59 protein-coding genes, 1 tRNA gene and 1 pseudogene (1 of these 61 only partly in view) are annotated in these 57671 nt (G+C 38.3%); 40 read left to right on the top strand and 21 right to left on the bottom strand.

All coding sequences use genetic code 11. The features are described 5' to 3' along the window. Nucleotides 1-1182, bottom strand: partial view of a hypothetical protein gene (locus BM107_RS21560; RefSeq protein ID WP_090987182.1) — the 5' portion only. Its footprint begins 132 nt before the window's first position; only the first 1182 of its 1314 coding nucleotides appear in the window; the start codon lies at nt 1180-1182; its stop codon lies beyond the left edge, outside the window. 637 nt (nt 1183-1819) lie between these two features. On the opposite strand from BM107_RS21560, the gene BM107_RS21555 reads away from it, so the two are divergent. Continuing rightward, on the top strand, nt 1820-2899 hold the full coding sequence (locus BM107_RS21555; RefSeq protein ID WP_090987180.1) for an IS110 family transposase: 1080 nt from the start codon (nt 1820-1822) through the stop codon (nt 2897-2899). A 196-nt stretch (nt 2900-3095) separates the two neighbouring features. Here BM107_RS21555 and BM107_RS25375 read toward each other — a convergent pair whose 3' ends face one another. Next, nucleotides 3096-3206 (bottom strand): SDR family oxidoreductase, encoded by a 111-nt coding sequence (locus tag BM107_RS25375; protein ID WP_397240122.1) that lies wholly within the window; start codon nt 3204-3206, stop codon nt 3096-3098. Between the two features lie 299 nt (nt 3207-3505). Between BM107_RS25375 and BM107_RS21550 the strand changes: the two genes are divergently transcribed. Beyond that, nucleotides 3506-4012: a hypothetical protein gene (locus BM107_RS21550; RefSeq protein WP_090987178.1), complete on the top strand. Its 507-nt coding sequence runs from the start codon at nt 3506-3508 to the stop codon at nt 4010-4012. A 430-nt stretch (nt 4013-4442) separates the two neighbouring features. On the opposite strand, the gene BM107_RS21545 is transcribed toward BM107_RS21550, so the two are convergent. Further along, nucleotides 4443-4712, bottom strand: coding sequence for a helix-turn-helix domain-containing protein (locus BM107_RS21545; protein ID WP_090987176.1), 270 nt, complete (start codon nt 4710-4712; stop codon nt 4443-4445). Between the two features lie 439 nt (nt 4713-5151). On the opposite strand from BM107_RS21545, the gene BM107_RS24555 reads away from it, so the two are divergent. The 5 genes from BM107_RS24555 (at nt 5152) to BM107_RS21525 (ending at nt 8849) form a co-directional block, all read left to right on the top strand. Further along, a complete protein-coding gene (locus BM107_RS24555; RefSeq protein WP_139222323.1) occupies nt 5152-5598 on the top strand; it encodes a LexA family protein in 447 nt (148 codons plus the stop codon). Continuing rightward, entirely contained in the window at nt 5576-6820 is a 1245-nt protein-coding gene (locus BM107_RS21540; protein ID WP_159435295.1) for a Y-family DNA polymerase, read from the top strand. The genes BM107_RS24555 and BM107_RS21540 overlap by 23 nt, the downstream gene beginning before the upstream one ends. A gap of 147 nt (nt 6821-6967) precedes the next feature. Further along, on the top strand, nt 6968-7669 hold the full coding sequence (locus BM107_RS21535) for an SOS response-associated peptidase (RefSeq protein WP_090987172.1): 702 nt from the start codon (nt 6968-6970) through the stop codon (nt 7667-7669). A 436-nt stretch (nt 7670-8105) separates the two neighbouring features. Next, the gene (locus tag BM107_RS21530; protein WP_090987169.1) at nt 8106-8363 is read left to right on the top strand and encodes a hypothetical protein; all 258 of its coding nucleotides are present in this window, start codon (nt 8106-8108) and stop codon (nt 8361-8363) included. A 291-nt stretch (nt 8364-8654) separates the two neighbouring features. Continuing rightward, a complete protein-coding gene (locus BM107_RS21525) occupies nt 8655-8849 on the top strand; it encodes a hypothetical protein (protein WP_090987167.1) in 195 nt (64 codons plus the stop codon). Between the two features lie 240 nt (nt 8850-9089). Here the strand turns inward: BM107_RS21525 and BM107_RS21520 are convergent, their stop codons facing one another. After that, a complete protein-coding gene (locus BM107_RS21520) occupies nt 9090-9338 on the bottom strand; it encodes a hypothetical protein (RefSeq protein ID WP_090987166.1) in 249 nt (82 codons plus the stop codon). A gap of 335 nt (nt 9339-9673) precedes the next feature. Between BM107_RS21520 and BM107_RS21515 the strand changes: the two genes are divergently transcribed. Continuing rightward, nucleotides 9674-9747: transfer RNA gene (locus BM107_RS21515), tRNA-Arg, on the top strand. 734 nt (nt 9748-10481) lie between these two features. Here the strand turns inward: BM107_RS21515 and BM107_RS25370 are convergent. Both BM107_RS25370 and BM107_RS21505 read right to left on the bottom strand, forming a co-directional pair. Next, a pseudogene (locus tag BM107_RS25370) lies at nt 10482-11237 on the bottom strand (recombinase family protein); the annotation flags it as partial. Nucleotides 11238-11251: 14 nt separating this feature from the next. Then, nucleotides 11252-11440 (bottom strand): hypothetical protein, encoded by a 189-nt coding sequence (locus tag BM107_RS21505; protein WP_139222322.1) that lies wholly within the window; start codon nt 11438-11440, stop codon nt 11252-11254. 165 nt (nt 11441-11605) lie between these two features. Between BM107_RS21505 and BM107_RS21500 the strand changes: the two genes are divergently transcribed. Both BM107_RS21500 and BM107_RS21495 read left to right on the top strand, forming a co-directional pair. Then, nucleotides 11606-11878: a helix-turn-helix domain-containing protein gene (locus tag BM107_RS21500; protein ID WP_090987161.1), complete on the top strand. Its 273-nt coding sequence runs from the start codon at nt 11606-11608 to the stop codon at nt 11876-11878. Nucleotides 11879-11914: 36 nt separating this feature from the next. Continuing rightward, nucleotides 11915-12181, top strand: coding sequence for a helix-turn-helix domain-containing protein (locus BM107_RS21495; protein WP_090987159.1), 267 nt, complete (start codon nt 11915-11917; stop codon nt 12179-12181). Between the two features lie 13 nt (nt 12182-12194). On the opposite strand, the gene BM107_RS21490 is transcribed toward BM107_RS21495, so the two are convergent. Further along, nucleotides 12195-14000, bottom strand: a complete 1806-nt coding sequence (locus tag BM107_RS21490; protein ID WP_090987157.1) for an ATP-binding protein — start codon at nt 13998-14000, stop codon at nt 12195-12197. Nucleotides 14001-14378: 378 nt separating this feature from the next. Between BM107_RS21490 and BM107_RS21485 the strand changes: the two genes are divergently transcribed. Genes BM107_RS21485 through mobC form a run of 3 tightly spaced genes read left to right on the top strand, consistent with a single transcriptional unit; the run spans nt 14379 to nt 18053 of the window. Beyond that, on the top strand, nt 14379-14789 hold the full coding sequence (locus tag BM107_RS21485; protein ID WP_090987222.1) for a plasmid mobilization protein: 411 nt from the start codon (nt 14379-14381) through the stop codon (nt 14787-14789). Beyond that, a complete protein-coding gene (locus tag BM107_RS21480) occupies nt 14774-16021 on the top strand; it encodes a relaxase/mobilization nuclease domain-containing protein (protein WP_090987154.1) in 1248 nt (415 codons plus the stop codon). The genes BM107_RS21485 and BM107_RS21480 overlap by 16 nt, the downstream gene beginning before the upstream one ends. 10 nt (nt 16022-16031) lie before the next feature. Beyond that, nucleotides 16032-18053, top strand: a complete 2022-nt coding sequence (mobC, locus tag BM107_RS21475) for a conjugal transfer protein MobC (protein WP_090987152.1) — start codon at nt 16032-16034, stop codon at nt 18051-18053. 172 nt (nt 18054-18225) lie between these two features. On the opposite strand, the gene BM107_RS21470 is transcribed toward mobC, so the two are convergent. The 8 genes from BM107_RS21470 to BM107_RS21435 all read right to left on the bottom strand — a co-directional run bounded on the left by BM107_RS21470 (nt 18226) and on the right by BM107_RS21435 (nt 27233). Then, on the bottom strand, nt 18226-18738 hold the full coding sequence (locus BM107_RS21470) for a hypothetical protein (protein WP_090987150.1): 513 nt from the start codon (nt 18736-18738) through the stop codon (nt 18226-18228). A 250-nt stretch (nt 18739-18988) separates the two neighbouring features. Next, a complete protein-coding gene (locus BM107_RS21465) occupies nt 18989-19600 on the bottom strand; it encodes an SOS response-associated peptidase (RefSeq protein ID WP_090987148.1) in 612 nt (203 codons plus the stop codon). A gap of 107 nt (nt 19601-19707) precedes the next feature. Next, a complete protein-coding gene (locus BM107_RS21460) occupies nt 19708-20898 on the bottom strand; it encodes a Y-family DNA polymerase (protein WP_244278881.1) in 1191 nt (396 codons plus the stop codon). A 46-nt stretch (nt 20899-20944) separates the two neighbouring features. Continuing rightward, nucleotides 20945-21322: a LexA family protein gene (locus tag BM107_RS21455; RefSeq protein ID WP_139222321.1), complete on the bottom strand. Its 378-nt coding sequence runs from the start codon at nt 21320-21322 to the stop codon at nt 20945-20947. 251 nt (nt 21323-21573) lie between these two features. Further along, nucleotides 21574-24612: a DNA polymerase III subunit alpha gene (locus BM107_RS21450; protein WP_090987142.1), complete on the bottom strand. Its 3039-nt coding sequence runs from the start codon at nt 24610-24612 to the stop codon at nt 21574-21576. After that, nucleotides 24613-25770 (bottom strand): DNA polymerase IV, encoded by a 1158-nt coding sequence (gene dinB / locus BM107_RS21445; RefSeq protein WP_090987140.1) that lies wholly within the window; start codon nt 25768-25770, stop codon nt 24613-24615. Between the two features lie 421 nt (nt 25771-26191). Beyond that, complete coding sequence (locus BM107_RS21440; protein ID WP_090987139.1) at nt 26192-26623, bottom strand: Crp/Fnr family transcriptional regulator; 432 nt, start codon at nt 26621-26623, stop codon at nt 26192-26194. A 391-nt stretch (nt 26624-27014) separates the two neighbouring features. After that, nucleotides 27015-27233 carry a hypothetical protein gene (locus tag BM107_RS21435; RefSeq protein ID WP_090987137.1) on the bottom strand — a complete coding sequence of 73 codons (219 nt, stop codon included), beginning with the start codon at nt 27231-27233 and terminating at the stop codon, nt 27015-27017. Between the two features lie 67 nt (nt 27234-27300). On the opposite strand from BM107_RS21435, the gene BM107_RS21430 reads away from it, so the two are divergent. The 3 genes from BM107_RS21430 to BM107_RS21420 are packed head-to-tail and all read left to right on the top strand — an operon-like array spanning nt 27301 to nt 28284. Further along, nucleotides 27301-27498, top strand: coding sequence for a hypothetical protein (locus BM107_RS21430; protein ID WP_090987135.1), 198 nt, complete (start codon nt 27301-27303; stop codon nt 27496-27498). Between the two features lie 43 nt (nt 27499-27541). After that, nucleotides 27542-27967: a hypothetical protein gene (locus BM107_RS21425; RefSeq protein ID WP_090987134.1), complete on the top strand. Its 426-nt coding sequence runs from the start codon at nt 27542-27544 to the stop codon at nt 27965-27967. 50 nt (nt 27968-28017) lie between these two features. Next, nucleotides 28018-28284 (top strand): hypothetical protein, encoded by a 267-nt coding sequence (locus tag BM107_RS21420; RefSeq protein ID WP_090987132.1) that lies wholly within the window; start codon nt 28018-28020, stop codon nt 28282-28284. A 1256-nt stretch (nt 28285-29540) separates the two neighbouring features. Here the strand turns inward: BM107_RS21420 and BM107_RS21415 are convergent. Continuing rightward, the gene (locus BM107_RS21415) at nt 29541-30638 is read right to left on the bottom strand and encodes a hypothetical protein (protein ID WP_090987130.1); all 1098 of its coding nucleotides are present in this window, start codon (nt 30636-30638) and stop codon (nt 29541-29543) included. A gap of 4 nt (nt 30639-30642) precedes the next feature. Next, complete coding sequence (locus BM107_RS21410; RefSeq protein WP_090987128.1) at nt 30643-31473, bottom strand: sigma-70 family RNA polymerase sigma factor; 831 nt, start codon at nt 31471-31473, stop codon at nt 30643-30645. 213 nt (nt 31474-31686) lie between these two features. Here BM107_RS21410 and BM107_RS21405 point away from each other — a divergent pair, with 213 nt between their 5' ends. The 18 genes from BM107_RS21405 to BM107_RS21320 all read left to right on the top strand — a co-directional run bounded on the left by BM107_RS21405 (nt 31687) and on the right by BM107_RS21320 (nt 45893). Further along, a complete protein-coding gene (locus tag BM107_RS21405) occupies nt 31687-32070 on the top strand; it encodes a helix-turn-helix domain-containing protein (protein ID WP_090987126.1) in 384 nt (127 codons plus the stop codon). A 190-nt stretch (nt 32071-32260) separates the two neighbouring features. Next, a complete protein-coding gene (locus BM107_RS21400) occupies nt 32261-32836 on the top strand; it encodes a GNAT family N-acetyltransferase (protein ID WP_090987124.1) in 576 nt (191 codons plus the stop codon). Between the two features lie 33 nt (nt 32837-32869). Further along, complete coding sequence (locus BM107_RS21395; protein WP_090987122.1) at nt 32870-33796, top strand: response regulator transcription factor; 927 nt, start codon at nt 32870-32872, stop codon at nt 33794-33796. Nucleotides 33797-34032: 236 nt separating this feature from the next. Continuing rightward, nucleotides 34033-34887, top strand: coding sequence for an RteC domain-containing protein (locus BM107_RS21390; protein ID WP_090987120.1), 855 nt, complete (start codon nt 34033-34035; stop codon nt 34885-34887). A 121-nt stretch (nt 34888-35008) separates the two neighbouring features. Continuing rightward, complete coding sequence (locus BM107_RS21385; RefSeq protein WP_139222320.1) at nt 35009-35545, top strand: hypothetical protein; 537 nt, start codon at nt 35009-35011, stop codon at nt 35543-35545. Nucleotides 35546-35679: 134 nt separating this feature from the next. Next, the gene (locus tag BM107_RS21380; protein WP_244278882.1) at nt 35680-35958 is read left to right on the top strand and encodes a DUF4134 domain-containing protein; all 279 of its coding nucleotides are present in this window, start codon (nt 35680-35682) and stop codon (nt 35956-35958) included. A 2-nt stretch (nt 35959-35960) separates the two neighbouring features. Then, nucleotides 35961-36287, top strand: coding sequence for a DUF4133 domain-containing protein (locus BM107_RS21375; RefSeq protein ID WP_090987116.1), 327 nt, complete (start codon nt 35961-35963; stop codon nt 36285-36287). Continuing rightward, nucleotides 36284-38746, top strand: coding sequence for a TraG family conjugative transposon ATPase (locus BM107_RS21370; RefSeq protein WP_090987114.1), 2463 nt, complete (start codon nt 36284-36286; stop codon nt 38744-38746). Before BM107_RS21375 ends, BM107_RS21370 begins: the two co-directional genes overlap by 4 nt. Nucleotides 38747-38793: 47 nt before the next feature. Then, a complete protein-coding gene (locus BM107_RS21365) occupies nt 38794-39162 on the top strand; it encodes a hypothetical protein (RefSeq protein WP_090987112.1) in 369 nt (122 codons plus the stop codon). Between the two features lie 7 nt (nt 39163-39169). Beyond that, on the top strand, nt 39170-39910 hold the full coding sequence (locus tag BM107_RS21360) for a conjugal transfer protein TraI (RefSeq protein ID WP_244278880.1): 741 nt from the start codon (nt 39170-39172) through the stop codon (nt 39908-39910). Beyond that, complete coding sequence (locus BM107_RS21355; RefSeq protein ID WP_139222319.1) at nt 39897-40547, top strand: hypothetical protein; 651 nt, start codon at nt 39897-39899, stop codon at nt 40545-40547. Before BM107_RS21360 ends, BM107_RS21355 begins: the two co-directional genes overlap by 14 nt. Continuing rightward, a complete protein-coding gene (locus BM107_RS21350) occupies nt 40540-41169 on the top strand; it encodes a hypothetical protein (RefSeq protein ID WP_090987215.1) in 630 nt (209 codons plus the stop codon). Before BM107_RS21355 ends, BM107_RS21350 begins: the two co-directional genes overlap by 8 nt. 7 nt (nt 41170-41176) lie before the next feature. After that, nucleotides 41177-42403, top strand: a complete 1227-nt coding sequence (traJ, locus tag BM107_RS21345; RefSeq protein WP_090987213.1) for a conjugative transposon protein TraJ — start codon at nt 41177-41179, stop codon at nt 42401-42403. Between the two features lie 6 nt (nt 42404-42409). Continuing rightward, nucleotides 42410-43024, top strand: coding sequence for a conjugative transposon protein TraK (gene traK / locus BM107_RS21340; RefSeq protein WP_090987108.1), 615 nt, complete (start codon nt 42410-42412; stop codon nt 43022-43024). Beyond that, entirely contained in the window at nt 43021-43236 is a 216-nt protein-coding gene (locus BM107_RS21335; protein ID WP_090987106.1) for a hypothetical protein, read from the top strand. The genes traK and BM107_RS21335 overlap by 4 nt, the downstream gene beginning before the upstream one ends. 57 nt (nt 43237-43293) lie before the next feature. After that, on the top strand, nt 43294-44316 hold the full coding sequence (traM, locus tag BM107_RS21330) for a conjugative transposon protein TraM (protein ID WP_159435294.1): 1023 nt from the start codon (nt 43294-43296) through the stop codon (nt 44314-44316). Nucleotides 44317-44338: 22 nt separating this feature from the next. Next, nucleotides 44339-45649 carry a hypothetical protein gene (locus tag BM107_RS21325; RefSeq protein WP_090987102.1) on the top strand — a complete coding sequence of 437 codons (1311 nt, stop codon included), beginning with the start codon at nt 44339-44341 and terminating at the stop codon, nt 45647-45649. A 67-nt stretch (nt 45650-45716) separates the two neighbouring features. Then, nucleotides 45717-45893 (top strand): histone H1, encoded by a 177-nt coding sequence (locus BM107_RS21320; protein ID WP_090987100.1) that lies wholly within the window; start codon nt 45717-45719, stop codon nt 45891-45893. Between the two features lie 64 nt (nt 45894-45957). Here BM107_RS21320 and BM107_RS21315 read toward each other — a convergent pair whose 3' ends face one another. After that, the gene (locus BM107_RS21315) at nt 45958-47163 is read right to left on the bottom strand and encodes a HEPN/Toprim-associated domain-containing protein (protein WP_090987098.1); all 1206 of its coding nucleotides are present in this window, start codon (nt 47161-47163) and stop codon (nt 45958-45960) included. 33 nt (nt 47164-47196) lie between these two features. Beyond that, nucleotides 47197-49296, bottom strand: coding sequence for an ATP-binding protein (locus tag BM107_RS21310; RefSeq protein WP_244278879.1), 2100 nt, complete (start codon nt 49294-49296; stop codon nt 47197-47199). A 500-nt stretch (nt 49297-49796) separates the two neighbouring features. On the opposite strand from BM107_RS21310, the gene BM107_RS21300 reads away from it, so the two are divergent. From BM107_RS21300 to BM107_RS21275, 6 genes are all read left to right on the top strand, one after another. After that, nucleotides 49797-50360 (top strand): hypothetical protein, encoded by a 564-nt coding sequence (locus BM107_RS21300; protein ID WP_090987094.1) that lies wholly within the window; start codon nt 49797-49799, stop codon nt 50358-50360. 188 nt (nt 50361-50548) lie between these two features. Beyond that, nucleotides 50549-50755 (top strand): hypothetical protein, encoded by a 207-nt coding sequence (locus BM107_RS21295; protein WP_090987093.1) that lies wholly within the window; start codon nt 50549-50551, stop codon nt 50753-50755. Then, on the top strand, nt 50733-51794 hold the full coding sequence (locus BM107_RS21290; protein WP_090987091.1) for a DUF932 domain-containing protein: 1062 nt from the start codon (nt 50733-50735) through the stop codon (nt 51792-51794). Before BM107_RS21295 ends, BM107_RS21290 begins: the two co-directional genes overlap by 23 nt. A gap of 290 nt (nt 51795-52084) precedes the next feature. Beyond that, on the top strand, nt 52085-53281 hold the full coding sequence (locus BM107_RS21285) for an ABC-three component system protein (RefSeq protein WP_090987090.1): 1197 nt from the start codon (nt 52085-52087) through the stop codon (nt 53279-53281). Nucleotides 53282-53295: 14 nt separating this feature from the next. Next, the gene (locus BM107_RS21280; RefSeq protein WP_090987088.1) at nt 53296-53787 is read left to right on the top strand and encodes a three component ABC system middle component; all 492 of its coding nucleotides are present in this window, start codon (nt 53296-53298) and stop codon (nt 53785-53787) included. Then, nucleotides 53788-55761, top strand: a complete 1974-nt coding sequence (locus BM107_RS21275; protein ID WP_090987086.1) for a DUF3732 domain-containing protein — start codon at nt 53788-53790, stop codon at nt 55759-55761. A gap of 150 nt (nt 55762-55911) precedes the next feature. On the opposite strand, the gene BM107_RS21270 is transcribed toward BM107_RS21275, so the two are convergent. Together BM107_RS21270 and BM107_RS21265 are read right to left on the bottom strand one after the other, a co-directional pair. Continuing rightward, nucleotides 55912-56661 (bottom strand): DUF4365 domain-containing protein, encoded by a 750-nt coding sequence (locus BM107_RS21270; protein ID WP_090987084.1) that lies wholly within the window; start codon nt 56659-56661, stop codon nt 55912-55914. A gap of 33 nt (nt 56662-56694) precedes the next feature. Further along, on the bottom strand, nt 56695-57627 hold the full coding sequence (locus BM107_RS21265) for a hypothetical protein (protein ID WP_090987082.1): 933 nt from the start codon (nt 57625-57627) through the stop codon (nt 56695-56697). Nucleotides 57628-57671 lie beyond the last annotated feature (44 nt).

The following is a 57671-nucleotide window of genomic DNA, read 5'->3' as shown; positions in this document are numbered from 1 at the left end:
TGAAACCGTGAAATAATTTCTATCGGTATTGATAAAATGTTTATCAAAACCACATTTCTCGCGCCAATTAAATTCAGGTTTGAGGTGTTCATCTAGCAGTAATTCAAATTCATGCCAATCCTTTCTATGCCACTTACCAGACTTGTTATAGAAATTATAAGCTGTGTTCAATGGCTTCAAAAGCTGTTCATCGCCAAAATCAAGTGATGTTACAAATTTGTTAAAATGGCAAAACTTAATATGATATTCTAAATCAAGTTCAAAAACCTTATCCCCTACCATTAACGATTTCTTCTCTGCCCAGTTTAGCGGTTTATCGTAGATACGGTAGCCCTGATCCTTGGTATTACCCGGCCAAATGGTAAAAACAATATAGTCCTCCTCCAGGTGCTGCTGAAAAAAAGGAATAATCTCGCTCGCCCAGCCAAAATTAATTCCTATAGCCATTCGGTCAGAATAATCTAATATCTTTTGAGTTGAATGATTAATGATCTGCTTTAAACGTAAATTTCTCGCATGTACAGATTTTTGCGAACTATAAGATAAAGGCGGTAATTGATTAAACGGACGACTTGAGAACCAATATGGATATCTGATTTCGGCTAATGCAATAAAGTCGTTCAGCATCGATGATTTCCCTCCTCTTAAATGCATCAGATTGGATACCTGCTCCATGAGTACCATCGTGTGCTTCCAGGAGAAATTTACTGGCACGACACTAAGCTGCTGCCCGGAACCAATAAGTGGGGCAATTTGGTCAAACAGCTGCTGTTTACAATCAAATTTATTGCGCTTCACTTCAATCACGATAGCAATGTCTTTGATTGTAATGATCACATCCGTTAGATTGATATCTTTAGAAGCTGAAGGTTTAAGTGAGAGAAAATCACTCATATTAAGATCTCTATCAGCCGTCATCGCAACAGCGTATACCTTCTTTAAACCAGATGATTCCAATGAATTAGTGTTTACCTGAAGGTCTATATAATAGGCAGAACTATCTTCATAATGATTGAAAAGATAATCATAATCGTCTTTATCGACAATGGACTGGATGTATTTACTAAAAAATAGAGGATCATTTTCCAAACAGATGGCAAAGGCTCTGCTTAAATTATTTTCGATGAATTCCGAAGAATTACTTTCGTTGTAATAACGAAAAATATTAAGATGTTGGTTCATGGGAGCGTTTGTTGTAAAGCTAAAAATTATGTTACAAGAAACCAATTAAAAAGAGAAATAAGTTAATAGCAACGAATATATTCGCGAGTTTTTGTAGCCGTAGGCTGGCAAAATATAACATTATTTCTTCCAATACAGGCGTTAACCTGATCCGACACGAACCGCCACCCAATATCACATCTAGATCAGCATATACCGCTCCAGTTTCCCAAAGTGGATCACGTTTCAATCTATCGCCTACTGATATTTTTCTCCCTATCCTTCAACACCCAATCCAATTCCAGATCTTCGGCGGCTCCCCTAGCGCCCCACGCCTGAACCGGTGATATTTAAAAAACTAAATTGATTAAATCACCTTTGATGACTAAATTTGTTTAAAACCTACGGGGAAACTTCCTATACGAATAAACCGGATTTAAGATAATGTCCCATCAAAATTTAATTGAATGATCATGATTATCGGGAGAAGACTTAAATGTTAACCAAGGAAAGACCAAAGCGTGAGCAAAAGGCCCGGTAAGTTAATGGTCAGCACCAATTAAAAGAACGGTCAGGTGAGTCAGAGCTATTGCTAAGGTAGGACCTATTTTGTAGAAAAACGCCTGACCGTACAGGATGGGAAATAAAACCCTCACCTATGGATGCATTAAATAAGACAAAAAGGTATGTCTATTTCATCGGGATCGACATATCAAAAGAAACCCTGGATATCGCCGTCATGGTTCAGGGATCTGTTTTGGTGCACAATACCATCCCCAATGAACCAAAATCGATCAGGGACCATATGCTACGCCTGAAAGCTTCTTTGGAGTTTACCACCAGAAATACCGTTGTCGGAATGGAAAACACAGGAATTTATGGCAACCACGTGATCAACAAACTGAAGACGCTTAAAATCGATACTGTCGTTGACCCGCCTCTTCGCATTAAAAATTCTTCGGGTTTAATCAGGGCCAAAACCGATAAAAAAGATGCTGAAAGAATCGCCCTCTACCTCTACAAATCGAGGGATATATTAAGATTAAGAATACCAAGGCGGCCAATCATTGAACAGCTGGCCGGTCTATCCAGTTTGAGAAAGCGCTTACAATCCCTTCATATCGCTATGCGGGTGCCCTTAAAAGAGCACACAGGTTTTGTAAAGAAAGGCCTGATTGAACAGAACAACAGACTTTGCTCCAGGAGTTTCGATGCGCTTAGACTGGATATAAAGGATGTTGAAGATTCAATCGAGGCGACATGGAAAGCGGATGAAGAAACAAACCGCCTGATGACCCTGATGCAGTCGGTGCCCTGTGTGGGGCCCGTTGTTGCATTGGAAATCCTCATCTGCACCAACGAATTCAAAAACATAAGAACCATCAGACAGTTCGCATCCTACGCAGGAGTAGCGCCCTTCCAATATAAATCAGGAACCACCATCCGTAAGAAAACCCGGGTATCAAAGATTGCCAATAAAAAAATGAAAGCCCTGCTGCATAATTCTGCCGTTCTGGCCAAAAAGTTTATCCCGGATATTAAGGCATACTATCACCGTAAAACGGATATAGAGGGAAAACATAAGATGTCAGTACTCAATGCAATCCGATTGAAAATCGCTGCAAGGGTATACTCCTGTATAAAAACAACAGATTATACGAGAAAATACATGAGTACAAACCTGTTAAGGATCTTGCCCCGCCAATTTAACCAGTTAAGATCAATCAAACCGGTTTGAGCATGAACCACGAACTGCCTGGTGAGCAGGGAAAATGGAATTCCTATCCCTTAGCGCTAAAACATTGTACATTGGATCATCCTTGGTGAAAATGCAAAAACTCATCACCAGGGAATGATTTAAACAGGTCAACCCTCCAGGTTGACTGATAGTTGCACAGCCACTGCACGCGTAAAGGTAGAAGTATTCATCAACTTTAGGCTTTCAGGCTCATACCTCTGTCCATTAAGATTTCCGCACCGGTAATATAAGAGGCAGCATCAACGTAGAAGAAGGTAGCCATTTTGGCCACATCCTCAGATTTTATGATTTGTAGTTAAGAAATACTGTTTGTTTATCATTTCATAGAGCTTGCCTTACTTTATACGGCAAGATCATGGTTTGGGCAAAAAACGGTTAAAAAATTTTGCAAACGTATCTAAGCGCAAATCTCCAACGGAAAGCGCCGCACCACTGGTGCCTAATGAGTACACCGAAGCACTTTTGCACCGGTTAAGAAATAGTTATTGATAAATATTTTTACTTAACTGTCACTATTCCACCCGATATACGTCTTATACTGCAAACGGTATTTATTTGAAACCTTTATACAACCTTAAAACTGACATGAAACAAACAGCATATGTAATACTTATTGGTATGGTGATGCCTTTCCTGATGTATGCACAGGCGACATCGAACCGCCTTGTGAACGATGTTGCAAAAATGGAAGGCCTTTGGAAAGGATCGTTAACCTATCTGGATTACCGTTCCGGCAAACCGTATACGATGCCTGCCGATATTGAAATTAAGCGGATTGCCAACACGAACCGTTTTCTTTTCATTCATGCTTATCCGAATGAACAAAGTGCAAACTCAACAGATACGTTGACCATCTCGAACGATGGCAGATACTTTGATGATGCGCCGGTGATCTCCCGGAAAGTATTATTAAAAGATGATGTTCAGATTATTACGGAAAAGATCGGTACGGATGGCAATGACGGAAAGAAAGCGACCATCAGGCAAACGTATATATTAGGTAAATATCATTTTTCCAAACGGAAGGACGTAAGGTATGCCGGTGAAAAAAACTGGATCAAACGACACGAATATAGCTACAACAGGCCATGATGAGGGTATAAAAAATGCCGCAAATAAATACCTGAAATTTCCCGCATCAGCCGGGCAGTGGGCCTATAAAACTGCATTACTTTATTGAAAAAACCTAGCCCGGTAAGTGAAAAATTATGATAGAATGATGCTTATGGATGAGGCATTTGCCGGATTTTAGAGCCACAACGGAAAACCAGGATGAAGATTGTAAGGGATATTTTCCGTATAATTGCGGTGTAGGAGGTGAGAGACCTACATCAGTCGAAAGCCTGAGAGCGTTAATTTAGAAAGGGGTTGATCATGGATTTGATCTACCTCTTTTTTTGGCAGACTATATCCTGAAAATATTCAGCTTATAAAACAAATTTACCAGCACAGGCATATCAAGCAAAAGGCAGATTGCCCCGACACAGGTAAAGTAAGTTGCCCGGGAATACCAAATGTCATCTTAGGTTTTCTCATCGTCATCAGCAATAATTTTGATCAAATCATGTTGATTTAGAGTCAACAAATTTGCTGCCTCCACTTTCAAAATCATGGCGATATGAAACAGACGGTCAATCGTTAATTTACTATAACCAAGTTCGATTTTGCTGTAAGCATTTTGCGATATTTTTAGTTTTGCAGCCAGATATTCCTGGGTGTAATATCTGTACTCTCTAATTTTTCTGATATTACCGACAACCTCTCTTGTTTTAAAAACCAGTACATTTTCCATAAGCGCTAATTTTTATTTTCTATACCTACAAACCGGCTGGTGCAGCTTAGCCTACCATGTTAACAACATAAACACACCAAAATCCGTATGATTACTTTTACACTATAACGTAAAACAAGATAAAATGTTTACTGATTTCGCTTTGGTCTAAAATCGCGTTATATTTCTGCCGGCCTGGCAAATAAATATCATTGTTGGATTCATTTTGTTATAAAACCTTGGGCAAATATCTATTAACACATAAACCTCCATTTAACTCTTATTTATACACGCAAAACTGATCTCATATTTAACGATATGCAAGGTGATGTTATAAACAATTTGTATACAAGTTAAAAGCTATGCTAATCAATCAATTAACAATGGTTGTAAGGTATCTGTCAACAGCACTTGACTTTGCTAATATTTTTAGTAATTTTGACCGGTAAAGGAAATTGTTATGATTAGAGAACTAGATTTACCCCAAAACAATACATTGGATACATTGGACAATCCCGGACGCGTTTCGGGCTTTATATCCCCTGCTGAGGATTACAAGCAACGGAGGTTACATATTGCCCAGAGGATAGTTAACGATCCGACCAATACATTTTACTTCGAGTGTGACGACGACCACATGCGGTATTTTGGCATTATGAAAGGTAGTATCATAGTAGTGGATAAATCTGTTCAGGTTACATCCGGAATGTTAATTGTTTGTGCTGTGGAGGGTGAATGGCTAACCAGAAAGTTATGTATTAAAGGAGATAATACTTACCTATGCCTTAACGATACGATGGATGCCTGTTTAAACATAACCGGGAGAAATGTTACGGTATTTGGCGCCGTTACCTGGACTTGCCTGCCACATTCAAAGCAAAACCATGTTCGCACTGGCAGATTGTAATAACTTCTACGCAAGCTGCCACCGCTTATTTGAACCTGAATACAATGGTGTTCCGGTTATTGTACTGAGCAATAATGATGGCTGTGTAATTGCCCGCAGCAATGAGGCGAAAGCCTGTGGCATTGCTATGGGTGCGCCCTTTTTTAAAATCAGAGCGGAAATTAAAAAGTACAACATTGCCGTATTTAGCAGCCATTATACTTTGTATGGCGACATTAGTGCAAGGGTGATGACCAACCTCGCCAGGTTTACGCCTGAGGTTGAAGTTTATAGCATTGACGAATGTTTTTTAGGCCTAAGCGGCTTTGATAACCTGGAAGAATATGGCAGGCAGATCAGGGAAACCGTGATTTATAATACCGGCATACCCATAAGCATAGGCATTGCGCCAACCAAGGTATTGGCGAAGGTTGCTAACAAGACCTCAAAAAAGCATAACGGTGTGATGGTACTTGCAACCGGGCAGGAAATTAATGATGCCCTGGCCGATTACCCGGTTGAAGACCTTTGGGGTATTGGCAGGCAGTTTGCGCACAAGCTTATAAAAGGAGGTATTGAAACAGCTGCGCAGTTTAGGGCATTACCAATTGATTGGGTACAAACCAATATGACGATTGTTGGCGTTAGGATGTGGCGCGAGCTTTGGGGAGAGAGTTGCATACCTTTGAAAACCGTACTTGACCCCAAAAAAGGGATGTGTACCAGCAGGGCATTTGGAAAGCTTACCGGCGATTATAGTGAGCTCATGGAAGCCACATCAAGCTATGCGGCCAGGCTTGCCGGCAAACTCCGCAGAGAGAAATTGTGTACCACCGTCTTATCGGTCAGATTACTTACCAATAAGTTTGTTGCTGATGAACTACAAGCCTACCCGGCAATAACGATACCGCTTGACCACCCGGTTAATAATACCATCGACCTTATAAAAACAGCACTTTGGGGATTGAAGAAAATATACCTGCGTGGATACCTGTACCAAAAGGTTGAGGTAAATGCTACAGGTTTGATACCCGAATCGGAAGTGCAGCTTAACATTTTCAATGATTTTAAAGGCATTAAATATGATAAGATATCAAAAGTACTGGACAGGCTGAATTTGCAGTATGGCTCAGGAACATTGCGAATGGCCGGCGAAGGCAAGGACCAAAAGTGGACAATGAAACGCGAGTTCCTGCGGCCACATTATACCACGAACTGGAATGATATTATAAAAGTGAAATAAGATGAAAGAACTGTTAGACCTGATAAAGCGATACCTCCTTAAAGAGGCTGCAACCCTTAACCAGATAAATGATACACAAAAGCCTAAGCAGGCAAAGAAGAAAAACTAACTGCCCCGGTTAACTGTTGTAGGGGATAAAAGGTAAACATGTGTGCCAGATATACGTTAACAGCGGAAGAAAAAGAAATTCTTAAAACCCATCCGCACCAGATACAGGGTGAGTGGACACCTAACTATAACCTTGCCATTACACAGAAAGGATTAGTGATTACTGCTGACGAACCAGACATTATTCAGCAGATGGCGTTTGGTATTGTACCTTATTTTGCCGACAGCTTAAAACTTACCCGTGATACCTGGAACATTAAAAGCGAAACCGCAATGGAGAGCAAACTGTGGAGACCATTACTTGTAAACCATAAAACCTGCTTGGTAATGGCTGACGGTTTTTATGAATGGAAAAAAGATACAAAGGGAGAACAGCAACCTTACCGCTTTACGGTTAAAGACAGAAAGCTGTTTTGCTTTGCCGGTTTATGGTCGCAATGGGTTGATCCTGAAACGAAAGAAAAGTTCCGTACTTATGGTATCCTTACAACCGAGGCCAACCCCTTAGTTGCAGAAATCCACTCGAAGAAACGTATGCCCGTTATACTTACAAAACCCGAAGAAGAGATATGGCTGAGTAAAACGATACCAATTGAATCTAAAATGACGGTTTTAGATACCTTTTCTCAGGAACTGATGATACGTGTTAAGGTTGGCAAACGCGTTAATACGGTATCGACACTTAAGAAGCCCAATAATGATTCGGACTTGCTGTTACCGCTGAATACTGATGATGTGTAGTAACATAGATACATAACATTCAACCGGAGCAATAATGGGTCAGTGGATATTTATACCATACTATACCTTAAAATCAGGCTTTTATAAACTTCTAGTTTTCTGTTTGGATAAGAAAACTAAATATTGCAGTAATACGCTAATAATTTTCTCTCCGGTTTAGCAGTATACCAAGGTGATCAGTTATTCTTTTTGCACCTTGATAAAATGCTGCCACTTTTTTATCTTGTAAGCGTAAAACTATTAATCTCTTATGAGACCATTCTCTTCAACCTACATATTAAGATTGAAGCGCCTATCTGTAAAAATCTTATATCCACTTATACTTGCAGCAATATGCGCGCCCTTGCTTAGTGGGTGTATTGTTCCGAGCCCACCAAGAAGTAGGCTGTTTCGCTCATCGGCTGAAGGGTCGGATCGTGTTTTTCTTGAAGGATATATGCACAAACGATATTGGTACAGATTTTTCTCCGCTAAAGACCAAAACTTACCCGACAGTGTTTTTATTTACGATCCGGTTAGAAAGCATTTTACTATCATGTCAGCATCCGGGCAAATTCCGGCATTATATAATTATAAGGTAGACGAGGATCGAAATGGTAAGAAAGTATTGGAACAGCAGAAAATGATGATAGTGAAAGTATACCGCAAAGGAATGATGAAGATCGATACCCTGCCTCAAATCAAAGATAATTGATGTAAATGTCTTGAGGTAAAAACATACCCTTACTACTAAACTGATTTCGTCAATTTGCCTCTCCGGGCAGGTGATGGCCAAACGGCTTTACCGATTTCTAAAGAAGGCTTTGGCTCTACCATCTCATTCCATTGTACTGAATATGTGTGCAGCCTAGCCCGCCGCTGATATGATGCAAATATTCCAAATTTACTAACGAATATAAAATAATACTGTACGAATGTAAATCAACCTGGCTCATTAGTTTTTATCTGTGTTATATTCATATCTGTTAAATAAAAAAACTTAACTATGAAAAACTTAGCAAAAAAACTAACTGTTCTTTCCAAGGAAGAAATGAATAGTATCAAGGGTGGTATGAGATGGACCAATGACAGGGGCGGAAACGTTATAGACCGTAGAAAGTTAGGTGGTGAATCGATGTGGTCAGTAATGCAGCGCATCAAATCGTACACGGCTTTAGAAATCCTAAACGGTGCGTATTAAAATTTAAGAGTGGAAGAGATGGTGCTATCCTCTTTACTGGTTTATTTACAAAGCCAGGTAGAAGATTGACTTATTGGCCCCATAAGTTTTAAACGGCATCTGATGTGGCCGGGAAGATCAGTTTCTTCCGGCCACATTAAAGGATTTGCAACGACCGGATCAGTAAGATCATATTTTTGGCGGGTCAAACTTTTGTTTGATAAAGGAAATTCAATATATGGGTGTGGAGCAAGTATTTTTTCACAACGCGACTCTTTTTCTGGTAAAGTTTCTTGCTGCTTTAAGTTCTGCAACCAGTTCGTCGGCGGTTTGGTCAGAATCCCAGGAGCCATATAACGCATCCAAAGAGATTTCTTTTTCTTTCCTTTCAGTCGTTTTCATTGATTCAGACAGTCGGGCGATCAATTCCAGTTTATTATCGGTACTTAAACTTTTCAGCAAGGTAAAGTAACTGTCTATCAAGTTGATATTTATATCTGCTGTTTTCATTTTCTGTCGTTATTTATGAGTACAAAGATAATAAAAAGTGGTTTTGCTTAGGCGACTGTTAAATCTCCTTTTGAATTGATATCAGGATCAATGGTTCGTCAAATGCCGATAGTTTAGATGAGGAAAGTATCCCCTACCTGCTATTATTGATGAATATGGCCAGATAATTGGCCCTTTTTGCTATTTAAAACGGATTTGATAATCTGAAGCTTTAATTTTAATTGCTTCTTTTTTAAACACTTATTTAAAATAGCAAAAGTGCAGCCTAAATAGTTTAAAATATATTTTTACATATTAAACAGAACTTCTATATTTGCAGCTCATTAAAAAAATGGGCCTCGGTAGCTCAGTTGGATAGAGCAACGGTTTTCTAAACCGTGGGTCAGGGGTTCGAATCCCTTCCGGGGTACTAATCGGATTTATGTCTGATTTTTGAAAGGGTTGTTCATTAAAGAGCAACCCTTTTTCTTTGATTTTCAATAGGTTGTCGTAGAATGTTGGGTCAATGTATTTAGTTCTAAATGCCCCATCAGCCCAATGAAGATTATGTTTGAACACCCCTTTAATGAGCGTATGCTTCTGTGTAATATTCCCTTTTTCATAAATCTCGTATAGGTTAGAAAGCCTTGGCAATAAGCGTTGTATTATATCAATGTTTTTCTTGATTTTTGGCATTGAACTGCTGCTAATTGAATATTCTAATATGGCCTTATCCTCCTTCAATTTCTTGAACCATGTTTGGTAGGTGGAGCTTTCTATCTCGTCATTCATAAACCTTTCCTCAAGCTTGAATATCTTTCGATTGATCTCTCTAAGCTCGTTTATCTTCTCCTTGCCCTTTTCCTGCTTCATTTTTAAGGGTTCAGTTAACAAGGTATTGTATATTTCAAGTAGGTAGTTTATGTGGTGCTTTTCAAAACTTAATCCTTTTAAGACCTTTTCAAAGCTCTCGTGGAGTAGTTTTCCCGGAATATTTATATTGGTGTGTTCAAGGCATCTGTAATATAGGTAATAGTTCTTGCATCCTTTTGACCATCCAGCCGTCATACTCTTCCCACAGGAACACTTCAATACGCCCCGCAAAGGAAAATCCTCTTCGGGCTGGAGCCTTGTTCTCCGCCTGCTTTCTATCATCATTCTTTGAACAAGCCAGTATTCTGTTTCGGTTATGATTGGCTCGTGGATACCTTTGACATACTTTTCTGGTAGTTCACGATATGCGGGAACTTTTATCAGCCCTGCATAAATGCTATTTTTTAATATGTTAAAAATCGCATTATGTCCTGTTTGTTTAAATCCGATCGCTTTTACATTTTTATAGATGAGATATGGAGGAATACCCGCAAGATATTCTTGAAATATCCTCTCGACTATGATCGCCTGTGCCTTATTAATCTCAATCAGATTTCGCTTTGTACCGTCCAGAATATTACTATAGCCGTAAGGAGCCCTTCCTAGGTAGCGCCCATTTTCTTTTGCATTTCTAATACCCTGCTTTGTTCTCTTTCTTATATTGAATAGCTCTTTGTTCGCCATCATATAGTCAAATGCCCTTTTCATAAAAACATCAGGGTCAGAAGTGTCAAGGTCTATTCTTTCGCTCGTAGATAATACCTTTACACCATATTTTCTTTCCAGTTCAGCAATTTTCAATAAAGCTTCGGGTAAATTTCTACTAAACCTATCATGGTCGAGTACAATCAAAAACTGACATTCGCCCCTATACTTTTTAAGATGGTTTTCCAATGCTTTGTAATCTGGACGGTCAAATGTATAACTGCTTTCCCCATTATCCTTAAACAGGTCAATGAGGCTTAGGCTGTTTTTTCTGCAGTAATCCCTTATCGTGCTTTCCTGATACTCCAATGATTTTGACTGGTCTTTGGAACTCAAGCGCATATATCCTAAAGCATTCATAATTCTTCATTTAATGTGATTTCGATGAAAATTCTTGCTATTAAAGTTAGCAAAAACTTCTCATTTTGGCTAAGTTTTTCACCAGTATCAGTATTGGTTTTATCTATTTTACCGAAGGATTTTGACAGGTTATCAACTATAAGTATCGGGTATAATATCTTCTTTTCTTTTTCAAGTTCTAACATATCGTGACAGTTTAAAATACAAAAGTTGGATATGCTGATATTAAAAGTTGACAGCTTGCCTAGCCACTTGTTAAAAAAATGTTCAAAAAAAGATGCCATAGGTTGTCAAAAATCTCAAAATGCCATCAGCAGCTTTGCAATACACAATATTTAAAATCAAAGCATATGGTAACACTGGAAATCATCACAAAAGAAGAACTTAGACAGTTCAAAGCAGAGCTATTGGATGATATAAGGGAGCTCCTTAGAAAGCCAAACGCAATCGAATCAAACAAGGAGTGGCTAAAGAGCTACGAAGTGAGGCAGATACTCAAAATATCCCCGAGCACACTTCAAACTCTTCGCATAAATGGGAGTTTGCCCTATTCCAAGATTGGTGGGTTGCTCTATTATAAGAATGAGGACATCAAACGCCTATTGGAAGGCAATCATGGTTAGCACCAATAATTTTCACTCATAAAATTCTAAACGATTATGACAACATTTGATTTGATCACAAAAGATGACCTTGAAAAGTTCAAGCAGGAACTTTTTGCAGAGTTAAGAAGACCAAGCTTCAAACTGAACAGGAAAGAAGAGCAAAAGGAATGGCTCAAAAGTTTTGAGGTGCGTAAAATGCTTAATATCGCCCCAGGTACGTTGGCAAAGTTAAGGAGCAACGGAACGATACCATTTACCAAAGTTGGTGGACTTATATTTTATAAGCATGAGGATATTCTAGCTCTTTTGGGGAGTAAGTAATTAAGGAGTTAGTTTATTTTAATTTGTCAGCTTCTTTCAATCTTAATTTCTTTCCAGAAATTAAGATTGGACTAGTTGAGTTTAAAGCATTATTTGCTGAAAGTCTTTTGTCAAATTCTACAAAACAAAATCCTTTTGTTTGTCCAGTATTGGACCACCTGGGAATAATTACATCAACGACCTCACCAAACTTGCCTAATGCAAAGTATAATTCCTCTTCTTTAATTTCATAAGGTATATTTCCAACATAAATCCTTGCATAATCTGAACGATCCTCTTCTTCCATATCCTCATTGGAATTTATTGTAGGCAAGTGAATTCGAAAACGAGGTACAGCTTTTTTAGAACCCCCATATTTTTTTCTGAGATTCTGTAATTCATTTTGAGAATGAACGCTTTGGAGAACATTGATTTTTCTTAATGACTCTAATAACTCTCTATAATTTTTTTCATCTACAATACCTACAGTCTCAAATATTTCTTTTGCCGAAATCAATCTTCCGTTTACACCTAATCGAACAACCGTTTTCTGTTCTCTTGAAAGTTCCAAACTTTCGAAGCCCTCTAGCCACAGTTGTTCTTCTTTCGTGTAAACGTGCTTATAAAATAAAGTAATCGAGTATGTTTTATTACCAGATTTTATCTCTGGGTGCACCATGTCATTGTTATTCATTAACTCATATATCCTTCTAATTCCTTCTCCCAATTCTCTGATATATCCAGTTTCTCTAAGAACCCTAGCAACATAAGTGTTTCTGGATTGATGAGCACCAGATAACGATTTTAAATCCTCAATAGTGATTGATGAAAGTAGCTCGCCAGGATTTTCAATCACCAGCCTGTCATTAAATATTTTAACCTCTATTCCTCTTCCTTCGCTACTGTAATCTCTATGGGTAATAGCATTTACTAAGGCTTCTCTACAAGCTAATTCTGGATACATAATTTGTGTTCTAAACAATGCATCGTCAGAGAATTTTGTATCTGTTAAATGAGGTCTTAGTAAATCCCAACTACTTTCTATTAATTGAAAAATATTTCCATTTGCTTCTCCAACTTCGGTAACATTGAAATCTTTGCCAGTTTTTTCTTCAGTACCTCTTACTAGAAAAATTCTAACTTGTAAGCGAGGGTGCCATCTATTTGATTTCTTTGCAAATAATAATAGGGCAGCCTTTCTAAGTTTAAGACTTTCTCCATCAAATTCAGCAAGATCCAAATACTGAAGTAGTTTTTCAGGTGAGATTATTTTTGAGATTCTTTGTGCTACATTTTCTATTAAATCATGATCTAAATCGGTTACTTTTGCTATATCAACGAATTCACGATCATATTCCCTTGAAATTTTTTCCTCTCTCTGATAAACTATTTTTTCAGAAGCCGTTGGGACGGATTCACGATCTTTCCTTTGAAAACATTCGCCTTTTGCTGTTAAATGCACATACTCTGTACCTTTACTAACAGAAAAGTATGCAACTTTAAGACCTCTGTAATCAATTAAAGAGGCCTGTTTTAAAGTAATAGGAGTATCCTTAAGAATGCAGTCCTTTGGAGAGTTTAAAATTTCTTGAATTTTTTCAGGTTTGTAAGTTAAACCTGTTACGGAATTATCGTCTTCAATTCCAACGAATAATTCCCCACCGTCTGCATTTGCAAATGCTACAAGAGTTTTGGCAATATCATATTTTACCTCATTAATATTTCTAAGAACTTTGTTATTTGGAGGACCCTCAAAGGCACTTTTAAATTCACGATAATAACTTTCTCCTATTTCGGTTGCGATTTCAATCCTTTCAGTGAGCCTTAATATATTTTCCATTCCAAATAATTGTATCTGTAATTCTAAAATGCTAGTTTCTTTTATGCTTGAATAATTAGAAAAATAATTGAGACTAATGTATAAAATTAAAGTGTTTTTTTCTAGAAATTTACATTGAAAGAGTGAATAACGGTATTTAAAAAAAACTAGCACCTCCCCAACACCTTGTCAAACACTCCCAAAAACACAGCTCATTTTTGCTTCCGATAAGTAAGTAAAAAATCCAAGTTCAGCACCACTGTTCTATAGACCAAGTGCAAACACCCGAGTGTTTGGCAAGATGTATTTTTGTCCACAGGACAAAAAAATCTTGCCGCCCTTATGGTCGGAGCAAGCACTCGGAACTCGTGCCTGCCTGAACTTTTGATATGTGCCAATATGAGTAGCATAAACATTGATAAGCGACGGACAAATTTTGACTATCCCATCAGGACAAGGGTTAACAAAGAAACTTATCAGCGACTGGAAAATCTGCTTGCTGGTAGCACCTGCCAGAGCATGGGCGAACTTACTAGAAAGCTCATTACAAGGGAAAAGATCAACTGCACATATAGGGATGTAACCATGAATGCACCCATGGAAGAGCTCACAAGTATACGAAAGGAACTCAAGGCAATAGGAATAAACATTAACCAAATCACAAGGACATTTAATCAGGAGAAATCCAAAGATAATAACAGGCAACAATACGTTTTGCAAATAGCCGAGCTATATAAAAAAGTGGATATTAAAGTAGAACGCTTGCTATTTCTCATCTCACAACTTACTGAAAAATGGTTACAAAAATAATCAGTGGAAAGAGCATTAGGGGACTGTTACTCTACAACGAGCACAAAGTGAGCAACGGCGAGGCCAAGCTTATCATGGCCAGCCGTTTCGGTACGGAACTTAATAGACTTGACTTCGATGCTAAGCTTTCTCGTTTTGAGCATCTTACTTTCCTAAAGCCCAATGTGAAGACCAACGCCATCCATATCATGCTGAATTTTGATAGAAACGACAAAATTGACCTCGCAACCTTTCAAAAGATCGCTGCCAGCTATATGGAAAGAATTGGTTTCGGAGAACAGCCCTACCTGGTCTACGAGCACCAGGATGCCAATCACCCGCACTTGCACATCGTTACCACCAATATCAATGCACAAGGAGAAAGAATGGATATCCACGGCATCGGGCGAACCGCATCGGAATCTGCCCGAAAAGAGCTGGAAGTTGAATTTGGTCTGGTCAAGGCCGAGGGAAGGCAAAAGAGTGAGGCATTAGCCATTCCTCCTGTTGATATCAGGAAGGTAATTTATGGCAAAACACCCACCAAAAGAGCGATCAACAACATAGTCTCAGCCACATTACGAAGCTACAAATTTACCTCCTTTACTGAATACAACACCATTCTCAAACTGTTCAATATCACTGCAGACCGAGGCAAGGAAGAAACCATTATGTTCGAAAAACGTGGACTGGTCTATTCGATGATTGACCCTAGTGGGAAACGTATCGGCATCCCATTCAAGGCCAGCCAATTGAGTGGTAGGCCAACGCTCGATAAGGTGGAAAGCAAGTTCGAGCGGAGCAAAGAAATCCGCAAAACCTATAGGGACAGCATCAGGGAACGTATCGCTAAGGTAATTGATCGCTACCAAACCATCACCAAACAAACCTTTATGGAAGAGCTCCAGAAACAGCAAATTGTCGCTGTATTTCGTCAAAATGAGCAAGGCTTTACCTATGGCGTTACCTTTATCGACCATCGTACTAAATGTGTCTTCAAGGGAAGTAATCTTGACAAAGCCTATACAGCAAAGGCTCTTACCCAACATTTCACGATGACAGAACAGCTAAAAACCTACCTGCCTAAAGGTACCCATACCAGTTACCTCAAAACTCCAGAAAAGCCCCAACAAAGCAAACGCGAACCGGGCAATCTGCTAGATATGGTTTTGGAAAAACAGGGATTTGACCAGATAGAGCGAGGACTGACAAAAAAGAAAAAAAGAAGGAAGCAACACCAATTAACCCGCTAACCCCATTATTATGCAGACAGGCGAAGACATCCAAGGATTAAGAAAGATCATCGACTTTACAAGGCTCCTCAGTATTTTTATACTCGCCATTCATTTTTACCTAAGCTATCATCAGGCTTTTGCGCAATGGGGCTGGACAGCTAAAATAACCGATAGGCTAATTGCCAATATCGCCAAAACGGGCCTGTTCCAGGGTATGCTGACACCCAAACTTTCCGCACTGCTATTATTAATCATTTCTCTTATTGCTGTAAAGGGCAAGAAGGACGAAAAGATGCAGGCAAAAACTATTATAGCTTATGTATTGACGGGTCTAATACTATATTTCATGAGTGTACTTTGCCTTTACCTTAACGCCTCAGCGGAACTCATTGCCATAGCGTATATGGGCATTACAGCCGTAGGATATCTACTATTTCTAACAGGTGGCACCTATTTAAGCAGGCTGATCAAAGACAGTTTGAACAATGATGTCTTTAACTCGGAGAACGAAACGTTTCCGCAGGAGGAACGGTTGCTAGAAAACGAGTATTCCATCAACTTACCCGCAAAATACAGGCTGAAAGATAAAACAAGGGAAAGTTGGATCAACTTTATCAATCCCTTTCGTGGCATGCTCGTGGCGGGAACACCTGGCGCAGGTAAATCCTACTTTGTGATTAGGCACATCATCGACCAGCATATCAGAAAAGGTTTTAGCATGTTCCTCTACGACTTTAAGTTCGATGACCTTTCAAAGATCGCCTACAATAAGCTTTTGAAATATAAAGCTAATTATAAGGTTATGCCCAAATTCTACATTATCAACTTTGACGACCTCAACAGTACCCATCGTTGCAATCCCTTAGACCCCAATGCGATGGATGATATAACCGATGCAACAGAGGCCAGCCGAACGATTATGATGGGGCTTAACCGTGATTGGATCAAGAAGCAGGGAGACTTTTTTGTGGAAAGCCCAATTAATTTCCTAACGGCAATCATTTGGTATTTAAGGAAATATGAAAATGGAAAATATTGTACGCTGCCCCACGTGATCGAACTGATGCAGGTGGATTATGACCGGCTTTTTGCAGTATTGCAGGAAGAGGAAGAAATCAAGGTGCTTGTCAATCCCTTCATTTCTGCGTACCAGAACAAAGCTATGGCACAATTAGAGGGACAGATTGCTAGTGCGAAAATTGGCCTTGCAAGATTGTCGTCTCCTCAATTGTATTACGTATTAAGTGGTAATGATTTTACGCTGGACGTAAATAACCCCAAGGAGCCTAAGATTGTATGCGTTGGTAACAACCCGCAGAAGCTACAAGTATATGGAGCTGTCCTCTCCCTTTATATTTCAAGAATGATCAAACTCGTCAACCGTAAAGATCAATTGAAAAGTAGTTTGGTGTTCGACGAGTTCCCGACAATCTACTTCAACAATATGGATAGCTTAATCGCCACAGCACGTAGCAATAAGGTTGCTACTACATTAGCGGTGCAGGATTTCAGCCAATTGAAAAAGGATTATGGCGCAGAGCAGGCCGATGTGATTACGGGGATTGTGGGAAATATCATCAGTGGTCAGGTTACTGGTGATACGGCCAAGAAATTAAGCGAAAATTTTGGCAAAATTATGCAGGATAGGGAAAGTAAAAGTACCAACAGTAGCGATATTTCGATTTCAAAATCAACCCAAATGGACTATGCCATTCCTGCTTCTAAGATTTCCGCTTTATCTTCAGGCGAATTTGTGGGCATTGTAGCCGATAATCCAGAACAGAAAATCAAATTGAAGATGTTCCACTGCGAGATACAGAATGACCACAAAGCCCTTGCCGCTGAAGAAGCCAGTTATAAACCTATTCCTATCATAGACAAAGTATCGGTATACGACGTTGCCGAAAATTATAAAAAGATCAAGAGCGATGTGGAGCAATTGCTCCTAGAAGAGTGTAAAAAAATTGAGGCCAAATATCCAAAGGGAGAACAATCTCAGTCAGAAAAAAATGCGGATGAACAGAATGAGTCACAAGGTGTATCATTGTAGCCTACTATACTACTTGGACAGAACAATAAAGGGGCGTAGTTTGCGGAGTACGCCTTTATTCTTTACATATAATTTGATATTCTGTTTGGAATTTGGTGTATTTTTTATGGTTGGAGAATGATAACCGAAATTGGTTTATTTGCAAATGGTGTAAAAAAGCGAGCGATGGCAACTACAGTTTTAAAGATCTTTTATCAACATAATCTGTGATACTATACATGGCATTTATCATTCTTAAAAAATATTCATCACCGATATAAGTCACATCTTTGTAGTTTTTATAAGTAGCGAAACCCACATAACCATTTTTCTTGCCTTCTTCCGGATTTAGTTCTACTATTCGGTGAGCAAAAATATTTCTAACCACTATTAATTCTGTTAAATCCCTATTCATAGCTATAGCTCTCTTTTTTGAAGGAATTTCAAATATTTCAGATTTGTATGACTTATACCATTCAAGATCATAGCTTTCTGCTAAAAAATGGAAAATCTGTTTTTTGTTATCCATTGTAACTCTATTATCTCCGAGGAACAAAAGGTGCATATCAATTTGCTTTTGAACATCGTCTCCTGCAAAATGCTTTGCTATATAATTGTCAATACACTTTTCAAGCCAACTGAATCTATTTAAGAATTCACCTCTAAGCCATGATGCTTTTTCGTGTAAGTCTTTGAATTTTTCCATTAATCCTAAAATCAGAAAATATTTTCGAATAAATTAGTAAGCTATTGGGATAAATTGTATCTTTTTTGTAACAAATACGAAAAGCAATGACAACTCAATTCAAAAGCCTTATTCAAATATTAGATTTCTTAAAAGAAGAATCAACCTGTGGTAAACTGGCTGCCATGAGATGACAATCTGAACCGGCTTTTGCTCATCTATAGCTCGCAAAAAGGCGTTTCCATAATTCAACAAATCATATTTTATTGAATTATTTTTTATGATCTTTATGGACCACGATAGAGAGTGTTGACGATTCTATTGGATTATTGCGTAACCACTCTACACGCTGTTCAGCAGTATAGCTACTATTAATCCATATTTTCACGTTACTACGGTCTAATATAGCAGGCATACGATCATGTACCTTAATCATTTCCGAATTTGGCGGCATAGTGATCATTGTAAACGTTGGCAGCAAAATCCCGCTCTTGATGTCGAACCAAATGTCCCAAAGTCCAGCGATATAGAAAGGTTGCCCATCAACTCTTTCAATTTTATAGGTTTTTTCCTGCTCACGATTGTACTCATAAAATGCTTGGATACGCACCACGCAATGCTTTCGTCCAACCAATTCGCGCCAAAGGGGAACTAGAAATAATGATTCGATACGAGCATGTTTATTCTTACTATGTATCTTGTCATCATCTACAGATAGCAAGCCCCAACGGTATTCTTGAACCTTATCAGGCATGGCATCAGTTACCACTGGTAACATTGATCCTGGATTCCCAGAACCGTTACTTTTTGCAGTATAAGAACTGCCATCACGTTTGGCAATTTTGATATCCTTTTGTTCGCCTATTTCTACATGTCCACACATATTACAAAAGATTTATTTATGTAAAGCTAATAATTTTAGCAAAAACAAACAAATATTCAATTAGTTATAATGTTGATTATAAGTCATAATAGCCGGTTTGGATTGTGTTATCGGGTAATAATAATGTCCGACCACTGGGTTGTATATTGTTTACTCAGATAGTCCTGTTTCATTTTCCATGTTTGAGATACACCCTCTGTAGCTAATTTAAGCGTTCCTCTTCCATAGCGATCATTAATCTTATCTAATACAGAAGAAATATCCTGGTGTTTAGTATTGTCATAGTTGCTAAATAAATTATACTGAACTTCTCCTGCTGGAATAATACCAGTCGCCCTAACTCCAGTTTTTAAATACTTGTAACCAGGTTGCCAAATTGCTTTTAGTGCTTGAACGCATATACGTGTTACTTCATGACTACTATTTGCCGCAAACGGTACCTTTACGGTGAGGCTTGGATAATATTGGTCATGTTTAACATTATGCTTATTGGTGCGCAAATAAACCGTTAATTGCAATGCCATACTTTTCTGTTGACGAAGCTTTAATGCAACTGTACCCGCATGCATAGCCACCGCTTCCTCAACTTTTTCTAATTCAGTTTGATACGTATTGAAACTCTGGCTTGACTCAATACCCTTTGATCGTTCTGCTACATCTTTAATTTCATTACAAGGTATTCCCCAAAGTTCCTGATGCAAGCGCCAACCTTGCACAGTCATTTGCTTCCTAACGAAATCTGCCTTCAACTCTCTAAAGTCATGAGCGGTAACGATGTTGTTTTCCTGTAATTTACTATAGTATGCCATACCAACCCCCCAAACATCTTCAATAGGGAAATCTTTTACAGTCTCACTGATTTTTTCGGCAGTATCTAAAACCAGAAATTTACGACCTTTTTTTTTGGCTGATTTATTAGCCAGCTTTGCTAAAGACAATGTTGGACCAACACCAACGGTTATAGGAAGTCCGGTATGATCAAAAACATTTGTGCTAATAGTTTCTGTGTGTTTGTCAAGATCAAGATCAGCAATATTTCCCAGGGCCATAAAAGCTTCATCAATACTATAGACCATGAGCAAGTAAGTGTATCTCGCCAAATTATTCATCAACCTTGCACTCATATCAGCGTACAATGCATAATTACTACTGAACATAACTGCGTTCGACTCTTTCAATCTTTGTCGTACCAAAAATTCGGCGTCAGCCATTTTTATTCCTATCGCTTTAGCTTCGTTGCTTCTAGCAATTACGCAACCATCATTATTACTTAATACAACAACAATACGTCCTTCCAATTCTGGCCTAAAAAGCCGCTCACAACTTACATAGCAATTATTGATGTCAACATGCGCATACATTCACATACCTCCCTGTTCTGTGCAAAGGCTGTATCAATGGATTCAAATTCAATATGACCACGCCCCAACAAACCCATAACTCTCCATTTTCAATGATAATATTATCCTCAACATTATCTGCACTTAAAATCAGCTTATCTGATTGAGGTTCATATTTTCTGGTATAGAATTCTCCTTCATAAAAAAATACAACAATACTGTTTGCGACTGGCTTTAATGTTCTGTCAATGACAAGCACACTACCTTTTTTAATATGTTGATTAGTCATGGTATCGGTTCCCATTTTCATAAAGAACGTATTATCTGGATCCATAACAATGATTTCAGAAATATCCAGTTCTGGTTCTTCATGCGTAAGCATTGGTAGACGAAACCCCAATACATCTCTCTTCTGACGATGTTTCCTTAATCTCAGCATACTCAACAAATAATAACTCAAAGCTAGAAAATAAATACTAAAATTACTAAATATATTAGCATTATTCTAGACGTATAGTGCTTCAAGTTGTGGGATAATTTATATTTAAGTTTTAAGCGATTTGATTTACTTGTCGTGTAATTATTAAACAAACGATTTTGTTCTTCAAAACCGCAGCCTATGATAGATTCTAATTAATTGAATGCAGATTTCCTTGGCAATCCTATCTCATGTTCTTGGGGATATGGTTTTCGGTTCGTCATACTCACATCAGGTTTCAATTTGTTCTGCACCTCAAATTTTTTATCACTGCTAGAAAATCTCGGATCAGCCACAAAAGGTTCCTTGTACATTTCGGTTACGGTAATAGTTGGAAAATGAAAGTCAACTTCAACTTTACCGGTAAATCGATAAATACCACCGCCCAAAAATGGGAATCGCTTTAATGAATTTGCAAAATGGGCAGTATCGAAATATTCTCCATTTACATCAATCCATGTCCCAAAAAACATATCGCCAGCCTTAGTGGGAACATGTTTAGTAGAAATTAGATAAGCGAGCATCTTAATTTGTTTTTTATGGTGCTGCAGCAGATCTTTTGCGAATACTTCTCCGCGATAATCTGTTTGCAATATCTCAAAAGGGCTACATGAAGTAGGAAAACTGAGCAGCTCAATTTCATCAAAAGCATCCTCCAAAGGGTCTCTATCTAAAACAGGAAGCGTGTAATTTTTTATTGGCTCTTCAATCAGCAAGTGATTTTTGCTTGGTTTATGATTAATGAGCAGTAGTCTTGCGGCAATCATCAACTCAGCTTTTGTTTTGCCAGTAAATCTGAATGCGCCTATACAAATCAAGGTCTGAATACCCTCAATCCCAACCTCTACACGCTTTATGAAATTTTCCAAGGATAAATAATCGCCATTTTCTTCCCTGTCCGCAACGATTTTTTCTGCTACATTAAGCTGCAAACCTTGCAAATGCATAAATCCAAGAAAAATGTCTTTACCGTTCAAATTTGTTTGGTAATCACTTCTATTCACACAGGGGTTATGTATGTTAGCGCCCATCATCCGGGCTTCGTGAATATATACCTCAGTCCTGTAAAAGCCCCCCTGATTGTTAATGACCGCTACAGAGAATTCAATTGGATAATACACCTTCAGATATAAGCTTTGGTAACTCTCAACCGCATAGGATGCAGAGTGGGCTTTACAAAATGAATAGCCTGCAAAGGATTCAATTTGTCGGTATATTTCTTCGCTCAATTTTAATGGATGGCCCTGTTGCGAGCAACATTCAAAAAAATGGTCTTTTACCCTTTGAAGAGCAGACAGAGACCTTCCTTTACCGCTCATGGCACGCCTTAAAACATCCCCATCTTCTGCCGGAAGACCGCCGTAATGTAATGCGATTTTGATCACATCCTCCTGATAAACCATTATACCATAAGTTTCACCTAATTGTTCCTTAAAAACATCATGGAAGTATTCAAATTTATCTGGATTGTTGTGCCGGAAAATATATTCCTTCATCATTCCGCTTTGTGCAACGCCAGGTCGAATGATGGAGGATGCGGCGACAAGTACCTTGTAATCGTTGCATTTCAACCTTCGCAGCAATCCACGCATTGCAGGGCTTTCAATATAGAAGCATCCAATAGTTCTGCCTATTGCTAGAAATTCATTAGCTTTCTCCTCATTGAGTGATAGTGTTGTATCCTCGATATCTACCTTAATGCCTTGGTTTTTCTTAATGAGCTGTACAGTATCTTTGATTGATCCAAGACCGCGTTGACTTAGGATATCGAACTTCTCAAATCCAATTTCTTCCGCAATGTGCATATCAAACTGAACAATCGGGAAACCTTTTGGTGGCATTTCCAATGTAGTATAATTTGTTATTGGTTTTTCAGATATCAGAATGCCACATGAATGCATGCTCCGCTGGTTTGGAAACTTTCTAAGCATTTCTCCATATGCTCGTATCTGCCTCGTAATTGATGTTTCATTCAATGCATTAGCATTTGAACTGATCTTATCCAACTCATCTTTTGCCAACCCAAATACCTTTCCAATCTCGCGGTAAATTGAACGATGTTTAAACTCTACATTAGTTCCGCAAAAAGCCACATAGTCTCGACCATATCGTGTGAATATGTATTCCAGGATTGTATCTCTATCTTGCCAGCTCCAGTCTATATCGAAATCAGGTGGATTTTTTCTATTTAGGTTAAGAAATCTTTCAAAGTACAAATCCAATTCCATAGGGCAAATTGCCGTTATTCCAAGACAATAAGCAACGATGCTATTTGCGCCGCTTCCTCGTCCTACATGCATAAATCCCATACTATTTGAATATCTGATGATATCCCAGGTGATCAGAAAATAACCGCTAAACTCTAATTGATCAATCACCTTCAATTCCTTAGTTAACCTAGCTTTGGCCACCTTATTATTATTGCCATATTTCGTCTTGAAACCGTGTTGGGCTAAGCTGGTAAGCAATTGCATATCTGAAAGTCGGTCATTGGTGTAGAACTTACGATTTTTAGGCGTCTCAAAATCAAATTCGTAGTTGCAACAACTTATAACCGCCTCCGTATTTTTGATGATTTCCGGAAAGGCGCTGAATTTTTCAATCAACCCAGATTCTGTGGTAAACATTTCCGTGGGTAAACAGCAGTCAGATTCTTTAAGCAGAGATCCTAAAATATTCAGATCTATTGCCCGTAAAATCTTGTGTAGATTAAATTCTTTTTTTGAACGTACGGTTATCGGATGAAGTACTACAAATTTACCTAAACCGGATTGTGCGTAAAGCTTGGTCAATTGGTCAGATCGAATACCTATATACTCATTTTCACGAAGCATTGTAGGTTTTGATTCTAATGTGTAGATCACAATGCAATCATTAAAAGCAGGTGCACCGTCGGGTAATGGAGCTTTTTCTAAATTATAATTCGTCAAATACCTGTTCATTTCTGCAATGCCATCTGCATTTTTTGCAAGCGCTATATAAAGTAATTCGTTATCGCGACGAAACTCCATACCCACTAATGGTTTTATACCAACAGCATTGCACTGTCTTACAAAATCATAGATTCCAGTGACGGTATTAATGTCTGTCAAGGCCAACGTGGAGGCTCCAAATTTGGTAGCTTCGGTAACCAGCTCATCCAGAGGGATGGTGCCGTACCTGAGGGAATGATAGGAATGACAATTTAAAAACATCTATTTACCCTTTTTTAAATTAGACGCACCAGAAGTGCGCATTACTGCATCCACGCCATAACGGTCTCTCATTTTATCCATCGCTTGATAGAGGGCAATCTTCTCTAAAGTATCTTCAAATAAATTTATTTGATAGGTACCGTGCACCAATCCACTAAATTGTATACCGATGAGACGCAACCTCATACGCCGAGTAAAAAGCTGTCTAAATAGATCTTTGGAAACGTCTATGAGTATATCATCAGCAGAGGTGTAACTAATGCGACGCTGTTTGGTTTCCGTATCAAAATTGGCATAGCGGATTTTTACTGTTACGGTAGAGGTTAGCCATTGTTCTTGCCGCAATTGATAGGCTAAAGTTTCCACCATTCCAAGTAAAAGACCATTTAGCAACTCAAGGTTTATGGTGTCATGATGAAAGGTATGTTCTGTCCCGATTGATTTTCTTTCTTTATAGGCCTCAACTGGAGAGTTATCAATTCCGTTTGCTTTCTTCCATAGCTCTAATCCATTTTTTCCCAAGATTTGTTGAAGCATTTCTTTCGGCATTTCTGAAAGAGTCTGAATTCTGCGAACCCCAATCCTTGACAGAAGTTGTGATGTCTCTTTACCAACCATAGGAATTTTATCTACTGGCAGTGGATTTAAAAACGGTTTAACTTGAGCTTGTATAATTTCGAGATTGCCAAGGGGCTTTCCTTCGCCTGTAGCAATTTTAGAGACCGTTTTATTAACGGAAAGTGAAAAGCTTATTGGCAAGCCTGATTCTTTAATTACTTTGCCCGCAAGTTCATTTGTCCATTTATAGCAGCCGAAAAATTTATCCATTCCAGAAACGTCCAAATAGAACTCGTCAATCGATGACTTTTCCATCACTGGAGCATTTTCACCAATAATGTCAGTTACCTCACGGGATTTTTTGGAATACAGATCCATATCGCCCTTAACTACTTTAGCCTGTGGGCAAAGCCGTAGCGCCAAACGCATGGGCATGGCAGTGCGTACACCAAATTTTCTAGCTTCATAAGAGCTACAGGCCACCACACCACGCTCCCCACCACCAATGATTAAAGGAACGTGATCTAGCTTAGAATCTCTCTGCCGCTCACAGGAAACGAAAAATGTATCTAGGTCTAAATGAACAATCGCCCTTTGCATAATCTGAATAAATTGATATATACAAAGTGACGAAATTTAAATCGAAAAATGCTAATATATTTAGCATTTTTAGCTGTAATTTTGTATAAATTCCTAATTATTAGAATATTATTAATTTATATTATCCCAATCATACTTATGGACTTGAATGGCAACTCAGTATGAACGGCTCAAATATCAAGATAGCTGATTATTTTGTTCTTCGTTGACGACTCCAGTCTGATTATATCTCCATATTGAATGTTGAGCTGAATTATCCTAACCACTTAATTCCAAATTTGCAGGGGAGCTTGGGGTTAACAAAGGAAAAATGAACTAGTACCGGAAGGCTTATAAAACTCAAATATAACTACCAACCCCATCAATCTGTTTGAATATCCTCTTAGCAACCGCTATACTGTAGACTTTGGCCAACGTTCCATCAATAAGTTTTTTTAATCAGTTTAGCTCTTAAACGGCTTAACGTTTCAAATCTCATACATAGGTAATTTGCAATATGCTTATGCTGTACTACCATTAAAATTTCTGGATGTGTCTCCATTAGGCGAGTCAGCCTTTTTTCGGCAGTGGGCAATCTTACCATATAATTACGTTCATCTAATTCTTGATAATGTTTCCATAAAAGGTTTCTGCTAACAATAAGCATTTCTGGATAATTTTCGAATAGGCTCATGATTAACTTGTAGGGAAGAACGACTACCCGGGTGGTTATTAAAGCTTGAATATATTGTGAAGCCTGAATGGAATAGCTTTTCTCAAAACTAGTCAATCCAACAATATTGTTCCCTAGATTAATCCAGGTTGTGATTTCATTTGGTCCATCCTTTACAAAGCCTCTGACAGCTCCATCCAATATATAATATAAGTGAGGTTTTTCCTCCAGAGGGCTGTCTAGAAACTTTCCCTTTGCAAAAGTTTGAAGAAATCATTCGGTTTTGATGAAGGCGGCCATTTCGTCACTTACTATTCCATTGCTTTTAAAGTGGTTGATTAGATATTGGATTTCGCTCTGATCTTTTATAGCTTTCATTTAATACGGAGAGATTAAATTTAAAGTTTAACGGTCTAACACAATAGTATATCTTTAAAAGCTATTTATGTAAAAAAACAACATCATAGATATGCAAATGTGCCATGGCAAATTTTATTGTAACTTCTTCACACTAATTCTGCTAATATTTATGCAGAAAAGAAGTTGACCAAAGTAAAATACGAGTTAAAATAGAATTATTGTAAATAATTATTTATTTATCTATTAAAGAAGATGCTAGAAGCAGTCCAATACCAGCACTGGTTGCCTGATAGTTATTTTTACTTTCCCGGATTTCTTCTGTAATTGCTTTACTGCATTCTTTAGTTAAAATTTCTTCAACCGCTATTGAATGTTTCGCTCGATCAGTATTTGTTATGACCAGAACAATAGCTACACATACAATTTTAAAAAAGGTTGTATATTTATTCATTAATTTAGATTTATAATAAATGTAAGTTTTTTATACCGATTGTAAACCTCAACAAACTACTCAAAATATGTCTACACTTAAAAAATTCTGGATGATTGCTGAGAATAACCATGATTCCACCTATTATTATTGTGGTTACTACGAAAAATGTAAACCCGTGTTTAATTTGGCAATAGCAGAGGCTTTGCAGATTGCTACTTTCGAAAGTGCAAAAAACATCTATGACATTTTTAATGAAATATTCCCATGCGAAATGGTTAGTTAAAAACAATAAAGTAAATAAAGTCTTATAGCTAATTTCAAAAACGATGGAAAAAACTCATTTTTTGGAAATACTAAAAAATACTTACCCCAATGAGATAGTTAAAATAACTGAGTTAGATGATAAAAAAATTCAGATAGACTTAATCGATGAACTTGAAAAGCGGAGGTTCATAAAGGAGCTTAGGAACTTTATTTTAGGGATTAGTCAAACAAATGACGCTCTGTTATTATCACTAAAGGCGAAAAATTTCAAATTCGAGTTCTCGGTCTTTGGTAAGATTTATGAATTTAATCATAATGATTCGGATTACCGAGTTGAGGTTGGCTTAATAACCTATATAGTAACAATTAATGGTATCACTAAAACTTTTGAAAGATTAGGTTTTGAAAAATCTGACCATTTTAAAGATATAGCTGGCTATATCGCTGTAATACAAATTCATAGATATCAGTTCTTAGAACTCAATTAATCTCAAAAAGCGAAGGAAATCTGGTTGAATAAATCTCAAGACACAAACAAATGGATGATAAATTAAATGATACAGAACTAATTAGATTAGTGAAGATCTCATATGGCGAAAGTGATATCAGGTTCGCTGGCAATAAAGATGAAATTGAAAACGCTCAAAAGGCTTTAATACTAGCATTTGAATTAAATTTAGGTTTAGAGCAGTATATAAACTATCATAGAAAATTTCTTTTTTATGATAAAAAGGTATCAAAAGATCATCTTGATGAACAAATAGAAAGGATAAGAGACCTTTCCTATTATTTTAAATTCGATTGATCAGTCGTTGTATCACCTTGTGCCGGCAGCCAGCTGGTCCTGGTAACCCTCCAACAGTTGCTGCTTATCGACGTGAAGAGATTTGGTAAATTTAAATCAGAGGAAATGTAAATTTCATAAATCGATGAAGTAATGATAAAAGTTAAGCACCCACTGGTAAATTGCAACAAAAATGCAAGATGAGATTATTGCAAATGCACATGATACCCACATTTTGGCCACTCGTTCAGCGTTGGTGAATATATCTTAATCCAGTAGAATAGTCCGGTTTTCACGCGATAGCTTCTATGGTTTTAAAGAACTTCATGAATAGGTTGGTGAGATTACGCTACCGGAAAACAGCAGAAGCAATGTATTTGCTTTCAAATAGTTTACGATTGATAAAACCATATACAGAATTAGTGAGTGTCAGAGTAACCTCACCCTACGGCTGTACAGGCAGCCTCTAATTTCTAATTTATTCTTAAGAAGCTTTTAACACCACACTTTATTCAGCGATCATCTGAATTCCTGCGAGTTTATATGTACCGCTAAGAAATTGTATTTTACTTCTACATGAGTTCAAACCTTATAGCTTACGATTGATAAACACATATATGAAAAAATTAGTGAGTGCTAATATAACCTCACCATACGGCTGTACAAGCAGCCTCTATAAATGATTTGAATGCCAGCGAAAAATTACCTGCACCGCTAAGAGATTGTATTTTTCGAAATTAGTGAGTTATTATGTAACCTCACCCTATGGCTGTACAAACAACCTCTATAAATTAATTTATTTTCAAAACCTGGCTTAACTTTTACGCTCACTGCCATGACCACCTAACCTATTTACAAAATTATGTGTACCGTCAAGAAATTGTATTTTGCTTTATAATGAATTGAAACCTTAAAGTTTACTATTGATATAATTCATATAAAAAAATTTAGTGAGTGTTAATGACCTCACCCTGCGGCTGTACAAGCAACCTCTAATGTCTAATTTATTTTCAAAGGAATTTTAATAAAGTTGTCTAAACTTACATTTTGCATTCTTGATAGTGTTTTTTATGATACTAATAATCTACAACACTTCTTACTTTTATGTGTACCATCAAGAAAATTGTAATTGTTTACAAGTGAATTTAAAGTTCATACCTTAGAATTGATAAAAGCCTATATGAAATAATTAGTGAGTGCTAATCTAACCTCACTCTACGGCTGTATAAGCAGCCGCTTATATTTATTTATTTTCAAAGAACTTTTAACAGCGTTGTTTACTCAACGATCATCTGGATACCTGCTCTTGCAGCTTTATAAGCGATTTTTTCTTTTAAACTATAATAGCTCCAATTTTGCAGCAGGAAGACATCATCTTTAGCGATTTCCTCTTTTTCTTCCTGATTTAGCAGTAACAATGTTGCAGCCTGATATTTTAAACAGAGGTTAATCAGCATCCGGCTATACAAGTGCAATTTGTATTCTACATAACGTTTTTCCTGATGCTGATAATCTACGAGACTTCTCCTTTTACGTTTACTGCCATGACCGCCACGATTAAATTTAACAGCTTTTTGTACCCGATAGATGGCAGCCTGTATAGCTAATCTACGATGCAAAAACTCTTCCTTTGTACCAATCGTATGCTCATATTTTCCTATCTTAACAGTAATGGGATGTTCTATGGATAGCGAAGCTTCTGCGATAATAGAGGTATCTAAGGTATGCTGTTCTTTATCTACCTGAATGGCTGCCAGTAGAAATATCTTCCCCTTATCCAATTGGATGTTGCTGACGCAAAGCTTTAAAGTTCCGTTCATAATTTTTTCAAGCATTATTTTTTTATCGCTTCTGTCTTTTCCCAAATATGTTCTAAACGGGATTTTAAAAAGTTTAAAAGAAAAATTCCGTCTATCCGGAGTGTAGACAAACTTCGAGATTACACTAGCCTCAAAGGGCATGGGAATGTTTTTTTTATAGTTTCTTAGCGATTTTTCACCTTTCCAATAAGCTGACTTTTCTTTGTTGAAATAAGAAATTAGGGTATTGTTGAGGTTGCTTAGGATATTGGTTGGTATCTGTCCTTTGAAGTGGTTAGAAAGTAACCGATAAGTGGTGTTTTGGCAAGAGGACTTCAAAATACCGTTTTCTTCTTTTTTCTCATCAGCGATTTTTAGCTTGATGTCTTCTGTTAAATAAAAGAAATCTTTCACCTGCTCCTGAACAAAATGATGGCTCATTATCATATTTGCGGATCGATAAGTAATCCATTGCCAGTTGTAAAGCTGATCCTTCATCTTTTTCACTTCCTCTTTGTCCTCAGAATCGATGAGTAACTGAATTTTTCGCGTAATTACCATCTTATTACTTTCCATAACCTTACATTTTTACTTTTTTAATTTTGATACTTGCGCCTACAAACACTTTCTTGATATAACCCTGATCCAGATTCAAGGCAGAAGAAATCTCCTCAAAACTGTATTGCAGTTGATATCGCATATGGAGGATTGAAGATTGTTCTTCATTTAAATCCCCTTCAAATCTGAACCTATTATTGTTTCCAACGATCTCCAGCTTTTGGCTATTTGTAAAAATGGCCTTAAGGGATTCAAGTGTCTTTTCCACTTTTCTTGCAACCTGATAGTCAGAAATCCCACCGATATGCCATGCAATTCGGTCATAGTTGAAGGAGTATTTTAAGCATAACCTGACAATTAATTGTTGATCTTGAGTGAGGTTGGGAATCAATGTTTTTAACCTAATCCACTTTTCCTTCAGTTCATTTTCAAGTTCTTCCTGGCAAATTACCTCCGTGTCCTCTTCAATTTCAGGATCATGTCCGAAAATAAATTCATCATAATTTTCGATTTCATCAAGTCTTAGCATATTCCGCTGAAACCTTTTATTAGACGTCCTGTAATATGCCTTGCAGGCCTGAGTCGTAAGCTTTTTAATAAACGGCTCAATATGATCCGGATCCTGAATACTTCTTCTAACCAGCCATAGCCTTAGAAAAGCTTCATTAACTATGCAATCCGCATTAATATCATCCTTGATATATCTAAAGCTATAGAAGTATAGAGCGGGGTATAATCGTTTGTAGAAAAACTCTAGCCCTTTCTCATCACCTTCTTTGAACCTGGCAAAATTTACATCTTGATTTTGCTTCTTTATGATCGTTTGCATAGCAATCTTGTAATTATTATTCATGGTAGGTTGATTAACGTTAGCATTTATAATAGAAAGTTGCCTGTCGGCGGTTCACCTCTGTTTTTTAGAAATGACATCCTCATTATTCATAGTTTTGTATTTACTTGTTATGCGAATTTCCAGAGTTTAATTGCCGTAACCCACCAAAATCTGTGGTATTTTACCACATAATGAGAGTATAATACTCACAGTAATTTTTTTTATATTTGTTGTATGGAGACCAAAGAGCAATTTAAAAAGACACATTTAGGCAGAAAAATCAGTCGGATTAGGGAGATTAGAGGCATTAAACAAGATGCTTTAGCCATGGAATTAGGTCTTAGTCAACAGACTATATCGAAGATTGAGCAGAGTGAAGATGTAGATGATGAAACATTAAATAAAATATCTAAGGCGCTGGGAGTAAGCTCTGACGCAATCAAAAATTTTAATGAAGAAGCTGTGGTCAATATTATAGCGAACACTGTAAATAATCATGATCAATCAGCATCGGTATTTATCAGTCCTAACTTTAATCCTATCGATAAGATTGTTGAACTTTACGAGCGTTTACTAAAAAGTGAGCAGGAGAAAAATGAACTACTAAACAAGAAATAAAATAGTTTTCATGATATCACAGCCCATTGTTACGGATGACAACAACCGTAACAATGGGCTTTTTAGTTTTGATATCATACTAATTCAATAACCATCTAGTAATCAATGATTATTAAATAAAATTGGTATTATTTTTGAGAACTGTATTTTTAAGTTTAGGTAAAATTGTTAAATAGTTAAGTTTACTTGTATGTTAACAGCTACTTATGCAGATAAAAATAAAGTAATCGATATACTCTCAAAATCCTTTGAAAACAATCATAGCGTAAATTACATTGTTCAGCGGGACAGCAAAATCAAGGAGCGTATCGAGTTCCTAATGTCCTATTCATTTGACCTCTGTTACGCGTTCGGCAAAGTATTTCTCTCAAACGATAAAAATGCTTGCGCACTAATTTTATTTCCCGACAAAAGAAAGACTAATCTCAAATCTATTCTTTTAGATATTCAACTTATTCTTAAGACTATAGGCATACCTAATATCGGCAAAGCCCTTTCGAGAGAAACAAAAATCAAAAAGCTTCAGCCCAAATTCGCCATGTATTATCTGTGGTTCGTTGGGGTTGACCCAGCAAGTCAAAAACAAGGACATGGCTCAAAATTATTAGAAGAGATCATTGCAGATAGTAAGCAGATGGATAGACCGCTTTATTTGGAAACTTCCACACTGCAAAATTTGCCATGGTATCAAAAATTTGGCTTTAAAATATATGACCAGCTCGATTTGGGCTATAAACTATTTTTTTTAAAACGCGACTCACAGTAGTAGTAGTGACGAGAAAGAGAGGATTTAAGAACTATGCTAGTATTTGGCACAGAGATGCACATCGTGACCTTCATGTTCGTGATTCTGGAAATCGCTATGTTCTTTTATCAAAGTGTATATTATTTATTTAGACCGCAAGATAAGAGTAGATTGTGGTATACAATTCTATTATTCCTACTCATCATTTATAATATTACGGGAGGCTTGTTTCCCGATCCAGAAATTAATCTTTCTATCAAAGCACAAAATATCATTGCCTATGGTAGCGGTTTTCTGGTGGCCTGTTATTTTCCATATTACTTTTACAGAGGCTTTGGGTTAAGGAAGTTACGATTCCATGCAATATATGGTGTTCCATTATTCTTGATAGCGCCTTATGTTGTTTTTTTCGTTATTGGGTATTGGGTTGATGAAAATCTGGATGATGCCATTAAGTTTGGAACATTCATTCCCTTTGTTTACGCTTTTGTTGTATTAACGGCCATACTTAGAGCAATTTGGATAAAATATTCAAAAGACGGCGAAAAGCGTGATATAGTGGAAATGCTTGCGGTGTATTGTGCAGTTGCCCCATGGCTATCAATGCCAGTATTATCTTATCTGCATGTATCTCAGTTAACAGAAGTGCTATTTACCAATACAGGGTTTATCATCATTACTATTATATTTATCAGGCGTTCAATTGCTACGGCGCGAAGAGAGAGCAAATTGCTTTTGGAAATAGCTTTGCTATCTTGTGATGAGAAGCTGATAGAAGCTAATGGTAAAAAGTTCGGCCTCACAGCTAAAGAGATAGAAGTGGTGAAAATGATTTGTCAGCGACTAAAATATAAAGAAATCGCAGAACGCTTATTTATATCGCCCCGAACTGTTGACAAACATGCTGAAAATATCTTTAACAAAACAGCTGTCAATAACCGCGAAGAACTCATTAAAACGATGAGTTACAACCCAATCTAAAATCCGAAAAAGCCTTTTTAGTTAAAATACGTAGTGATTACGTAGCAAAATACGCTATGTCACTTATTTCAATTTTTCCTATTGTTCTACAAATTTGCTTCATCAATTTTTGGTATACATCAATATATCAGTAAACATTAACGTGAATTGCCTATGAAGCGAAGCTTACCTTTTCCCTGACCGTTTTGGTAGCTAAATAATTAGCTGGCGGCAGGAGTTACTTAATCCATATCAAGATGATTCAAAAGTTTAGTGAGAAGCTTTATCAAAAGCTTGAACGAGAGTTAGAACAAATTGCTATTGAGGTCAGCGACCCGCTATTAAAGATGAAAACAGCTCTAAAGCCAATTGCATTTGCATTAAAGCAATTGCGAAATTTCCTCAATGAGAATCCTTTCAGTGCAAAGGAAGATGAAATAAGATTTTTCAAGTATATAAAGCCTAATTTCTATTGCTGGCAAATATATTTTACAGAGTTGTATACCATTGAGAGCCGAATACCTTTAGGGGAAACAAAAGCCCAACTAGAACATTTCCGTAAAGAATTACTTTACATAGAGAGATTCTTTTCCCAGTATCAGTTTCATTATCAATATTACAAGCTCAACGCCAATGAATTGGACGACTTGTATTTTATTAGAGGTGTAGAGATTCAGAGTGTTCTCTTACCCGAACTGCCAGATCCAGATCCGAATTTTTCTACCAATAGTGATTATCTATTCGCGAAGATGAAAGCATATGAGATGCTTAAAGATTGGCTTGAGCATAAAATAATGGAAATCAAAAATCCCGATTCTAAAAACCAAAATTCTATTGACACTAAATTGAAGTGGACAGGAGATACAATTAATTTATTGGAAATAGCTTATGGATGGTATTTTACCGGACAGATCAACGATGGAAAAGCAAACATTATTGATATTGTTAAAACAATAGAACAAGTATTTAAGGTAAATATCGGCAGGCCGTACAGAAGGCTATCAGAAATTCGCCAACGAAAACGGTTGAGCCGAACGAAATATATAGATGAAATGGCTTCAGCAATCACTAAAAAATTAGATGATGAAGATGAGTACAAACCTGTTTACTAAATGCCCTTTTCAAATAAATTTTTAGGTAGGTCACTAAGTAGTTGTCAATCAAAGAATCATAGCCTTTGAAACTTTGCTTCACCGTTAGGACACAATGGAGTGTTCTACAAAAAGCAAAGTTATGTTACAAAATTTCACATGGCAACATTTTCTGGTTGCCGCATCGGTACTTACCCTAGTTTGGTACTTGGCCGTCATTCTTCTGTTTTACCGAAGGAAAGTTTTAAACCTGCTTGGCAGGCAATCCGAAGCAACTAGCAATAATCTTAAGGATACGGCTCCCTTACCGCATCGCTGGGAAAAAGGCGTTGATATTTTAGCCGATCAGGATGAATCAGAAGTGATGGGAAAGGCGAAATTACCTGAAGGGATGTTTCTTTTGAGTAGTGCAGATTTTGGATTTGCGGGCACAAAAGGAAAAGACAAGGAACAGCAATTGGGATTGGTTCCAGACATCCTTCAAGATATAAGACTAGTGTTTAAAACACTTGCGGAAAAGGACGGTAAAAAAAAGGACTTTTTTATCCTGTTCGACCAGATGAAAGGTGTATATCCTAAAATGGCTGGTCACCCTAACATCAAGCAAATCAACGAATTCATCTTAGACCACGCTTCCTTCCATCTCACGCTAGAGGAACTGGAAAATCTTTGGGACTAGTATCACATTTCAATATAATCTATAAGTCGATGAAAAGAATAAAAAAAGTCATTTCGTTTTTTAGAATGCATTTGGGTATGGAAGCTACTCATATCCCCTACAGTCCAAGGCAACAAGCCCTGCTGAAGACACTTATGGTTTTGGCTTTAGCTGTTACTTTAAACTACTGTTTTGGACAAGACGGCAATGCGGGCATTGCCGAGGCAACCAACAAAGTAAAAGGTTATTTCGATACCGGATGCGACCTGATGTATGCCATCGGAGCAGTAGTAGGTATCATAGGCGCTATTAAGGTCTTTAATAAGTGGAACGCCGGAGAACCAGATACCAATAAGGTTGCGGCTGCTTGGTTTGGTAGTTGTATCTTTTTGGTGGTGGTGGCCACCGTGCTTAAATCTTTTTTTGGGATATAGCCATGGCCAGTATCTATCAAATTAACAAAGGGGTTTCCAAGCCGATTGTCTTTAAGGGTCTTAAGGCACAGTATATTGCCTATTTGGCAGTTGGACTTGTGCTGCTGCTAATCAGTTTTGCAATACTTTACATATTAGGTGTGAGCCTGCTCGTGATCATGCCGGTTATTTTAGGCCTAGGTAGTGCTCTTATTTTTACAGTTACCCGCCTCAGCCATAAGTTCGGCAAGTACGGACTACTAAAATACTTCGCAAAACGCAGCCTTCCGCACTACCTCAAATTCAATTCCCGCAAACTATTCACCTCCTTAATTACTGAAAAGCGATGATCGAAATTGAAAAAATAATGCCCCTAAGCAAAGTAGAGCACCATGCCATCGTATCGGCGCAGGGCGATTTGACTGTAGCCTATGAGGTCACCCTGCCGGAGATATTTACCCTTTCCTCGCAGGATTACGAAGCATGGCACCAGACGCTTGTGAAAGCAATTCGGGTTTTACCACCTCATAGTATCTTCCATAAGCAGGATTATTTCACAAAGAACAATTTTAAAGCAGAAACAGGCCAAACGGATGCCAGTTTTCTAAGTAGCTCAAGTGACATTTTCTTTGAGGGCAGGGTCTACTTAGACCACCGCTGTTATATCTTTCTGACCAAAAAGCCCGCAGGCCGTAAACTATCTTCTTCAGCCTACTCTGGCATTCTGCGCAAGTCCATCGTTCCTAGGCAGACAATTGAGGCAGCGCTGTTTAATGATTTTATGGACAATGCAAGCCGCTTTGAGCGGATTCTGAAAGACAGCGGTTTCGCTTCCCTCCGCAAGCTGACTGACAAAGAACTGGCCGGAACCAATAAGTCTTCGGGCATCATCGAGCAGTACACATTTTTGCAGGGCGAGGATGAAATACCTATGATTAAGGACATACACATCAAAGATGGCATCCGTATCGGGGATAACCATTGCCAGCTGTTTACCTTGTCCGATGTAGAAGACATGCCATCACTTTGTGGCAGCAGGATCAACTATGAGAATTATAGCACTGACAAAACTAAATTCAGTATTAGCTTTGCTTCCGGTCTGGGTCTTCTGCTGGACTGTAACCACATTATGAACCAATACGTGTTCATCGAAGATACGCAGAGAACCCTGAAAGCGCTTGAAAAGAAAAGGCTGCGCCTACAATCTTTATCCGCCTATTCCAGAGAGAACGCCATTGCGAGGGATGCAACTTCAGATTTTCTGAATGAGGCGATCAGCGCTCAACGTCTGCCAGTCAAGGCACATTTTAATGTTATGGCCTGGACAAATGATACAAGTGCTTTGCAGGAGATCCGCAACAAAGTTGGGTCTGCGATGGCACGGATCGATGCCGTAGCCAAACATGAAACCGACGGTGCTGCACAAATCTGGTGGGCGGGAATACCAGGGAATGCCGCAGACTTTCCAATGAATGATACCTTCGATACATTTTTAGAGCAGGCCACCTGCTTTTTCAATGCGGACGGCAATTACCGCTCTTGCGTTCAGGGCATTCGTTTTAGCGAACGCTTGTATGGCAGGCCGGTATGGGTAGACCTATTCGATGAGCCAATGAAAAACGGGACGGTGACCAACCGTAACCTATTTGTGTGCGGTGGTTCCGGCGGGGGTAAATCCATGATGATGAATCACATGCTGCGCAGCCTTTACGAGCAGGGTATCCATTGTGTGACAATTGATATTGGTGAAAGTTACAAGGGCCTTTGTGAGCTTGTGGGTGGATACTATTTTGTCTACACCGAGGAAAACCCGATCAGATTCAATCCCTTTTATCTCACCGATGGAGAAGTGCTGGATACCGAGAAAAAGGAAAGCCTTAAAAACCTGCTGGTGGCCCTTTGGAAAAAAGAAGATGAAACTTTCCGCCGATCAGAATATGTGGCCATATCCAATGCGCTCACTGGGTATTATCAGGAGCTAGCAGCACATCCCGAAATCTTCCCCAGCTTCAATTCTTTTTATGAATATCTGACGGAAAAGTACATGCTGGTGCTCAGGAATGAAGACGTAAAGGAACGAGATTTTGACATATCCAATTTCCTCTATGTTCTAAATCCCTTTTACAAGGGTGGAGAATATGACTACCTCCTGAACGCCGAAGAGAACCTGGATATGCTGAATGAACGCTTTATCGTGTTCGAGTTGGATAACGTGAAGAACCATCCGATTTTATTTCCGGTAGTCACCATCATCATCATGGAGCTATTCATTTCCAAAATGCGAAAACTCAAAGGCCAGCGAAAGATATTAGCCATCGATGAGGCATGGATTGCTATTGCCAAGAGCGGAATGGCGGAGTTTATAAAATATCTCTATAAGACCGTCCGCAAGTTTAACGGCATTGCCGCCCTAATCACCCAAGAAGTAGATGATTTGATTAGCTCACTAATCATAAAGGAAACAGTTATCAATCTCTCGGATACCAAGATACTGCTGGATATGCGCAAGTTCATGAACAAGTTTGACAAACTACAGGAGGCCTTAGGCATGTCCGATAAAGGCAAGACTCTGCTCTTATCAGTAAACAAGGCAAACGAAGAAGGCCGGAATTATCGGGAACTGCTCATAGATCAGGGCGGGCAGGTTATGAAAGTACACCGTTTCGAACCCTCAATAGAAGAATACCTGGCATATTCCACTGAAGAAAGTGAAAAGATCAAAGTGCAGCAATATGCAAGGCAGTATGGCTCCATACAAAAGGGCATTTCGGTATTGGCAAATGAAATGAGGCGACCAAGGGAAATATAACCCAGCCACATTCCTAATTAACATTATAAAACCAAAATCACAACAACATGAAAAGTCCAATTTTATTAATTGCATCACTAGTATTGTTCATTACCGGATGCAGCAGTAATACCACGAAGGAATTTATAGCGGGAACCTACGTTTCCGAGGACTCCTCAAATTATAGCATGGCCAGCGATACGCTAGAAATCGAAGAGTCCACGGATAATAATTACTTCATTCATCGCAAAACAGGTTTTAGACTCATTAGGAATGGTAAAAAAGGAAAAAGACAGTATGAGACCGAAGAGTGGAAAGCTTTATACGACACCAGCACAAAGAGCCTGATGGAAATTTCAAAAGGCAAGATTATCACTTTCTATCCCAAAGAAAACAAGCTGGCTGTAGGCAAAAGGGAGTATAAGAAAATTAATTAACGGAAACATGAAATCATTATTAAAAATATTGGGTCAGCCATTTAGGATAAGCCCAGGAGGAAATTTTATGAAAAAATATATGATCGTCCTGCCATTAAGCGCCATGACGCTATTTGTGGGCTTGCCAAAGGGGGCAAGTGCACAAATAGCTGTGCTGGAAGTGATCAAGGCGGGAGTAAAAAAGGTCATCAAAGCGGTTGACCTCAAAGTACAGCGCTTGCAGAACGAGACCATTTGGCTACAGAATGCGCAGAAGGTTTTGGAAAACCAATTGTCAAAACTTAAGTTGACCGAAATTGCGGATTGGACCGAAAAGCAGAAAGAACAGTACGCAAAATATTATGATGAATTATGGCGCATCAAATCTGCAATTGCCTATTATAAGCGGATTAAAGACCTCACCGAAAAACAGATAGCCATTGTAGATGAATACAAATGGGCATGGGGGCTGTTTCAAAAGGACAAACATTTCAAGCCCGAGGAATTGGAATACATGGGAAAAATCTACGGTGGGATTTTGGATGAGAGTATTAAAAACCTTGACCAGATTTTTTTGGTAATCAATTCTTTTAAGACCCAAATGAGCGATGCGGCAAGGCTGGAACTAATTGCAAAGGCAGCCGATGAGATGGACGGCAACTATTCGTCACTAAAGAAATTCAACGCAAGCAATATCGGACTTTCCATCTCAAGGTCGGCCTCACTGGACGAAACCGCCAAAATGAAGGAGATTTATGGTGTCGAGTAAAATAAAGGTGCTTTTGATCGTCATAATCATGCTTTTTATTGGGACAGGACAAGGATATTCACAAACTTGGAACGAGCTATTCCGACAGAAAAAAACCCAAAAGAAATATCTCCTACAGCAGATCGCAGCATTAGAGGTCTACACCGGTTACCTTAAGAAGGGCTACGAGATCGCGAGTTCGGGACTGCATACCATTAGGGATCTTTCAAATGGCGAATTTAGTTTGCACAATGCCTTTATCACTGGACTGAAAAAGGTTAGCCCAGTGGTGAGGAACAATGTTCGGGTTGCAGAAATCATTGAAATGCAGATAGCTATTGGAAAGGCTTTTGGCAATGTCAGATCTAATGTGCACCTGTCGCTTTCCAACCAGTTGTACGTTCAGGAAGTGAGGGACAACCTATGGGAGGAATGCCTAAAGGATCTGGAAGAATTGCTTTTAGTTATCATCTCTGGCAAGTTGGAAATGGACGATGCACAGCGACTAAAGCGATTAGATAAGATCTATCTGTCCATGCGGGAAAAGTCATCCTTCACCGAACATTTTACCACTGAAGTTGAACAGCTGATCCTGCAAAAACAACTTGAAAAATCTGACACCGAACAATTAAGGAGAAATTATGAAGTACATGAATAACATAAGGAGGCTAATTGCCATAGGGATGCTGTCTTTGTTCTTTATGATTGGTGCCAATGCCCAATCACAGGAAGCACAGCAATTGTTGCTCAACGTAGAGAAGCTCAGCCAGCTGAAGAACATCCTCTCGGACATGAAGAAAGGGTACAAAGTCATCTCGGGCGGCTATAATACCATTAAGAATATATCGCAGGGCAACTTTTCCCTGCACGAGGTTTTCTTGGACGGTCTAATGCTGGTCAGTCCCGAGGTCAAAAAGTACAGGCGTGTTGCCGACATCATCACTTTTCAAAAGAATATTGTTTCGGAATACAAAGCGGCCTTTAAAAGGTTCCGTGCCTCGGATGTCTTCAATTCCAATGAACTAGGTTATCTCGAACGGGTCTATGAGCAGCTGTTCAGCCAGAGTATCGACAATCTGGACGAATTGGCAATGGTCATTACTTCCTCCAAACTTCGCATGACGGATGTGGAACGTTTGGTCGCCATCGACCGCATATTTTTGGATGCTCAGGACAAACTGATGTTCTTACGTGACTTCAACACCAAAGCTACTTCTCTTTTCCTTGCAAGGGAAAGACAAAAAGCGGAACTGGGACAGCTTCGAAATCTTTATCAATAACATGATTATGGAAAATTTAAAATCTAAGAGAATTCTGATAGTATTGCTTGGCATACTTGTCTTTCCGATGGTCTCCAATGCGCAGGAACTGGCAGGAAAAATTGGTGGACTGCACGCAGTACTGGAAAAGGTATACGATGAAATGATACCGCTCTGCTCGGGACTTATTGCCGTTGCCCGTGGTATTGCTGGATTTGGTGCCCTCTGGTATATCGCCAGTCGCGTATGGAGCCAAATTGCATCCGCCGAGCCCATCGACTTCTATCCGTTATTGCGACCCTTTGCCCTTGGACTTGCCATCGTTCTTTTTCCCGCCCTGCTCTCGGTGTTCAACGGGATGCTTCAGCCCACCGTTTCGGCTACGGGTGCGATGGTAAAAGATAGTAATCTTGTAATCAAGGAACTTCTTAAACGTAAGGAAGCCGAACTTAAAAAGTCAGTCAAATGGAAAATGTACGTCGGCGAGGACGGCGGCGGTTCAAGGAGTGAATGGTACAAATATTCACATCCTAAAGACCCCAACGGCAGTGACGAGGGCTGGATGGAGGCTATCGGCAATGACATTAAATTCTGGGCAGACCGTCAGGATTTCAAGATGCGCCACAGCTTCAAGCAATTCATGAACGAACTTTTGGAATTGGTTTATCAGGCAGCGGCACTCTGTATCAACACGCTTCGCACGTTCTTTCTCATCGTACTGGCCATACTCGGCCCATTGGTATTGGGCTTTGCCGTATTTGATGGACTACAACATACGCTTTCGGTATGGGTAGCAAGGTATATCAATATTTTTCTGTGGCTGCCGATTGCCAACATCTTTGGAGCAATACTAGGTAAGATACAGCAGAACATGATCAAACTAGATATCAATGAAGTGGCACAGAATGGTGATACTTTCTTTTCTAGCCAAGATACAGCTTACATGATATTTATGCTGATCGGTATCGTGGGCTACTTCTGTGTACCAACGGTTGCCAATTATGTAGTGCATGCTGGAGGTGGTAATTCGGTGTTGACCAAGGTAAATAGCATGGCTGGGGGGATGGGAAATTGGGGAAGCAGTACAGGTGCGATGGCAGGTGGACTTGCCGCAAGTGGTGCCAAGCGTGCGGGACTTGCGATTAGTGGAATGGTGTCCGATGCGTACGGTGACGGCAAAAGGCAAATGGGTGGAATGGCAGAGACCTCAGGACAAGATTATTTCAAAGATAAATTAAGTGGCGATTCTAAATAGTATTTTATGTTTACACAGTTTAAAAATATCGATACCGCCTTTAGGCATATCAAGAGGTTCAGCCTGTTTCTCATTGTGGCATGTGTACTTCTATCCGGCTTTTCAATCTATAAGAGCACAGAACTGGTCAGTGAAATGCAGTCAAAGGTTTACATCTTGGCTAATGGGAAGGCGATCGAGGCGTTCAGTACTACGCGGAAGGACAACCTTCCTGTAGAGCTTCGTGACCATATTAAAACCTTCCACAACTATTTCTTTTCGCTCGATCCCGATGATAAAGTCATTAACAGAAACATTGCAAATGCTCTTTATCTGGCAGATGAAAGTGCCAAAAAAATGAGCGACAACCTTAAGGAACAGGGCTATTATAACAATATCATATCTGCCAATATTTCACAGGAAATCGAGGTGGACAGCATCAGCCTAGACATTGACCAATATCCATTCTATTTCAGATGCTATGCTACACAGAGGCTCATCCGCTCCAGTTCGGTGATGCAGAAAATGTTGATCACGCAGGGCTATGTAAGGAACGTATCAAGGTCGGACAATAATCCACACGGCTTTCTTATCCAAAGGTGGGAAACACTGAAAAATATCGATAAACCTTCTAGACCATGAAATTATTCGGAAAGAAAAAAAACGGAGAAACAAATGAAAAGTTAACCGACCATATTGCTTGCTATCTGGAAAAGAAACAGCGGAGGCTTGCCAATTGGCTGAACATCAAAACCAACGGTGTTTCCACGAAATCGGTAATGTATGCTCTCATTGTCTTTTGCACACTGGCGACAAGCTATCTGCTGTACATTATAATTAGTGCATTCAGTTAAAATCAAAAACATATTAAAATGGATAAAAAAACTAAAAAAGATTGGCGAAAGTTACTATTGTTCCTTCCGCTATTGGTCGTACCGTTGTTGCTATTCGGTTTCTATCTGCTCCAAAAGCAAAAAGAAAATGGGGCACCATTAACTAGTACGAAGGGCATCAACACCCAATTACCAGATGCCAGTTTCTCGGCCGATACACCAAAGACCAAGGCCGACTATTATGCGCAGGCAGACCGTGATCAAAAGAAAAATGAGCAGGGCATTGCGGGTATCGCTGGACAGTTGGGTTTTGATGTAGATAGAAGTTCTACAAGTGTCAATGGCCATGAGCAGACCCAGCAGATCAATGCAAAGCTTGAAGCGCTTAATAGGGAAATCAACCGCCCGGAACCAAGTTTTGGCAAGCCAGCCAATCAACCAAAATCACAACCTACTTCGATGAAGTCAGATGTAGAGCGATTGGAGACTTTAATGAAAACGATGCAGGATAACAAAGCCGACGACCCCGAAATGGCACAGCTAAATGGGATGATGCAGAGCATATTGGACATTCAGCATCCAGAGCGCGTTGCAGAACGCCAACGGTCTGCCCGTTCACTTTCGCCTGACAGTCTTTTCCGTGCAACGCCCGCTGTATTGGTGGACAACCAAAAAGCAGTGCAGGGTGCAACCATCAAGCTAAGGTTGCAGGACAGCCTCAGTATCGGCAATATGGTCATTCCTAAAGGGCATATTATTTTTGGGGCTTGCAGGATAGCCAATCAGCGTTTGCTCATCGACATCAGTAATATCAGATTGGGCACTTCCATTATTCCTGTAGACCTTTCGGTCTATAGTCTTGATGGTATGATTGGTATCACAGCTCCAGAGGCTGCTCTAACGGGCGCACTAAATGACGGAACCGATAATGCAGTACGGAGCGTTGGTTTTGGTTTCGACCAGTCGGTCGCCACACAAGTTGCTAGTGCAGGTATTGACGCGGCGCGGCAACTGATCAGCAGAAAGGTGAAGAAGATAAAGGTTAAGCTGAAGAGTGGTTATTCCATTTTGCTGCGGAACAACCAGAATAGGGCAAGATAATTTAATCCATAAAAAATTCGCTATGTCAGGACTTGTAGAAATACCGGAGACCGTCAATAAGCTTATCGATTTTCTGGATCAAAAGGCAAACGAGGGCAACCAATGGGTCGTTTACGATACAGATAACCCAATAGGTTCACCTTACGAATTGGATTGTTTTTTTGAGGAAATAGATGCCCTTGACTATGCCAAGGAATACCAGCAGATTTTCAATTGGCACGAAGCTGTACCTATAGCCAATCTGCTCTACGGACTGAAGCAACTGCAAAGGGACTGGCTATTACATCCCAACGAAAACGGGAACAGCCATTCCGATTTATTATTTAAAACAAATCATATTATGAATTTGAACAACTTGGAAGATCTCAAGAAAGAGATGAAAAAACTGGGCTTTGGAGATGCCCACATCGCAAAGATGGAAGAACATATGAGAAAAGATGAACCTTTTTTCAAGCTCCACGACACAGTTAAGGCAACAAGAGGTCAAGTGGACATCACGTTACAATTCAAGCAATCCGGACAGTCTGATTACTATTACCTGAACCGTTTGGAAGCAGTGCACAATCTTGCCAAACCTTTGGAAGAAAGCCAAAAGTATATGATCATCACCCACACACCAGAGGGACAGGATAACGGGGTCAAGAAAATGGAGAACCTGAACGAGGCCGTAAGCTATTTCAAAAAACAGAGTGGAAATGTCGAACTTGCCGTGGGCAAGAGTGCGGCAAGCAAAACCATGCTGGCCAATATGGAAAATGGCAAGATCAACTATGTGGCAAGGGATTTTGAACGTACATTCAAATCTCCACCTATGCCACAGACCTTTTGGCTGAACCATGGCGAAGGCTTCGGGCGTGAGCATGCGGCAAACCTCGTTCAGGGGAGATCAGTCTACCGTGATGATTTGCTTAATCGAGATGGCGTTCCATACAATGCTTGGGTGCAATTAGATACCGATAAAGCAAGAGACAGGAACGATAATTTGACCATGCGCCATTTCACCGATGCCTATGGCTACGATGTTAAGGCGCAATTGAATAACTATAGAATTAAGGAAATGGAAGACCCAAAGACAGCGCAGAAACTAGAGAATGCACTGTTAAACGGTCATAGGCCATTGATTACTGTATTTAAGGATGGACAGGAAAACAAGATGTTTCTGGAAACGGCAGTCCGCTATGGCAAACTAAACTTCTACAGGGAGGATGGTAAGCCCGAAAAGCGTGAGCAGTTTTTAAAGGAGACAGGTCTTGAAGTCAGCAATTCTTTCAGTAAGAAAATGGAACAAGGCAAGCAAAAAGATGTTGCCCAAGGCCAAGGAATGACGATGTAGACCGAAAAATGATATATTCGTTCTAACAAGTGTAAATAATTCATTGAACATAAAAATTTAGAAAAACATGGAAAAATTCGAAAAAGTAAAAGAACTAATTGCTTCAATCGAAGCAGATGCCGACAAATTCTACAACAAAGCTAACGGTGCGGCTGGAACAAGAGTACGTAAAGGTATGCAGGACTTAAAGGTTTTAGCGACCGAAATTAGAAAAGAAGTTACCGAGAAAAAGAATTCGAAATAGTAGCTAGTGTTTTTTTGAACTAGCCTAATGTAAAACCGTTAGGCTAGTTTCTAATATTGTTTAATCATGTTAAATCTTTGTTACCGACTGAACAAAACGCATTAAAAATGCTCTCCCATATCAACTTCATTTCAGGCATTGGCCATTCCTTACCATCTTTTACGAATTGCCAAAATCTGGATTGCAATTCATCCTTATTTTCAAAATAGCCTTGATATTTTTGCAATCCGTTGTCAAAACTACTCCATCGTATTAACGGAAATTGACCATTTTTGGAAAGTACCTCAACTCCAAGATACATTTCAATTCCACATGCCATCCCATTAACATCTACTTTAGCAATACCTGTTGGTCCTAAGGTGGCAAAATTTTTGGCAATTTCAATATCTGGCAATTTTAGAGCTTTAATGTTATTGGGAAGTTTTTTAGGTATTTTGCACATTTCAGATATCCCAGCCGTATCATTATCAAAAAGAGCTATGATAGGGTGATTCACGTTCGCTGCTGCAAAAGCTTTCACAGTTCTAACTAGAGCTGATGCACCCCCTTCAACTTTAAATCCTCCAAAATCTAGGAAATGATAGTATGGAAATAGTTCGGGATAAAGGAGCTTCAGTGTCGACTTAAGGATTTCTGAGTCTGATCTTCCTTCAGTAAGGATAATTATCTTTTCAAATCGAATATCATCTTTTACCTTCTCGGCCTTAATCCAACCTGCTGCAGAGATATCGGTTAGATCATATTCCACAATTGCTTCATCGGGAACCAGCGATAAGATTGAATAAAGGCTTTCTGGAATTGATTGCCCACAGATTACTAAACCATCTGCGATGAGTGAGTTGTGTAGATTATCTCTCTCTTGCTCGTAAGTAATTATTTTATTGGTTAGAATATTGGCTAACTCTTTCCTATACGCAGTAAAGGAGACTCTTTTAATATTAAAATCATACTCAGCACTATACCAATTATTTTCTGATGCCTTTACTTTGGCATTATCCCAATCCAATTTAACAGATAGTAAATTTGTACCAAAGATTTCAAGTCGTCTCTTACATATACCTGCCGTTTGTCGAAATCCCTTAAAAAAGAACTTACCTTTTTCATCATTGTAGGCATCGCCCCAATATAACTTGTTTTTAGAGCTAAATGGCCTCTTTTCGCAAACAAAGTCTTCTGGTAAGAAGAGGTGATTTACAACTTCACGATAGTATTCATTTTTATTATCGAAAGTTGGATAATCCGCAATTGTTAAAAACGAGAAAGACCCCATACAAAATCCAAATTAGATTGCTTAACTATAGTTTTAATTGTTATCCGCTGCATTTTGTTTAACAATTCTAGTTATTTCGTCTGAACTATCTACCCCAAAACTGATACCTTTGGATTTCATCTCCTCTCTTATTGATTTCTGATCAAGTTCAAGTCTATTAAGCAGGTATTTATGTTTTGTAGTAAATGTTCTAAAAACATCGTCCCACGACATAGCATAGATTTCCATATTTCCAGAAAATTTCACTAGATATCTTTTCCCCTTATCTTGAAAGGCCTCATATTGCTTTTGAATATAATCATCAATCTTATTGCTTACTACAAAGAATTTCCACTTCCTTGTACTGGAATTAAATTGATCATTCCGAATAATATAATCCATGTAATCTTCAATCTGCCTCAGCTGTTCCTTTCCTATGACAACTGTTGGACGTTTGAGTTCAACCATGATATTTTCTTCTATATCATCATCGTGATTGTAATTATCCGGAATACTTCTTTGGCGACAGATGAAAATATCAGGTCTTCGGTTCTTTTCAGGATCTATATTCTGTATCACTTTGTTTGCTTCTTCTCCATCTAGAATACTCAAGTAACTTGCTAGAAGTTTTTCAAAACCCACGTTTGCGGACACCAAATGAAATTGCTCTCCAAATAGCCAATAATTTTCAGCTATTGCATGCTGGATATGGTCACGTTCATTAGTAAAGATTTTTAAATCAAAAACCAATGCTTTTAATAGTTCAACAGTCCGATACCTGCTTTCAATAAGATTAATGGTTCTAGTGATACGTCCGAATGTTGTTTTCTGAAGTAAGGTAGCAAGGCTCTTTCTTTCCTCGACCGAAATGTTTACGATACCATCAAGTATGGTAAGTATATTCTCTCTCTCATTAGTGTCCAACAGTAAATTGATAAAGCCTATGCTTGTTCTTTCCTGTGTATCTGTCAGCCCCTTAAATATCTTTGGCTGAATGCAATATATTTCCTTTACAACTCCAATTAAGTCTTTCTTTTTTTCCTGCTCATACTTACTATCACCAAATTTAGGTATGGCACCTGTACGTTCATATCTGCTAATTAGTTCATCAGCCGCGTTCCCTCTAATGAATAATTTCTGTTTTTCTGCGTTGATTTTTTGCAGTTCCTTATAAAGCACTTTGTAAACATGGGTTGCATTATTAGTTCCGAACATTCTAGTTGCAGGTTCTGCGGATTCAGAATGGATAAAATTGTTGAAGAAAGAGGATTCGATATAAAGGCTATGATAGAAGTTGATGGCATTGTTGTTGAAAGATGTTAGAGATTTTGATACTTCTCTTTTTTCATCATTCAAAAAGTAGTAATAATATTTGTCCCCAATCTTTTCATTCCATCTGATATACGTGATATCAAAGTGGTGCTCTGTTCCGTCAACATCTTTAATATCCATCGATATTTCTTCACTCTCTGCAACAGTATCTTCGTAATTAATTGGCTCCCCATTTATACAAAGCTTATATTCATTCTTCTTATTCAGTAAGAGAAACCACCCAAACTCATTTTTTAGGTAATTTACAAAATCAGTTGCTTGAAATGAATAACCCGTAACGCTATGCAAATTGGTTAGTGTAAGTTTAGTACCTGTCTTTCCACTCTCACTGCTTATTTGGTTGTCATTTTTGTAAACATCCTTATTACTAGCACTTATACTAATGTCATAAGAGCAATATTTTGATGTAACTTGATCCAAAAATGTTGTTTGCCATTTTGCTTCATTAGCAAATGCAATAAACGAAAATCTTCCTTTACCTTTCTTTCCTTTGGTATATGATGAACGCTGGAAGGTATTACGCTTAATGGAATCTAAAAATGCGCCAAAGGTCTCACTTAAATTACCCAGATTAATACCAGTTCCATTATCAATGATGCTCAGCCAATGTATAGTCCCGATTTGATTTGTGTCAAATATGATGTCAACTTCTGTCGCATATGCATCAAATCCATTCCACAGGAGCTCGGATACGGCCTCCATATAGTCTTTCGTAATGCCAGCCGAGTCTACACTGTTATTGTTAATACTTACCTTATTATCCATCTTGTGAGCGTTTTTCTTGTTTACAGGACTAATATAAGTAGTTTTCAGCTTCCCCATAGCATAACAATTTTATTGGCTTCAAATTTACGCTAAAAAAATTAGCAATTAAGTGCTGTCGCTGAAAATCTCACTAAAAATTGTAACGGTGTTCTGGTAAGGCTTTATTTTTCAATTTCCACTTCTTTTAGGTGATAAAAAATTACCCCCGAACCTTTTTGTGCCAAAATTTCTGAACAATCCACTAGTCTAGTCAAGACCAAGCCCTTTGGGTTTGCTCGAAAAAAATCTTCCCTGCTCGCTGCGCTCACGAGGTTTTTTTTTCGGCAAAGTCTTGCCTGCCTATTGGATTGTATCAAGTGAGGGCTTTTAACAAAAAGGCAGGAGGCTTCAGCCGACAGCATTTTTTAAAGGAGAAAAACCCATGAGCAGAACCAACGGCAGAAGCCCACCCACCGAACCCACCGCCCCAACGGTCAGAACGTTGGGCATAGTGAGAACCGCCCTTTTGGGGTAGATAGTCGAAATAATTATTGAACACAGATTAAATTTTAGAAATCATGAAAACAACAGTAATCGGAAGCGGAAAAGACAGCACAACAACAGTTAACAAATCGACAGAAAAAGCGGCAATCCGTCCGTCATTACCGCTAAAGGATGCCACCAAAACCCAAGCTAAGGAAGAGCCAAAATCGGAAGCAGACACCACAAAGCCCATCGAGACAAAGAACGAACCGGTAAAATCAGCGGTTACACCCGAAGCACCAAAGGCAGAGCCGACAAAAATCGAATTGAAGGAACAATTGCAGGAGCAGAAGCCACAGATGAATTTGGATGCCACCATCAAATTTGCATTGGAACTCAACCGCCGTATCAACCAAAGGGGCAAATTATTGGATACCATTAACACTTTAGAGGAATTTGAAGTGTTGCAAAAAGATGATGCGGACGAGACCGAGAGCAACCACTACCAACGTTGCGAACTGACCATTGAGGATGACAAAGGAAGGGAATTTACAACAAAGAACCCATTTATCATCAATGCAGTTGCAGCGATGGTAAATAAACTATGTATCGACAAGCTTGCCGAAATCGAGGGAGATATCCATTTTCCAATCAAATAGCTAATGACCGCCCCCAAATATCGGGGGCGGTTAATTCCTTAATCAAATCGATAGATCATGCTTGAAGCATTTATAGAATTTTTAGACCAGTTATACTGGACTGGCTACGGGGTTGAATTTGAGGAGGAAAACCCGAAAGCCTTTTATCAGCAACTCGACAAATTCAAGAAACAACATATCCAAAAACGATGAAATACGAAACGATTTTTATCATGGTACGTGTGGCAGTCCACGCAGACCTTAAACAGCTATCAGATATCGTACACGAGATAGAGACCCAATCGAAAATGACCCTTAGCGATACGGCAAATATCAATGTACTGGAAACAGAGATTTTATTATCAAGGGTTAGAAACGTTAAAAATATCAATCATGGCACACAACATAAATTATGATAGTAAGACCGAAAAGCATAGCTTTTTTAGTGTGAAGCAAAAAGCGTGGCACAGTCTGGGCACGATCATAGAGGACTATCCGACAAGTGCGGAAGCCATTAAACACGCAGGTTTAAACTATACGGTCGAAAAACGTCGGTTGTTTACAGTTGATAACGGACAAGCCCAGGAGGATGAACCCGATTTGTTAGCGCATACTGAAATTGAAGTTCCCGATTATTTTGCCACGCTCCGCACCGATACCAATCAGGTTTTGGGCGTAGTCGGTAAAGATTACGAAGTGGTGCAGAACGTTGACGCCTTTTCGTTCTTTGATACTATCGTTGGCGGTGGAGATGGGATTTTGTACGAGACCGCAGGAGCATTGGGCAAGGGCGAACGGATTTTTATAACTGCAAAACTGCCCGAGTTTATCAAAGTTGGTAAATCAGATCTGATTGAGCAATATTTGTTTCTCACCACTTCGCACGATGGTTTTGGTAGCATTACCGCATCGTTTACACCGATTAGAATTTGTTGCCAAAATACGTTGAATGCCGCATTACAAAACCAAAAAGGGGCTATAAAAATACGACATACCGCAAGCGCACACGAACGGTTGAAACAGGCACACCAACTGTTAGGCATCACCAACCAATTGGGTGGAGAAATGGAGCAGATTTTTAACCAGTGGGCAAAGGTCAAGATTACCGATAAGCAGGTTAAGAAGTTGGTGCAAATGGCAATGGCGCCAAATAAGGAAACTTTAGAGAACATACAAAAAGGCCGACCCGATGAGTTTTCAAGTCTGTTCAGCAATGTAGTTGATAAGGTTTTGGAATATTCGGGTACAAGTCCAAGCCAACAAATGGAAACCACAAAAGGAACTTTGTTTGGTGTTTACAATTCCGTTACAGGCTATTTTCAGAATGTGAAAAGCTACAAAACGGATGAGGCCAAGTTCAATTCCATTATGTCGGGCAACGGATTGGGAAAGGCACAGGCTACATTTGATTTATGCAGTGATTTTGCTAGGATTGGCGTAAATGCGTTGAATTAATCCATTTTCTACACTTAATTAGGCACTAAGGGCAGATTGTTCTTAGTGCTTTGCTATGCCCAAAATTTCGGGCGGCCCTTGCGGGCATTAATACTTTATAAGGTTTCAATAACGTGCTTTTTAATAAAATTCATTAAATTTTTGAATCAAATAATTATCTCGACGATTCTAATTCAATAGGGTTTTGAATATTAAATTATTATTATTGTATAAAGGTAATAGTTTTAACGTTTTTCATAATGCTGGAAATAAAGAAGTTTTTTTTGGTTTAAAGTTACCTCGTTATAGTTATGGCGTTAGGTAAATCTGCATCAGGACAAGCATTAGGATATTTATATCAATTTGAGCGTGCCATATTTTGGCTATCAAGATCAGACATCGACTTTGTTTCAATAGAAACGGATGATGATGTTGTTTCTCAATTAAAATCGGGTCAAGAGATTAACAGAATATACGAGCAGGATAAAAGTGTAACTGGGAAAAGTAACCCATTCTCAAACTCTAATATAAACCTATGGAAAACCTTTTCCATTTGGTTATCAATTCAGAGGAGATTCCCCAGGGAGAAAGCACGGTTCGTTCTGTCAACTAATAAAAGAGTTTCATCAACATCAACTATCTCTAAACTTCATAAAGCTAACTATGTCAGCGACTATAAAACTGACCGCAACATACTTGAAGGATTTTATGACGAATTATTCGATATAGGAAGTAAGTTGAAAGGTAAATCAAAAGAATTGCACGATGATATTGTAACTGACTACTCAAAGGAAGACTTTATAAATTTACTTGCTAAAATTGTTTTATCTGCAGACGAGTTCTATCCAGATAGAAATAAGTTTAAAGAGGAGATTAAAGCCAATTTGAGAATTGGTTCTGAAGTTCCTTTTAATTCTGTGTATGAGAAAATCTTTGGATGGTTGGTTAATGATATAATCGGAAAATGGGCAAAAGGTCAAGAAGGTACAATTAAAGCTCAGAAATTAATTGATATAAAAGACGTATATATTAAGGAATCTTTAGAAAGACCATTTATCGAACAGGCGGTTTCAGCTATACCTGTATTTGACTTTGAAAGGCAACAACAACAGGATAAAATATTTATTAAACAGTTAAGTTTGATTGAAGCTGATGAAGATGACATTGTTGATGCAATAGATCATTTTCTCCGCGCTTCGAAAGAACGGGATAGATGGGCAGAAAATGGCACTATTCCTTGTCAAGAAGATATAAATGAATTAGAAAGTGACATTTCCCGAAATTGGAAAGGTCATAAAAAAAGACATTTAATAGAGGCTAAGACCAAACCTACATTGACAAAGGCGGATGTTGGAAACCTGATATACATAGATTCATCAAATACAGCTGGATATAGTTTAGCCGGATATCCAGTTATTCAGCCATATACGATACTTGGAAGCTTACACATCTTGTCAGATAAACTTATAATAGGATGGCACCCTGATTGGCAGACGGAAATTAAATAAATACAAGCGAACAAATGAAAGTAGAAAATGTATTTGATATTTATCAGAATAGTTCCTTAGGTGCTTTATTATTAAATGAGTTTGTGATTTCCTATGAACGTATAAATAAAGACAAACAATCGCCAAGGATAGAACGAGTGCTTCCAGTACTTCCGATTCTCTTCACTAAGGATATTGTTACTAGTGCAAAGGGAAGGTCAAATAATATTAAAGGCTTTTATAATGTGTTGGAAGATAATAAATTATTATTTGATATTATTCCACTAAAAACAAGGAGTATGTTCGATAAAACGATGTTTTCTCTTTTGATTTGTATTAAAGCCAATTTATTAGACATAGACTTTAGCTCAAACATAATCAGTAGTAACATAGACTCACCAAAACAAAAGTTTAGCCCTCCTTCTATCGAAATAGGCGACTTGGTCAGGACTGCTAGGAAATTAGGTGGATGGTTTTCAAATCTTTCTGACGTAGAATTTTTAATGTACTTAAATTTAGATATATAAATGGACTTTAGAATCAAGTCGATAATATTATGGCCAAAGAATGAGGAATTGGCCCCACGACAAATTGAGTTTTTAATTGATAAGGTTAATGTTATTACAGGTGCAAGTGGTAAGGGTAAATCCTCGGTTATTTCAATAATTGATTATTGTCTTGGGAGTTCAAAATGCTCAATTCCTTCTGGTATAATCAGGAATAAGGTAAAGGCATTTGGAATTATTATTACATTGGAAGGTAAAGAAATTTTAATTGCTAGGGCGGAACCAGGTATATCGGGTGTTTCTAATGACTTTTTTAAAACAGAAGATAAAATAGTCTCAATACCTACCTCAGTTGATGATTATCCATTTAGTATCGTGCAGATAAAGCAGTATTTAAATACTATATTAGGATTTGCTGATGTTGGATTGACTACAAATGATTATGTACAATCGTTTGACACTCAAAAGCCCAGTTATCGTAACGCTATATCTCTGAATTTTCAACCACAGTATTTGGTTGCTAACCAATCCACAATGTTCTTCAAGACTGATTCTACAGCTCATCGTGAAAAACTAAAAGTTTTATTCCCTTATCTCCTTGGGGTAATTAGTAATAAAATTTTGGAGTTAAGAGAAGAACTTAAAGGTCTGAAAAGGCAACTAGGAATTCTAATCAAAGACAGGGATATGAAAGAATACCGATTGTCTAGATTAAATCAAGAACTAATAAATTATTATAGAATTGGGTTGGAATTTGGAATAATTAAAAGGGAAACCGATGTTGAAGAATTAGATCAAGATTTCCTTGTTCAACAATTACAACTTATTGCTACAGCTGATATTGAAAAAATTCGGGTTCCAGAACACGCTACTCAATTAGCCGCCGAACAACTTTATTCTTTAAATAAAAGAGAATTGGAATCTTCCGACCAGCTACAGGATTTGGGGCGAAGACTTTCGATTATTAGAAGCATACAAGCGAATAATAAGGAAATTGGCGATAATGCGTTGACCAAAAAAGGCAGGCTTAGTGCTGTAAGTTGGCTCCAAGAGAAATTAGACTATAATAAACCTTGCCCACTATGTAATTCTACTACTGACCACATCGGTGAATATCATAAAAATTTATCTCAACTACTTTCGGAATTTGAAAAGGTTTCAGACAAGGTTGCAGATTCAGCCAAAATTTACTTAAATGAACGTAAAAAATTGGAGAAGCAAATTACAGAGAAAGAGAACGAAATTAATAATATAAGAAATCAGATTAGTGCGCTTCAGCGAGAGGACGGGGAGTTTAAAAGATTAAAACAAAACCAGAACGCAATTTATAGATATTTAGGGCAAGTTGAGCTAACATTAAGTCAATTTCAAGAATATAATAATGGATTAGATACTAATGATGATAAAATAATACAATATGAGAACTCTATTGCCAAAATGGAAAAAGAGGTTGGAAATGAAAAGTTAAAAAATCGTGAGCGTTATGCATTAAATAAAATATCAGAAAATATAAAAAAGTATGCATTGATGTTCGAAGCTGAGAAAAGTGGCGATAGAATAGACTTAGACATTAATGATGCTTTGACACTTAAATTTTTTGACGAACTCGGTACTGAAACTGGTTTTTGGGAAGTTGGTAGTGGGCATAACCACATGGCATATCACATTTCAACTTATTTGGGTATTCACGAATATTTAATTGGCTTAAATGATAATAGGGTACCACCATTTATTGTTTTTGATCAACCTAGTCAAGCCTATTTTCCTGAAATAAATGATGATAAATCTGTTCAAGAGGAAGATTTAATTAAATTGAAGAAGATATTTGAAGTCTTATCAGCATTTAATACAAATACAAAAGGAAAGGTTCAAATAATCGTTTTGGAGCACGCTGGAGAGGACAGTTGGAAAGAATATTGCAACGTCATTAAAACTAAAAGATGGAGAGATGGCGAGGATGACGATGCATTAATACCAAAATCATGGTTGAATTGAATTAACTCACACGAAGAAAAACTTTAAATAAAATATAAAGATTTTTTGTTTTTTTTGTGCTTCATAATTGCTGTGTCCAAAATTCTAGGTCAGCTCTTGCGGGTAATTATTGCTTTAATAGTTTATGGAAAAATTAGGTAAAGTTTTTATTCAGTTTAAAGGATCGTTTATGCTCCAGTTATTATTTGTCTCATTCAATTGATCAAATATTTCAGGTCCGTGATCAATTTTGCATTCCTCAATGCGTTCTTTAATATTGTGGGAATAATAGCCAAAGTTAATCAATTTGGAAGAATATTTCTTCTTTACCCAAGCAAGTGCTGGTGTTGACTCGATAAGTTTGTCAGCCTCATTAATTAAAAAGCAAACTTTATAGTATTTATATACTAATTCTTCAAAAATCGTCAAGTCTGTGCCCTCGTCTTCTAAAATCAATTCGTCATTCCTTAAAGTTTCGTCCACCCATTCATATAACGAGGATAATAGCCTTTCGTTCTTATGATGGACAATCCTAATGAATTCATTTTTGTTTTTGCGACCGACTTTGTTCTTTGGATCAAAAGCTATTTTAACATTCCGCTTTGATAAATTATAATTCTCCGATTTGTCCAACGCATGCCAGTATATGTTTCCTTGCTCGAGATGGACTAAAAAAATGACCGCTGGTAGATTGAATGAGTTCCAGTACTTGATGTGGCCAGATTTGACATTCACTTCAAACTCTTCCGCGGTTTTAGTTTTTACTTGAGCTTTGATAATTTCACCAGTAGATTTATAGTTTTGGTCAATTAGCTCAATTTCCGTATCGATGCCAATATCTATATTGGTGAGCCTGCAAGGAAAGCCGTAATAGTGTATAATCTGCGCAGCAAGCAGATGTTCACCAGCATCACCAATCATATTTGTTCTTGTATATCTCAATTGATGTCTGGTCTAAAAAAGTGAAGGTAATTGTAGCTTGTGATGGGTTAATGATTCATACACATATGATATGGTATCGTTTTCCACCATTTTTCCTATGACAAGGTCGATAAGTTTTCCTTTTACAATTTGTCCAAAGTCTTTTTTATTTAGCTTTACATAGAGTTGTTTCATGTCCTGCATTTCATCGAACAGCACTTCTTGTCCCACCCCTTGACGATTAAGCATCTCGATGAGCTGGTCGATCTTAGCGTTGAGTTGTTCTGGTGTGTAACGCATAGTTTCATAATCTTGCGGAATGGAAGTCCTTGTTTGTTCGATGGCCAAAGCACCAGTCGCTGTGATTTGTGCCATAAGGTCGGTACCGATTCCGCCTAATACTTCTACATAGCCATGATCTTTTAATACATTGATGATTTCCCTTGCCTGATCATATCTTTTCATTGGAATGCCATTTCCAACAAACAGTTCCTCAATCGAGTAATAACTGTCGTCGTAAAGATCATAAAGTACGTTTAAGATAAAGTTGAGCTTTTGGTTAGTTGTATAACTGCTGCGTTCCTCCAGGCTGATTTCATTAGGTGCGATAATGACGTCACATACGCTTAGCACTTTCAACATTTGGCGGAGATAGGATAGTTGTGAACCCAGTCTGCCTGTAATTTTCTCAAACTGTCCACGCAAATTATTCTGTCCACTAAAACTATAATCACCTGCCGCCGAATTATGAAACTCGATCTGATACCTATTGAACTCTCCTTCAAAACTGCTCTTAAGAAACTCTTTAGTCTTTGTGTTCCATTCCAAGTAATTTGTCTCTACAAGTTCCAATTCGGCTTCGGTCTTGATCTGCTGGTTCGCAAGCTTAACACCAATCTCAATTGCAGAGAGGATTTCCGACTGGAAAGATTTCCAGTCGATTAATAGTTTAATTAGTTTATACATCTTTGCGTTAATAGAGAGCTAATTTACAAAATCTGTTATAAAAT

Source organism: Pedobacter suwonensis (assembly GCF_900111825.1).
In the GTDB taxonomy this organism is placed as follows: Bacteria; Bacteroidota; Bacteroidia; order Sphingobacteriales; family Sphingobacteriaceae; genus Pedobacter; species Pedobacter suwonensis.
Note: the sequence above shows the minus strand (reverse complement) of the source record. Positions and strands in the feature narration are given on the sequence as shown.

Excerpts from the sequence above, each read along its gene's own strand:
- BM107_RS21555 (WP_090987180.1), top strand. The coding sequence starts at position 1,820 with ATGGATGCATTAAATAAGACAAAAAGGTATGTCTATTTCATCGGGATC.
- BM107_RS21550 (WP_090987178.1), top strand. The coding sequence starts at position 3,506 with ATGAAACAAACAGCATATGTAATACTTATTGGTATGGTGATGCCTTTC.
- BM107_RS21545 (WP_090987176.1), bottom strand. The coding sequence starts at position 4,712 with ATGGAAAATGTACTGGTTTTTAAAACAAGAGAGGTTGTCGGTAATATC.
- BM107_RS24555 (WP_139222323.1), top strand. The coding sequence starts at position 5,152 with ATGATTAGAGAACTAGATTTACCCCAAAACAATACATTGGATACATTG.
- BM107_RS21540 (WP_159435295.1), top strand. The coding sequence starts at position 5,576 with ATGTTCGCACTGGCAGATTGTAATAACTTCTACGCAAGCTGCCACCGC.
- BM107_RS21535 (WP_090987172.1), top strand. The coding sequence starts at position 6,968 with ATGTGTGCCAGATATACGTTAACAGCGGAAGAAAAAGAAATTCTTAAA.
- BM107_RS21530 (WP_090987169.1), top strand. The coding sequence starts at position 8,106 with ATGCACAAACGATATTGGTACAGATTTTTCTCCGCTAAAGACCAAAAC.
- BM107_RS21525 (WP_090987167.1), top strand. The coding sequence starts at position 8,655 with ATGAAAAACTTAGCAAAAAAACTAACTGTTCTTTCCAAGGAAGAAATG.
- BM107_RS21520 (WP_090987166.1), bottom strand. The coding sequence starts at position 9,338 with ATGAAAACAGCAGATATAAATATCAACTTGATAGACAGTTACTTTACC.
- BM107_RS21505 (WP_139222322.1), bottom strand. The coding sequence starts at position 11,440 with ATGTTAGAACTTGAAAAAGAAAAGAAGATATTATACCCGATACTTATA.
- BM107_RS21500 (WP_090987161.1), top strand. The coding sequence starts at position 11,606 with ATGGTAACACTGGAAATCATCACAAAAGAAGAACTTAGACAGTTCAAA.
- BM107_RS21495 (WP_090987159.1), top strand. The coding sequence starts at position 11,915 with ATGACAACATTTGATTTGATCACAAAAGATGACCTTGAAAAGTTCAAG.
- BM107_RS21490 (WP_090987157.1), bottom strand. The coding sequence starts at position 14,000 with ATGGAAAATATATTAAGGCTCACTGAAAGGATTGAAATCGCAACCGAA.
- BM107_RS21485 (WP_090987222.1), top strand. The coding sequence starts at position 14,379 with ATGAGTAGCATAAACATTGATAAGCGACGGACAAATTTTGACTATCCC.
- BM107_RS21480 (WP_090987154.1), top strand. The coding sequence starts at position 14,774 with ATGGTTACAAAAATAATCAGTGGAAAGAGCATTAGGGGACTGTTACTC.
- mobC (WP_090987152.1), top strand. The coding sequence starts at position 16,032 with ATGCAGACAGGCGAAGACATCCAAGGATTAAGAAAGATCATCGACTTT.
- BM107_RS21470 (WP_090987150.1), bottom strand. The coding sequence starts at position 18,738 with ATGGAAAAATTCAAAGACTTACACGAAAAAGCATCATGGCTTAGAGGT.
- BM107_RS21465 (WP_090987148.1), bottom strand. The coding sequence starts at position 19,600 with ATGTGTGGACATGTAGAAATAGGCGAACAAAAGGATATCAAAATTGCC.
- BM107_RS21455 (WP_139222321.1), bottom strand. The coding sequence starts at position 21,322 with ATGCTTACGCATGAAGAACCAGAACTGGATATTTCTGAAATCATTGTT.
- BM107_RS21450 (WP_090987142.1), bottom strand. The coding sequence starts at position 24,612 with ATGTTTTTAAATTGTCATTCCTATCATTCCCTCAGGTACGGCACCATC.
- dinB (WP_090987140.1), bottom strand. The coding sequence starts at position 25,770 with ATGCAAAGGGCGATTGTTCATTTAGACCTAGATACATTTTTCGTTTCC.
- BM107_RS21435 (WP_090987137.1), bottom strand. The coding sequence starts at position 27,233 with ATGAATAAATATACAACCTTTTTTAAAATTGTATGTGTAGCTATTGTT.
- BM107_RS21430 (WP_090987135.1), top strand. The coding sequence starts at position 27,301 with ATGTCTACACTTAAAAAATTCTGGATGATTGCTGAGAATAACCATGAT.
- BM107_RS21425 (WP_090987134.1), top strand. The coding sequence starts at position 27,542 with ATGGAAAAAACTCATTTTTTGGAAATACTAAAAAATACTTACCCCAAT.
- BM107_RS21420 (WP_090987132.1), top strand. The coding sequence starts at position 28,018 with ATGGATGATAAATTAAATGATACAGAACTAATTAGATTAGTGAAGATC.
- BM107_RS21415 (WP_090987130.1), bottom strand. The coding sequence starts at position 30,638 with ATGGAAAGTAATAAGATGGTAATTACGCGAAAAATTCAGTTACTCATC.
- BM107_RS21410 (WP_090987128.1), bottom strand. The coding sequence starts at position 31,473 with ATGAATAATAATTACAAGATTGCTATGCAAACGATCATAAAGAAGCAA.
- BM107_RS21405 (WP_090987126.1), top strand. The coding sequence starts at position 31,687 with ATGGAGACCAAAGAGCAATTTAAAAAGACACATTTAGGCAGAAAAATC.
- BM107_RS21400 (WP_090987124.1), top strand. The coding sequence starts at position 32,261 with ATGTTAACAGCTACTTATGCAGATAAAAATAAAGTAATCGATATACTC.
- BM107_RS21395 (WP_090987122.1), top strand. The coding sequence starts at position 32,870 with ATGCTAGTATTTGGCACAGAGATGCACATCGTGACCTTCATGTTCGTG.
- BM107_RS21390 (WP_090987120.1), top strand. The coding sequence starts at position 34,033 with ATGATTCAAAAGTTTAGTGAGAAGCTTTATCAAAAGCTTGAACGAGAG.
- BM107_RS21385 (WP_139222320.1), top strand. The coding sequence starts at position 35,009 with ATGTTACAAAATTTCACATGGCAACATTTTCTGGTTGCCGCATCGGTA.
- BM107_RS21380 (WP_244278882.1), top strand. The coding sequence starts at position 35,680 with ATGGTTTTGGCTTTAGCTGTTACTTTAAACTACTGTTTTGGACAAGAC.
- BM107_RS21375 (WP_090987116.1), top strand. The coding sequence starts at position 35,961 with ATGGCCAGTATCTATCAAATTAACAAAGGGGTTTCCAAGCCGATTGTC.
- BM107_RS21370 (WP_090987114.1), top strand. The coding sequence starts at position 36,284 with ATGATCGAAATTGAAAAAATAATGCCCCTAAGCAAAGTAGAGCACCAT.
- BM107_RS21365 (WP_090987112.1), top strand. The coding sequence starts at position 38,794 with ATGAAAAGTCCAATTTTATTAATTGCATCACTAGTATTGTTCATTACC.
- BM107_RS21360 (WP_244278880.1), top strand. The coding sequence starts at position 39,170 with ATGAAATCATTATTAAAAATATTGGGTCAGCCATTTAGGATAAGCCCA.
- BM107_RS21355 (WP_139222319.1), top strand. The coding sequence starts at position 39,897 with ATGGTGTCGAGTAAAATAAAGGTGCTTTTGATCGTCATAATCATGCTT.
- BM107_RS21350 (WP_090987215.1), top strand. The coding sequence starts at position 40,540 with ATGAATAACATAAGGAGGCTAATTGCCATAGGGATGCTGTCTTTGTTC.
- traJ (WP_090987213.1), top strand. The coding sequence starts at position 41,177 with ATGGAAAATTTAAAATCTAAGAGAATTCTGATAGTATTGCTTGGCATA.
- traK (WP_090987108.1), top strand. The coding sequence starts at position 42,410 with ATGTTTACACAGTTTAAAAATATCGATACCGCCTTTAGGCATATCAAG.
- BM107_RS21335 (WP_090987106.1), top strand. The coding sequence starts at position 43,021 with ATGAAATTATTCGGAAAGAAAAAAAACGGAGAAACAAATGAAAAGTTA.
- BM107_RS21325 (WP_090987102.1), top strand. The coding sequence starts at position 44,339 with ATGTCAGGACTTGTAGAAATACCGGAGACCGTCAATAAGCTTATCGAT.
- BM107_RS21320 (WP_090987100.1), top strand. The coding sequence starts at position 45,717 with ATGGAAAAATTCGAAAAAGTAAAAGAACTAATTGCTTCAATCGAAGCA.
- BM107_RS21315 (WP_090987098.1), bottom strand. The coding sequence starts at position 47,163 with ATGGGGTCTTTCTCGTTTTTAACAATTGCGGATTATCCAACTTTCGAT.
- BM107_RS21310 (WP_244278879.1), bottom strand. The coding sequence starts at position 49,296 with ATGGGGAAGCTGAAAACTACTTATATTAGTCCTGTAAACAAGAAAAAC.
- BM107_RS21300 (WP_090987094.1), top strand. The coding sequence starts at position 49,797 with ATGAAAACAACAGTAATCGGAAGCGGAAAAGACAGCACAACAACAGTT.
- BM107_RS21295 (WP_090987093.1), top strand. The coding sequence starts at position 50,549 with ATGAAATACGAAACGATTTTTATCATGGTACGTGTGGCAGTCCACGCA.
- BM107_RS21290 (WP_090987091.1), top strand. The coding sequence starts at position 50,733 with ATGGCACACAACATAAATTATGATAGTAAGACCGAAAAGCATAGCTTT.
- BM107_RS21285 (WP_090987090.1), top strand. The coding sequence starts at position 52,085 with ATGGCGTTAGGTAAATCTGCATCAGGACAAGCATTAGGATATTTATAT.
- BM107_RS21280 (WP_090987088.1), top strand. The coding sequence starts at position 53,296 with ATGAAAGTAGAAAATGTATTTGATATTTATCAGAATAGTTCCTTAGGT.
- BM107_RS21275 (WP_090987086.1), top strand. The coding sequence starts at position 53,788 with ATGGACTTTAGAATCAAGTCGATAATATTATGGCCAAAGAATGAGGAA.
- BM107_RS21270 (WP_090987084.1), bottom strand. The coding sequence starts at position 56,661 with ATGATTGGTGATGCTGGTGAACATCTGCTTGCTGCGCAGATTATACAC.
- BM107_RS21265 (WP_090987082.1), bottom strand. The coding sequence starts at position 57,627 with ATGTATAAACTAATTAAACTATTAATCGACTGGAAATCTTTCCAGTCG.